Source organism: Streptomyces kanasensis, from assembly GCF_043077165.1.
Taxonomy (GTDB): domain Bacteria; phylum Actinomycetota; class Actinomycetes; order Streptomycetales; family Streptomycetaceae; genus Streptomyces; species Streptomyces changanensis.
This window is the reverse complement of sequence record NZ_JBIBSF010000005.1, coordinates 400,947-458,176: the sequence shown is the minus strand read 5'-3', so window position 1 is coordinate 458,176 and position 57,230 is coordinate 400,947. Positions and strand designations below refer to the sequence as shown.

The 57,230-nt window shown below is 75.1% G+C and carries 48 protein-coding genes and 1 tRNA gene (2 of these 49 cut by a window edge); 22 read left to right on the top strand and 27 right to left on the bottom strand.

What is annotated here, in order from left to right; translation table 11 throughout:
- Both ACF053_RS16035 and ACF053_RS16030 read right to left on the bottom strand, forming a co-directional pair.
- A protein-coding gene (locus tag ACF053_RS16035) for an SUKH-4 family immunity protein (RefSeq protein WP_391954451.1) crosses the window boundary here: on the bottom strand, positions 1 to 880 show its beginning. It extends 1,835 nt beyond the left edge of the window; 880 of the gene's 2,715 nt are visible here — the first part of the coding sequence; the start codon lies at positions 878 to 880; its stop codon lies off the left edge, out of view.
- A 7-nt stretch (positions 881 to 887) separates the two neighbouring features.
- Positions 888 to 1,871: an SMI1/KNR4 family protein gene (locus ACF053_RS16030; protein WP_391954450.1), complete on the bottom strand. Its 984-nt coding sequence runs from the start codon at positions 1,869 to 1,871 to the stop codon at positions 888 to 890.
- Positions 1,872 to 2,100: 229 nt separating this feature from the next.
- On the opposite strand from ACF053_RS16030, the gene ACF053_RS16025 reads away from it, so the two are divergent.
- Positions 2,101 to 2,640, top strand: a complete 540-nt coding sequence (locus tag ACF053_RS16025; protein WP_391954449.1) for a YwqJ-related putative deaminase — start codon at positions 2,101 to 2,103, stop codon at positions 2,638 to 2,640.
- A gap of 11 nt (positions 2,641 to 2,651) precedes the next feature.
- Entirely contained in the window at positions 2,652 to 3,140 is a 489-nt protein-coding gene (locus ACF053_RS16020) for an SUKH-3 domain-containing protein (protein ID WP_391954448.1), read from the top strand.
- Between the two features lie 445 nt (positions 3,141 to 3,585).
- On the opposite strand, the gene ACF053_RS16015 is transcribed toward ACF053_RS16020, so the two are convergent.
- On the bottom strand, positions 3,586 to 4,908 hold the full coding sequence (locus ACF053_RS16015) for a sensor histidine kinase (RefSeq protein ID WP_391954447.1): 1,323 nt from the start codon (positions 4,906 to 4,908) through the stop codon (positions 3,586 to 3,588).
- A gap of 368 nt (positions 4,909 to 5,276) precedes the next feature.
- Between ACF053_RS16015 and ACF053_RS16010 the strand changes: the two genes are divergently transcribed.
- The 7 genes from ACF053_RS16010 (at position 5,277) to ACF053_RS15980 (ending at position 11,056) form a co-directional block, all read left to right on the top strand.
- Positions 5,277 to 5,349: transfer RNA gene (locus tag ACF053_RS16010), tRNA-Gln, on the top strand.
- Positions 5,350 to 5,465: 116 nt separating this feature from the next.
- A complete protein-coding gene (glmU, locus tag ACF053_RS16005; RefSeq protein ID WP_391954446.1) occupies positions 5,466 to 6,911 on the top strand; it encodes a bifunctional UDP-N-acetylglucosamine diphosphorylase/glucosamine-1-phosphate N-acetyltransferase GlmU in 1,446 nt (481 codons plus the stop codon).
- A 110-nt stretch (positions 6,912 to 7,021) separates the two neighbouring features.
- Positions 7,022 to 7,999, top strand: a complete 978-nt coding sequence (locus tag ACF053_RS16000; protein ID WP_257375406.1) for a ribose-phosphate diphosphokinase — start codon at positions 7,022 to 7,024, stop codon at positions 7,997 to 7,999.
- 282 nt (positions 8,000 to 8,281) lie between these two features.
- The gene (locus tag ACF053_RS15995; RefSeq protein WP_391954445.1) at positions 8,282 to 8,866 is read left to right on the top strand and encodes a 50S ribosomal protein L25/general stress protein Ctc; all 585 of its coding nucleotides are present in this window, start codon (positions 8,282 to 8,284) and stop codon (positions 8,864 to 8,866) included.
- A 70-nt stretch (positions 8,867 to 8,936) separates the two neighbouring features.
- Positions 8,937 to 9,533, top strand: coding sequence for an aminoacyl-tRNA hydrolase (gene pth, locus ACF053_RS15990; RefSeq protein ID WP_391954444.1), 597 nt, complete (start codon positions 8,937 to 8,939; stop codon positions 9,531 to 9,533).
- A 54-nt stretch (positions 9,534 to 9,587) separates the two neighbouring features.
- Positions 9,588 to 10,058, top strand: a complete 471-nt coding sequence (locus ACF053_RS15985; protein ID WP_391954443.1) for a hypothetical protein — start codon at positions 9,588 to 9,590, stop codon at positions 10,056 to 10,058.
- 215 nt (positions 10,059 to 10,273) lie between these two features.
- Positions 10,274 to 11,056 (top strand): LPXTG cell wall anchor domain-containing protein, encoded by a 783-nt coding sequence (locus ACF053_RS15980; RefSeq protein ID WP_391954442.1) that lies wholly within the window; start codon positions 10,274 to 10,276, stop codon positions 11,054 to 11,056.
- 83 nt (positions 11,057 to 11,139) lie between these two features.
- On the opposite strand, the gene ppc is transcribed toward ACF053_RS15980, so the two are convergent.
- Positions 11,140 to 13,869, bottom strand: a complete 2,730-nt coding sequence (ppc, locus tag ACF053_RS15975) for a phosphoenolpyruvate carboxylase (RefSeq protein WP_391954441.1) — start codon at positions 13,867 to 13,869, stop codon at positions 11,140 to 11,142.
- 317 nt (positions 13,870 to 14,186) lie between these two features.
- On the opposite strand from ppc, the gene ACF053_RS15970 reads away from it, so the two are divergent.
- Positions 14,187 to 15,161: an acyl-CoA desaturase gene (locus ACF053_RS15970; protein ID WP_391954440.1), complete on the top strand. Its 975-nt coding sequence runs from the start codon at positions 14,187 to 14,189 to the stop codon at positions 15,159 to 15,161.
- On the top strand, positions 15,161 to 15,832 hold the full coding sequence (locus tag ACF053_RS15965) for a TetR family transcriptional regulator (protein ID WP_391954520.1): 672 nt from the start codon (positions 15,161 to 15,163) through the stop codon (positions 15,830 to 15,832). Before ACF053_RS15970 ends, ACF053_RS15965 begins: the two co-directional genes overlap by 1 nt.
- Before the next feature lie 124 nt (positions 15,833 to 15,956).
- Here ACF053_RS15965 and ACF053_RS15960 read toward each other — a convergent pair whose 3' ends face one another.
- Positions 15,957 to 16,784: a trans-aconitate 2-methyltransferase gene (locus ACF053_RS15960; protein WP_391954439.1), complete on the bottom strand. Its 828-nt coding sequence runs from the start codon at positions 16,782 to 16,784 to the stop codon at positions 15,957 to 15,959.
- Between the two features lie 131 nt (positions 16,785 to 16,915).
- Between ACF053_RS15960 and ACF053_RS15955 the strand changes: the two genes are divergently transcribed.
- Positions 16,916 to 17,413, top strand: coding sequence for a MarR family winged helix-turn-helix transcriptional regulator (locus tag ACF053_RS15955; RefSeq protein WP_058945125.1), 498 nt, complete (start codon positions 16,916 to 16,918; stop codon positions 17,411 to 17,413).
- On the opposite strand, the gene ACF053_RS15950 is transcribed toward ACF053_RS15955, so the two are convergent.
- The 8 genes from ACF053_RS15950 to ACF053_RS15915 all read right to left on the bottom strand — a co-directional run bounded on the left by ACF053_RS15950 (position 17,372) and on the right by ACF053_RS15915 (position 29,436).
- Complete coding sequence (locus ACF053_RS15950) at positions 17,372 to 18,139, bottom strand: LuxR C-terminal-related transcriptional regulator (RefSeq protein ID WP_391954438.1); 768 nt, start codon at positions 18,137 to 18,139, stop codon at positions 17,372 to 17,374. The two genes, ACF053_RS15955 and ACF053_RS15950, sit on opposite strands and share 42 nt — an antisense overlap.
- Before the next feature lie 561 nt (positions 18,140 to 18,700).
- Entirely contained in the window at positions 18,701 to 19,882 is a 1,182-nt protein-coding gene (galK, locus tag ACF053_RS15945; protein WP_391954519.1) for a galactokinase, read from the bottom strand.
- 125 nt (positions 19,883 to 20,007) lie between these two features.
- Positions 20,008 to 20,982, bottom strand: a complete 975-nt coding sequence (gene galE, locus ACF053_RS15940) for a UDP-glucose 4-epimerase GalE (protein WP_391954437.1) — start codon at positions 20,980 to 20,982, stop codon at positions 20,008 to 20,010.
- A complete protein-coding gene (gene galT, locus ACF053_RS15935; protein WP_391954436.1) occupies positions 20,979 to 22,085 on the bottom strand; it encodes a galactose-1-phosphate uridylyltransferase in 1,107 nt (368 codons plus the stop codon). Before galT ends, galE begins: the two co-directional genes overlap by 4 nt.
- A gap of 251 nt (positions 22,086 to 22,336) precedes the next feature.
- Positions 22,337 to 23,029, bottom strand: coding sequence for a helix-turn-helix transcriptional regulator (locus tag ACF053_RS15930; RefSeq protein WP_391954435.1), 693 nt, complete (start codon positions 23,027 to 23,029; stop codon positions 22,337 to 22,339).
- A 314-nt stretch (positions 23,030 to 23,343) separates the two neighbouring features.
- A complete protein-coding gene (locus ACF053_RS15925; RefSeq protein WP_391954434.1) occupies positions 23,344 to 25,236 on the bottom strand; it encodes an outer membrane protein assembly factor BamB family protein in 1,893 nt (630 codons plus the stop codon).
- Between the two features lie 111 nt (positions 25,237 to 25,347).
- Positions 25,348 to 27,285, bottom strand: coding sequence for an outer membrane protein assembly factor BamB family protein (locus ACF053_RS15920; protein ID WP_391954433.1), 1,938 nt, complete (start codon positions 27,283 to 27,285; stop codon positions 25,348 to 25,350).
- A gap of 324 nt (positions 27,286 to 27,609) precedes the next feature.
- A complete protein-coding gene (locus tag ACF053_RS15915; protein ID WP_391954432.1) occupies positions 27,610 to 29,436 on the bottom strand; it encodes an ABC-F family ATP-binding cassette domain-containing protein in 1,827 nt (608 codons plus the stop codon).
- Positions 29,437 to 29,477: 41 nt separating this feature from the next.
- Between ACF053_RS15915 and ACF053_RS15910 the strand changes: the two genes are divergently transcribed.
- Together ACF053_RS15910 and ACF053_RS15905 are read left to right on the top strand one after the other, a co-directional pair.
- On the top strand, positions 29,478 to 30,299 hold the full coding sequence (locus tag ACF053_RS15910) for a lipoprotein (protein ID WP_391954431.1): 822 nt from the start codon (positions 29,478 to 29,480) through the stop codon (positions 30,297 to 30,299).
- A 163-nt stretch (positions 30,300 to 30,462) separates the two neighbouring features.
- Positions 30,463 to 31,548 carry a hypothetical protein gene (locus ACF053_RS15905; protein ID WP_391954430.1) on the top strand — a complete coding sequence of 362 codons (1,086 nt, stop codon included), beginning with the start codon at positions 30,463 to 30,465 and terminating at the stop codon, positions 31,546 to 31,548.
- Positions 31,549 to 31,653: 105 nt separating this feature from the next.
- Here ACF053_RS15905 and ACF053_RS15900 read toward each other — a convergent pair whose 3' ends face one another.
- The 7 genes from ACF053_RS15900 to rsmI all read right to left on the bottom strand — a co-directional run bounded on the left by ACF053_RS15900 (position 31,654) and on the right by rsmI (position 39,475).
- Positions 31,654 to 33,039, bottom strand: a complete 1,386-nt coding sequence (locus ACF053_RS15900; RefSeq protein ID WP_391954429.1) for an acyltransferase family protein — start codon at positions 33,037 to 33,039, stop codon at positions 31,654 to 31,656.
- A gap of 623 nt (positions 33,040 to 33,662) precedes the next feature.
- Positions 33,663 to 34,556, bottom strand: coding sequence for a 4-(cytidine 5'-diphospho)-2-C-methyl-D-erythritol kinase (locus ACF053_RS15895; protein WP_391954428.1), 894 nt, complete (start codon positions 34,554 to 34,556; stop codon positions 33,663 to 33,665).
- Positions 34,553 to 35,410 carry a 16S rRNA (adenine(1518)-N(6)/adenine(1519)-N(6))-dimethyltransferase RsmA gene (rsmA, locus tag ACF053_RS15890; protein ID WP_391954427.1) on the bottom strand — a complete coding sequence of 286 codons (858 nt, stop codon included), beginning with the start codon at positions 35,408 to 35,410 and terminating at the stop codon, positions 34,553 to 34,555. Before rsmA ends, ACF053_RS15895 begins: the two co-directional genes overlap by 4 nt.
- Positions 35,407 to 36,696 carry a ubiquitin-like domain-containing protein gene (locus tag ACF053_RS15885; protein ID WP_391954426.1) on the bottom strand — a complete coding sequence of 430 codons (1,290 nt, stop codon included), beginning with the start codon at positions 36,694 to 36,696 and terminating at the stop codon, positions 35,407 to 35,409. Before ACF053_RS15885 ends, rsmA begins: the two co-directional genes overlap by 4 nt.
- A 269-nt stretch (positions 36,697 to 36,965) precedes the next feature.
- On the bottom strand, positions 36,966 to 37,838 hold the full coding sequence (locus tag ACF053_RS15880; RefSeq protein ID WP_391954425.1) for a TatD family hydrolase: 873 nt from the start codon (positions 37,836 to 37,838) through the stop codon (positions 36,966 to 36,968).
- A gap of 51 nt (positions 37,839 to 37,889) precedes the next feature.
- Positions 37,890 to 38,477 carry a hypothetical protein gene (locus ACF053_RS15875; RefSeq protein ID WP_391954424.1) on the bottom strand — a complete coding sequence of 196 codons (588 nt, stop codon included), beginning with the start codon at positions 38,475 to 38,477 and terminating at the stop codon, positions 37,890 to 37,892.
- 131 nt (positions 38,478 to 38,608) lie between these two features.
- Positions 38,609 to 39,475, bottom strand: a complete 867-nt coding sequence (rsmI, locus tag ACF053_RS15870) for a 16S rRNA (cytidine(1402)-2'-O)-methyltransferase (protein WP_058943950.1) — start codon at positions 39,473 to 39,475, stop codon at positions 38,609 to 38,611.
- A 72-nt stretch (positions 39,476 to 39,547) separates the two neighbouring features.
- Between rsmI and ACF053_RS15865 the strand changes: the two genes are divergently transcribed.
- The 4 genes from ACF053_RS15865 (at position 39,548) to ACF053_RS15850 (ending at position 44,628) form a co-directional block, all read left to right on the top strand.
- Positions 39,548 to 41,344, top strand: coding sequence for a dolichyl-phosphate-mannose--protein mannosyltransferase (locus ACF053_RS15865; protein ID WP_391954423.1), 1,797 nt, complete (start codon positions 39,548 to 39,550; stop codon positions 41,342 to 41,344).
- Positions 41,345 to 41,468: 124 nt separating this feature from the next.
- Positions 41,469 to 43,094: a penicillin-binding transpeptidase domain-containing protein gene (locus ACF053_RS15860; RefSeq protein ID WP_391954422.1), complete on the top strand. Its 1,626-nt coding sequence runs from the start codon at positions 41,469 to 41,471 to the stop codon at positions 43,092 to 43,094.
- Between the two features lie 232 nt (positions 43,095 to 43,326).
- On the top strand, positions 43,327 to 44,178 hold the full coding sequence (locus ACF053_RS15855; RefSeq protein ID WP_391954421.1) for an EamA family transporter: 852 nt from the start codon (positions 43,327 to 43,329) through the stop codon (positions 44,176 to 44,178).
- A 72-nt stretch (positions 44,179 to 44,250) separates the two neighbouring features.
- Complete coding sequence (locus ACF053_RS15850) at positions 44,251 to 44,628, top strand: DUF4180 domain-containing protein (protein ID WP_391954420.1); 378 nt, start codon at positions 44,251 to 44,253, stop codon at positions 44,626 to 44,628.
- Positions 44,629 to 44,746: 118 nt separating this feature from the next.
- On the opposite strand, the gene ACF053_RS15845 is transcribed toward ACF053_RS15850, so the two are convergent.
- Positions 44,747 to 45,007, bottom strand: coding sequence for a hypothetical protein (locus tag ACF053_RS15845; RefSeq protein WP_391954419.1), 261 nt, complete (start codon positions 45,005 to 45,007; stop codon positions 44,747 to 44,749).
- 172 nt (positions 45,008 to 45,179) lie between these two features.
- Here ACF053_RS15845 and ACF053_RS15840 point away from each other — a divergent pair, with 172 nt between their 5' ends.
- Both ACF053_RS15840 and ACF053_RS15835 read left to right on the top strand, forming a co-directional pair.
- Positions 45,180 to 45,932, top strand: a complete 753-nt coding sequence (locus ACF053_RS15840; protein WP_391954418.1) for a DUF6879 family protein — start codon at positions 45,180 to 45,182, stop codon at positions 45,930 to 45,932.
- A 17-nt stretch (positions 45,933 to 45,949) separates the two neighbouring features.
- Positions 45,950 to 46,801 carry a helix-turn-helix domain-containing protein gene (locus ACF053_RS15835; protein ID WP_391954417.1) on the top strand — a complete coding sequence of 284 codons (852 nt, stop codon included), beginning with the start codon at positions 45,950 to 45,952 and terminating at the stop codon, positions 46,799 to 46,801.
- A 58-nt stretch (positions 46,802 to 46,859) separates the two neighbouring features.
- On the opposite strand, the gene ACF053_RS15830 is transcribed toward ACF053_RS15835, so the two are convergent.
- Genes ACF053_RS15830 through ACF053_RS15815 form a run of 4 tightly spaced genes read right to left on the bottom strand, consistent with a single transcriptional unit; the run spans position 46,860 to position 50,709 of the window.
- Entirely contained in the window at positions 46,860 to 48,035 is a 1,176-nt protein-coding gene (locus ACF053_RS15830) for a serine hydrolase domain-containing protein (RefSeq protein WP_391954416.1), read from the bottom strand.
- 49 nt (positions 48,036 to 48,084) lie between these two features.
- Positions 48,085 to 48,894, bottom strand: coding sequence for an energy-coupling factor ABC transporter ATP-binding protein (locus tag ACF053_RS15825; protein WP_391954415.1), 810 nt, complete (start codon positions 48,892 to 48,894; stop codon positions 48,085 to 48,087).
- Positions 48,882 to 49,643 carry a cobalt ECF transporter T component CbiQ gene (gene cbiQ, locus ACF053_RS15820; RefSeq protein ID WP_391954414.1) on the bottom strand — a complete coding sequence of 254 codons (762 nt, stop codon included), beginning with the start codon at positions 49,641 to 49,643 and terminating at the stop codon, positions 48,882 to 48,884. The genes ACF053_RS15825 and cbiQ overlap by 13 nt, the downstream gene beginning before the upstream one ends.
- A gap of 1 nt (position 49,644) precedes the next feature.
- Positions 49,645 to 50,709 (bottom strand): energy-coupling factor ABC transporter permease, encoded by a 1,065-nt coding sequence (locus tag ACF053_RS15815; RefSeq protein WP_391954413.1) that lies wholly within the window; start codon positions 50,707 to 50,709, stop codon positions 49,645 to 49,647.
- 238 nt (positions 50,710 to 50,947) lie between these two features.
- Here ACF053_RS15815 and ACF053_RS15810 point away from each other — a divergent pair, with 238 nt between their 5' ends.
- A complete protein-coding gene (locus ACF053_RS15810) occupies positions 50,948 to 51,448 on the top strand; it encodes an SsgA family sporulation/cell division regulator (RefSeq protein WP_391954412.1) in 501 nt (166 codons plus the stop codon).
- Between the two features lie 143 nt (positions 51,449 to 51,591).
- On the opposite strand, the gene ACF053_RS15805 is transcribed toward ACF053_RS15810, so the two are convergent.
- Positions 51,592 to 53,829 (bottom strand): MMPL family transporter, encoded by a 2,238-nt coding sequence (locus ACF053_RS15805; protein WP_391954411.1) that lies wholly within the window; start codon positions 53,827 to 53,829, stop codon positions 51,592 to 51,594.
- 289 nt (positions 53,830 to 54,118) lie between these two features.
- Entirely contained in the window at positions 54,119 to 54,691 is a 573-nt protein-coding gene (locus tag ACF053_RS15800; protein WP_391954410.1) for a TetR/AcrR family transcriptional regulator, read from the bottom strand.
- Positions 54,692 to 54,847: 156 nt separating this feature from the next.
- Between ACF053_RS15800 and ACF053_RS15795 the strand changes: the two genes are divergently transcribed.
- Positions 54,848 to 57,230 carry the 5' portion of a S41 family peptidase gene (locus ACF053_RS15795; RefSeq protein WP_391954409.1) on the top strand. The gene runs 884 nt beyond the window's last position, so only the first 2,383 of its 3,267 coding nucleotides appear in the window; its start codon is at positions 54,848 to 54,850; its stop codon lies off the right edge, out of view.

The following is a 57,230-nucleotide window of genomic DNA, read 5'->3' as shown; positions in this document are numbered from 1 at the left end:
GCGGTACGGAGACGTCCTCGTCCGCGCCGCCGAGGGTGCTCGTGTCGTTCCAGGCGGACGGCGGCGGCGTGGCCATGCCCCCGCTGGGGGCGGGCGTGGGGGCGGGGGCGGGGGTGGAGCCCGCACCTCCGGTCTCCGCGCCTGTGGCGTGCCCGTCTCCGGTCTCCGCGCCCGCGGGGCTCCCGCCGGTCGCGGGGTCAGGGCCCGTACCCGCCGCCCCCGTACCGGCCGTTCCCTCACCGTCGCCCGCGTCGCCCGCGTCGCCCGACGGGGCCGGACCGGGTACGCCGAAGGGCGGCGGGGCGGGGGCGTCCGGGGTGCCCGGGCCGGCCGGGCCGGTACCGGACGCCGGCGTCGGCGCCCCGCCCGGCGTCCCGGGCTCCGGCGCCGGGGCGCCGGCGGTGGCCGCAGCGGCCGTACCCGCGGCGCCGGCCGGAGCCGCCGCGCCACCCGTACCCGCCGCGCCGCCGGCGGTCGCGTCCTCGCGCCGTCCGTCCGGTACGCCCATGCGGTCCGCCGCGTCCTGGAGCCACTCCGGGGGCGTCAGCAGGAACGACGTCTGGTTCAGGTCGATGCGCTCCGGCGGCCGTGCCGCCTCCGCGTCCCGCGCCTCCTCGGCCCGCACCCCGTACTCCTCCTCGTAGCGGCGGATCACCTCGCCCACCGGCAGCCCCGGCCACAGCGTGGCCTCGCCGCTGTCGCGGGCGACGACCAGGCGCTGCCGGCCGCCGTCCGACGACGGGCCGTCGGCGCGGTCCTCGGCCCACGCGACGAAGCCCAGCTCGAACTCCCGCACCCGCACCTCGCGGTGCTGGTACGCCGGCACGTCGCCGTTGATCCACTCCTCGGCGCGCTCCTGCGCCTGCGCGAACGTCACCATCGGACCGTCACTCCTCGCCCGTGACCGGGACGGCCCGCGCGAAGCCGCCGTCCACCATCAGGTTCGCCACCGTCTCCAGCTCGGGCGGGCTGCCCGCCAACCGCTGCAGGAACTCGTCGAAGTCGGCCCCGCACGGCAGCAGGAGCCGCTCCATGCGGTCCTGGACCGTCGTGCCGTCGCCGTCTCGCGCGTCGTCGTACGCGCAGAACCACACCGAGCCCGCCCCGGCGCCGCGCACCCGCACCGCCACCAGGCCGCCCTGGACGAAGGCGACGCCCAGGTAGTCCTTGGTGAGGTGGTCGCGCAGGCACTTGTTGACGTACACGAGGTCGTTGACCCCGGCCTCGTCGCGCACCGTGAAGAAGGGCTGGTCCACCAGGAGCCCCAGCTCGGCGTCGAGGGCGACGCCGACGGGCGCGCAGCCGCCCGCCGCCTTGAGGAACGAGCGGTAGGCGCCCGGCAGCCGGTAGCCGAGGTCCTCCTCGACGCCCTGCAGCTGCGTCTCGGAGACGGAGACCGCGCTCCTCGGCAGCCCGAAGTGCGCGGGCCGGGTCTCCTGCAGGGGGCGCGTGCCGCGCTTGCCGTGGTCGACGGCCGCGGTGGCGAGCCCGCCGTGGTGCCGCAGCAGCGCCTTCACCTCGACGGGGACGAGCTCCATGCGGCGCGTGCCGGGGACGTGGTGCCAGGTCCAGCCGTGGGGCGTGCCGACCGCCGGGACGGTGTCCCACAGGGCGTGGCCGGCGGCCTTCAGGGCCGCGTTCGCCGAGACGTAGTCCGTCAGCCGGAGCTCGTCCACGCCGAAGCCCTCCGGCGGCTCCGCGATCTCCGCGGCGGCGCGGGCGTAGGGCGAGAAGTCCGGGTGGCCGTCGGCGTCCATCCGCACCCCTCTGGGGTGGCGGGCGGCCCGGACAGGGTCCGGGAAGTGCACGACCTGCCCGGCGTAGGCCGCGTTCGGCGGCGCGGCGCGGTGCCCGTGCCGACCTGTCGTCATGGCGGTTGCCCCCTGGCTGCTGCTGGCTGGTTCCGCACAGCCTATGCGGTGGGGCCGGAGGGCGGCCGGTACCTCCGTTCCGGTGACCATCCGTCACCCCCAGGTGACCCATCGGCGATCATGCGACACACGCGTGGCACGTTTCGGCGACCCCGTTTCCCATCTCCTCACCCATTTGGCAGTCTGTCCCCGCAACTGGGGGGATTGCACAGAGGGGAAACGCACCACCATGCACGCAGCGCCATCAGGAACCACACCCGCCGCACCGGACGCGGGCCACGGCGGCGGCGACCCACGCCTGTCGTGGCGCAGCGCGGCCCCCGGCCCCGCGCCGGCGCTGCGCCACCGGCGCGACGGGATACTGCCGACCGTCGGCGCGGCCCTGTCCGTTCGCGGCGAGACCCTCACGTGCACCGCCGCCCGCGGCAACCAGCCGCCCGCGCTGCACCCCCTCGTGCAGGACTTCCTCGACACGCTCACGAGCGGGCAGCGCGAGCGGTACACGGGTCGCTGCCCCGAGGCGATCCTGCTCTCCCGGCACCTGAGCGCCATGGAGAGCGGCCGCTCCAAACGGGCCCGGCGCAAGCCGCTGACCGCGGGCGAGGCGAAGCGGACCCTGCGGAACGCCAAGGTCACGGCGCGGCGCATCCGCGAGGACGGGGACCCGCTGCACGGCAGCTACGCCGCTCCCTGCCGCTCCTGCGCCGCCCTCCTCGCGCACTTCGGCGTACGCCCCGTCGACCCGACCGCGACCCACCAGAACGGCTGACCGCACCCGACATGCCCGACATCGACACCACCCGCTTCTCCGTCGCCGTGGACGCCGCCCTGCGGGAGGCCGGCTGGCAGCCCGGCCGCTGGGACATCCGGCAGGCCGAGCACTGGGCGGACGCCCTGCGCGCGCACGTCTCGCCCGCCGGCCACCGGCACAGCGTGTTCCCCGCGGCCGTGGAGGCGTGGGCCGAGTTCGGCGGCCTGCGGATCACGCCACCGGGGCAGGGCCGGCAGATCGCGCCGACGCCGCTGCTCATGGACCCGCTCGCCGGGCTGCACCTGGCCCGCAGCCTGTCCGACCTGGGCCGGGCGCTGGAGACGGAGCTGGCGCCGCTGGGCGCGGAGGCCGACGACCAGGCGGTGCTGGCCATCGACATCGACGGGCGGGTGTACAGCCTGGACCACGCGGGCGACTGGTACCTGGGCCCGGACGTCGACCACGCCCTGTCCGCCCTGATCACCGGCGTGCACCCGGTCCGGCTCACCAACCCCTGACGGGGTCGCCCCCCGGCACCGCCCCCGCCGCCGGGCCGCGGCGCCCGCGCCCGTACCGCGTGGCGTGTGGCGCATGCCCGTACCGAGTGCCGCGTACCGCCCGGCGCAGGCCCCGCCGTCGCGCCCGCACCCGCACCACCCACCGCCCGGCGCCCGGCACCCGACGCCCGGCGCCCGACGCCCGGCGCCCGGCGCCCGGCACCCGACGCCCGGCGCCCTGCGCCCGGCGACCAGCGCCCGAGAACCAGTGCCGTCCTTGCCGCCACCGGTCCACGGCGCCCCACGCGTACCGGCCCAGCAGGCGAAGCCCCGGCACCCCCGTGTGACCGTGGGGCCGGCCTGCCGTACCGCCCGGCGCCCGGCCGGGCCGCGGCGCCCGCGCCCGTACCGCCCGGCGCCCGAAGCCCCGTCGCGGACCCGTGCCGCGCGGGTGGTCGGCCGGGGGTCAGGTGGTGGCCGGGAGGACGGCCGAGACGCGGAAGCCGCCCGCGTCCGTCGGGCCCGAGACGAAGACGCCACCCAGGGCGGTGACGCGCTCGCGCATCCCCACCAGGCCGTTGCCACCGCTCGGCAGGTCGGCGTCGGCGGCGGCCGCGTCGCACGGACCGTTCTCCACCTGCATGGCGACCTCGTCGCCGCGGTGGGCGAGCCGGACGACGACCTTCGCGCCCGCCGCGTGCTTGTGGACGTTGGTCAACGCCTCCTGCACCACGCGGTACGCGGTCTGCTCGACCTCCGGCGCGTACTCCCGCGCGTCCCCCGACACCAGCAGCTCGACCACCGTGCCCGCCGCGCGGGACTGCTCGACGAGTTCCTCGACGTCACCGAGGCACGGCCCGTCCTCTCCGCCGGCCGCCTCGGTCGCCGGCGTGGCGGTCGCGGCCGGACCCACGGCCGCCGGGCGCGCCGCGCCGGGGCGCGCTGCCGGGGACGGGGAGACGGGATCGGAGCGGAGCACGCCCAGCATCTCCCGCAGTTCGGTCAGGGCCTGGCGGCCCATCTCGCCGACGAGCGCCGCGTTCCTCACGGCCTTCTGCGGGTCCTTCAGGGCGACCGCCTGGAGTGCCGCGGCGTGCACCACCATGAGGCTGACCCGGTGGGCGACCACGTCGTGCATCTCGCGGGCGATCCTCGTCCGCTCCTCGGTGCGCGCCAGCTGCGCCCGCTGCTCCGCCTGGTCGGCGAGGAGCGACAGCTCCTGCTCCAGGCTGTCGGCCCGCTCGCGCAGGCTCTCCATGAGCCGCCGGCGTGCCCCTATATAGAGACCGAACAGCACGGGCGGGGCGGTCAGGCCGACGGCCATGAACGCCGACACCAGCGGCACGTACCAGGAGCCCGTCTCGAAGTCCGCGGCGGCGACGTCCTGCCGCACGCGGACGAAGGTCACCAGGAAGGACGCGGCGAGCGACATCCCCGCGAGCGCGGCGGTGATCCGCCGGGGCACCTCGCAGGCGGCGAGCGAGTACAGACCGACGAACCCCATGAGGTAGCCCATCTCGGCCGGGGTGACGGCGATGGCGACGAGGACGACGACGATCGGCCACCGGCGCCGCAGGACCAGCACCGATCCGACGACCAGCCCGAACAGCACCCCCACCGGCAGCGGCAGGCCGGCGTCGCCGGCGAAGCCGGCGCCCTCGGCCGCGCACTCCAGGGCCGACAGGACCCCCAGTCCGATGTCCAGCGCGGCGCCGCGCCGCCTCCCCCACCACCAGGGACCGCGCGCGGGCGTGCCCGCCGTGTCCTGGTGTGCCCCCGTCGTGGTCATGTCTCCCAGCCTACGGGCGGCCCCCGGAGCCCGGCCGGGCACCGTCAGGCCCGCCGCCCACGCCCTGCGGGCACCACCGCCCACCCCCTTCCCGGCACCCCCGCCCACCCCTCTCCCGGCACCCCCGCCCACGCCCCTCCGGGCAGCACCGCGCCCCCGACCGGCGCCACGCCACACCGCGCCCCACCGCGCCCCGCCCCGCCCCCGACCGCGCCCCGCCCCGCGGGCCCGCCGGCACCCTCACGCCCGGCGCCGGCGTCGCCTCCGCGCGCAGGCCACCGGCACCGTCGCACGCAGGGCGCCCGGTACGGCATAGTGTTGCGTGCCGGTCCGGCGCACCGACTTCTCGTCCGGTACGGCCGGGTTGATCCCCCATGGTGTAATCAGGCAGCACTGCGGGTTTTGGTCCCGTATGTTCAGGTTCGAATCCTGATGGGGGAGCCTGTCGCGGCGACACCAGCGGTCCTGGCCTCCGGGCCGGGACCCCGCCCCCCTCTCGCTCGGGAAACCCCCCGGTATCCTGCGGGTGTCCACCACCCGAAGCCGAAGGGCCACTCGTGAGCGCCAACCCCCCGGCCGCAGTCATCGTCCTCGCCGCGGGTGAGGGCACCCGCATGAAGTCCAAGACCCCCAAGGTCCTGCACGAGATCTGCGGTCGTTCCCTCGTCGGACACGTCGTCTCCGCCGCGCGCGAGCTGGACCCCGAGCACCTGTGCGTCGTCGTCGGCCACGCCCGCGAGCAGGTCGCCGGGCACCTGGCGGAGCACTACGCGGGGACCCGCACGGCCGTGCAGTACGAGCAGAACGGCACCGGCCACGCGGTCCGCATGGCCCTGGAGGAGCTGGGCGAGGTCGACGGCACCGTGGTCGTGGTGTGCGGCGACACCCCGCTGCTGTCGGGCGGGACGCTCGGCGCGCTGGCCGCGACCCACGCCGCCGACGGCAACGCCGTCACGGTGCTGACGGCCGAGGTCCCGGACTCCACCGGGTACGGCCGCATCGTGCGCGACCCGGGGACGGGCGCCGTCACGGCGATCGTGGAGCACAAGGACGCCACGGACGCCCAGCGCGCCATCAGCGAGATCAACTCCGGTGTCTTCGCCTTCGACGGGCGTCTCCTCGCCGACGCGCTCGGCAAGGTCCGCACGGACAACAGCCAGGGCGAGGAGTACCTCACCGACGTGCTCGGCATCCTGCGCGAGGCCGGGCACCGCGTCGGCGCGTGCGTCGCGGGCGACCACCGCGAGATCCTCGGCATCAACAACCGCGTGCAGCTCTCCGAGGCCCGCGCGCTGCTCAACCGGCGCCTCCTGGAGCGCGCCATGACCGCCGGCGTGACCGTGGTCGACCCGGCCTCCGTGCAGCTCGACGTCACGGTGACGTTCGAGCGGGACGCGGTGGTCCACCCCGGTACGCAGCTGCTGGGCACCACGCACCTCGCGGAGGACTGCGAGGTCGGCCCCAACACCCGGTTGAAGGACACCACGGTGGGCCGCGGCGCCCGTGTGGACAACACCGTCGCGGACTGCGCCGAGATCGGCGAGAGCGCCACCGTCGGCCCGTACGCGTACCTGCGCCCGGGCACGCGCCTCGGCGTCAAGAGCAAGATCGGCACGTACGTCGAGACGAAGAACGCCACGATCGGCGACGGCACGAAGGTGCCGCACCTGTCGTACGTGGGCGACGCCACCATCGGCGAACAGACGAACATCGGCGCCGCCAGCGTCTTCGTGAACTACGACGGCGAGAAGAAGCACCACACGACGATCGGGTCCCACTGCAAGACGGGCTCGGACAACATGTTTGTGGCTCCCGTCACGGTCGGGGACGGTGCCTACACCGCCGCCGGCTCCGTGATCACCAAGGACGTGCCGGCCGGTGCGCTGGCCGTGGCCCGTGGTCAGCAGCGGAATATCGAGGGTTGGGTGGCCCGCAAGCGACCCGGGAGCGCCGCCGCGCAGGCGGCCGCGACGGCCGGCGGCGAGCCCGAGGGCGACGCCTGACCGAAAACGAGTACGCCGTACTGGGCGTACCGTGATACGTGCACACAAATTCGGCTGGTTCGCGGCACACGGGACGCGCGGCCAGGGAACACGTCTGAGGAGACAGTGCTGTGACCGGGATCAAGACGACCGGCGAGAAGAAGCTGATGCTCTTCTCCGGCCGCGCCCACCCCGAGCTGGCCGAGGAGGTCGCGCACCAGCTGGGCGTCGACCTGGTGCCGACGAAGGCGTTCGACTTCGCCAACGGTGAGATCTACGTCCGCTTCCAGGAGTCGGCGCGCGGTGCGGACTGCTTCCTGATGCAGAGCCACACGGCTCCCATCAACAAGTGGATCATGGAGCAGCTGATCATGATCGACGCCCTGAAGCGGGCCTCCGCCGCGAGCATCACCGTGATCATCCCGTCCTACGGCTACGCGCGCCAGGACAAGAAGCACAAGGGCCGCGAGCCGATCTCGGCGCGTCTCGTCGCCGACCTGCTGAAGTGCGCGGGCGCGAACCGCATCCTCACGGTGGACCTGCACACCGACCAGATCCAGGGCTTCTTCGACGGCCCGGTCGACCACCTGACGGCGCTGCCGGTCCTCGCCGACTACGTGGGCGCCAAGGTCGACCGCTCCAAGCTGACGATCGTCTCCCCGGACGCCGGCCGCGTACGCGTCGCCGACCGCTGGTGCGACCGGCTGGAGGCCCCGCTGGCGATCGTGCACAAGCGCCGTGACAAGGACGTCGCCAACCAGGTGACCGTCCACGAGGTCGTCGGCGAGGTCGAGGGCCGCGTGTGCGTCCTGGTCGACGACATGATCGACACCGGTGGCACCATCTGCGCCGCCGCCGAGGCGCTCTTCGCGCACGGCGCCGAGGACGTCATCGTCACCGCGACGCACGGCATCCTCTCCGGCCCGGCCGCGGACCGCCTGAAGAACTCGAAGGTCAGCGAGGTCGTCCTGACCAACACGCTGCCGACCCCGGGCGAGCTGGAGCTCGACAAGATCACGGTGCTGTCGATCGCGCCGACGATCGCCCGCGCGGTGCACGAGGTCTTCGAGGACGGTTCGGTCACCAGCCTCTTCGAGGAGCAGGGCTGACCGGGTCCCGCCCCCGGTCCGGAAGGCCGTCTCCCCCGCACGGGGAGGCGGCCTTCCGGCCGTCCCGGGGGCGCCGCCGCCCCTTCCCCCGGCGGTCGGCGATGATCCAGTTGGGTCCGGCGGCGGGCGGCGCGTAGACTGGGCGGGTTGCTCGGCGAGGGAGGCCGTGGTCGTGACGACCGCGGCGGTCCGTTATCGACGCGCTCTTCGTAGCAGGCCAAGTCCAGTCGTGGCCGAGTGACCGCGACCAGATGTCCGTCCCATGCTTACGAGGAGTGCTCCATGTCCGAGGTGAAGATCTCCGCCGAGACCCGCAGCGAGTTCGGCAAGGGTGCCGCCCGCCGCGTCCGCCGCGAGAACAAGGTTCCGGGCGTCCTGTACGGCCACGGCACCGACCCGGTCCACGTGACCCTGCCGGGCCACGACCTGATGATGGCCCTCAAGACCTCCAACGCGCTGCTCGCGCTGCAGCTCGACGGCAAGACCGAGCTGGCCATCCCGAAGGCCGTGCAGCGTGACCCGCTGAAGGGCTTCATCGTGCACGTCGACCTGCTGCTCGTGAACCGCGGCGAGCAGGTCAACGTCGAGATCCCGGTCCAGACCGAGGGCGAGCTGGCCGCCGGCGGCAACCTCCTGGAGCACGTGCTGAACGCGCTGCCCGTCGAGGCCGAGGCCACCCACATCCCCGAGTCCCTGACCGTCTCCGTCGAGGGCCTGGGCGCCGGCGACTCCGTCCTGGCGAAGGACATCCCGCTGCCCAAGGGCGTCACCCTGGCCGTCGAGGCCGACACCGTCGTCCTGCAGGTCCTGGCCGCGCAGGCCGAGGAGCCGGCCGCCGGTGAGGGCGACGAGGCCACCGAGGCCTGAACAGCCCGAGCCTGATGTCGTCGTGGGGGGTGCACCGCACCCCCCACACCCCTTCCGGAGGCACACGCAGATGACGACCGACGCCAGCGCCCCCTGGCTGATCGCGGGGCTGGGCAACCCGGGCCCCGGTTACGCCGCGAACCGGCACAACGTCGGCTTCATGGTGGTCGACCTCCTCGCCGAACGCGTCGGCGGCTCGTTCAAGCGCCACGGCAAGGCACAGGCGCAGGTCGTCGAGGGGCGCATCGGCCCGCCCGGACCCGCCGGCCGCCGCGTCGTGCTGGCCAAGCCGATGGCGTACATGAACCTCTCCGGCGGGCCCGTCACCCAGCTGCGGGACTTCTACAAGGTGCCCACCGCCCACGTCGTGGCCGTCCACGACGAGCTGGACATCGACTTCGGCGCGCTCCGCCTCAAGCTGGGCGGCGGCGACAACGGCCACAACGGCCTCAAGTCGATGACCAAGGCCATGGGCCCCGACTACCACCGGGTGCGGTTCGGCATCGGCCGCCCGCCCGGCCGGATGCAGGTCGCCGACTTCGTCCTCAAGGACTTCTCCGGCGCCGAGCGCAAGGAGCTCGACTACCTGGTGGACCGCGCGGCGGACTCCGTCGAGGCACTGGTCACCGAGGGCCTGGAGCGCGCACAGTCCGCGTACAACTCCTGACGGACCGGCCCCGGAATTGACCCGGCGCGGTCCCATGGCCAAGGATCGCGCCCCATGAGCCCCAAGAAGCGGACCTCTGTTCTGCCGTTCGCCCGTGTCACCGCCATGGCGCTCGTCGCCCTGCTGCTGGTGGTCGCGGGCGTCTGGGCGTCCTGGGGCACCGCGCAGCACGTGCTGCTCTCCCAGGGGCGCGAGCACGGCACGCTGACCGTCACCGGGTGCGGCGACGAGGTGTGCACGGGCCGGTTCGTCCCCGAGGACCCCACCCCGTCGCGCACGGACACGACGATCGCGCGGTCGGTCGCCGTCGAGGAGGGCGGCCGGTACGCCGTCGTCGTGAAGCCCGGCACCACCGAGGCCGTGCGCACCGGCTGGGCGGGCGGCCTCCACGCGTGGCTCCCGCTGGGTGGCGCGCTGCTGCTCGCCTCGCTGGTCATCGGCGGCGGACTGCGCTGGACCCGGGGCGCGTACGCCGCGGGCGCGGCGGGCGGCGCGCTGCTCGTGGCGGCGTTCTTCGCGCTCTGACGACACGTCAGATACCGCCGCGGGTCGGCCTTGTGGCGGAACCGGTACGGATCCCCGTACAACCAAACGCGCCGTGGCCGAAACGTGATGGCGGGCCGGGGAGACAAACGGTACGAACCCTTCCGGATGCCCAGGATCCCCCTTGACTGGTGCGCCGTGCCACAGGAAGCTGAGCCGCCCCCCACGGCACCGTCACCTCTCACGTTGGACTGCCCATGCGCTCCCTTACGAAGACCACCGGCGCCCTCGTGGCCGCCGCGGCCGTCGGTCTGCTCTCCGCCCCCGCCGCCCACGCCACCAAGGGCGACACCTACTCCCCCGTGCTGCGGCAGGAGCTGCCCCGCACGGCGACCGACGAGGGCGCCCCCCAGCAGGGCGCCGGCACCTGCGCCGACATCCCCGCGGACCGGGACGGCTGGCACTTCGTGCTGCCCGGCAACACGGCCCGCTTCGTCAAGCTGACGGTCACCTTCGAGCCGGGCGGCCAGCAGGTCGTCACCGTCTTCGGCCCGCCGTCCGACAAGCACGCCTACGTCGCTTCGGCGCCGGGCGCCACGCTGACCTCGGTCGTCGCCGAGGTGAAGGGCGGCGACCTGAAGAAGTTCAACCTGTCGCACACCTGCCCGGCGAAGACCTCCCCGAGCGAGAACCCCTCGGAGAACCCGTCGGAGAACCCGTCGGAGAACCCCTCGGAGAACCCGAGCGAGAACCCCTCGGAGAACCCGAGCGAGAACCCCTCCGAGAACCCGTCCGAGAACCCCTCGGAGTCCCCCGCGACCTCGCCGTCGCCTTCCGTGACGCCGGGTGAGCCCGCGCCGTCCGAGTCCGTCCCGGGCGGGACCGCGCCGAGCGCCTCGCCGTCCGAGGGCCCCGCGACCGGCGACCTCGCCGAGACCGGCAGCAGCGCCCCCGTCGGCCTCCTCGCCACGCTCGCCGGCGCGCTCGTCGCCGGTGGCGCCGTCCTGGTGATGCGCCGCCGCAAGGCCCAGCAGCACTGACGGCACGCGCCCCGGGCGCGTGAACGGGACGGGCCCCCGCCGGAGCGAATCCGGCGGAGGCCCGTCCGCGTGCGGGGGCGCGGTCAGCCGGTGTTGCGCAGACCGGCGGCCACGCCGTTCACGGTGAGCAGCAGGGCGCGGGCCAACAGCGGGTCGGCCGGCTCGCCGGCGTCGGCCGCGTCGCGCTGCCGCTTCAGCAGCGCCACCTGGAGGTAGGAGATCGGGTCCAGGTAGGCGTCGCGGACGGTGAAGGTCTGCCGGAGGGCGGGCTGCGCCTCCAGCAGCTCCCGCTCACCGGTGACCGCGAGGACCTGCTGCACGGTCAGGGCGTGCTCGGCCTCGATGGTGGCGAAGACGTGCCGCAGCTCGGCGGGGACGAGCGTCTCGACGTAGTGCCGGGCGATCCGCAGGTCGGTCTTGGCGAGGGTCATCTCGACGTTCGACAGGAAGTTGCGGAAGAAGTGCCACTGCCCGTACATCTCGGCGAGGACGTCGTCGAGGCCGGCGTCGCGCAGCGCCTTCAGGCCGGAGCCCACCCCGTACCAGCCGGGGACGATCTGCCGGGACTGCGTCCAGCCGAAGACCCACGGGATGGCCCGCAGCCCGTCCAGGCCGGCGCCCGAGTCGGGGCGGCGGGACGGCCGGGAGCCGAGGTGCAGCTCCGCGAGCTGGTCCACCGGGGTGGAGGCGAAGAAGTACGCCGGCAGGTCCGGGTCCTCCACGAGCCTGCGGTAGGCGGAGTGCGCGGCGTCCGAGACGGTGTCCATGGCGGCGTCCCAGCGGGCGAGGGACTCGTCGGACTGGCGGGGCGCGGTGTGCAGGGCGGACGCCTGGAGCGTCGCGGCGACGGTCAGCTCCAGGTTCTCCCGCGCGAGGGACGGGATGAGGTACTTGTCGGAGATGACCTCGCCCTGCTCCGTGACCTTGATCTCGCCCTCCAGGGTGCCCCAGGGCTGGGCGAGGATCGCGTCGTGCGAGGGGCCGCCGCCGCGGCCGACCGTGCCGCCGCGGCCGTGGAAGAGCCGCAGCCGCACGCCGTAGCGGTGGGCGACGTCGCGCAGCCTGCGCTGCGCGCGGTGGATCTCCCACTGGGAGGTGGTGATGCCGCCGAACTTGGAGGAGTCGGAGTAGCCGAGCATGACCTCCTGGACGTCGCCGCGGAGGGAGACGAGCCGCCGGTAGGAGGGGTCGGCGAGCATGTCGTTGAGGATGACGTCGGCGGCCTTCAGCTCGTCCGTCGTCTCTAGCAGCGGCACGATGCCGATCTTCGCCCAGCCGGCGTGGAGGTCGACGAGGCCGGCCTCGCGGGCGAGGACGGCGGCGGCGAAGACGTCGTCGGCGCCCTGGCACATCGAGATGATGTACGACTCGATGACCTCGGGCCCGAACCGCTCGAAGGCGGCCTTCACCGTGTGGAAGACGCCGAGGGTCTTCTCGCCGGCGGCGTCGAGCGGCGCGGGCGTCGGGGCGAGCGGGCGGCGGGAGCGCAGCTCCTTGGCGAGGAGCTTCTGCCGGTAGTCGCGGGGCATGTCCGCGTACCGCCACGACTCCTCGCCCAACCGGTCGAAGAGCTGGCCGAGGGCGTGGTGGTGGGCGTCGGCGTGCTCGCGGACGTCCATCGTGGCCAGCTGGAGGCCGAACGCGGACAGGGTGCGGATGGTGCGGTCCAGGTGCCCGTCGGCGAGGAGGCCGCCGCGGTGCTCGCGCAGTGAGCGCTGGATCAGGGTGAGGTCCTGCAGCAGCTCGGAGGTGCCGAGGTAGTCGCGGCCCTCCTGGTGCCCGGTGCCCCGGGCGAGCCGCTCACGGGTGTGGACCAGCTTCTGCCGGATGCAGGTGGCCTTGAGCCGGTACGGCTCCTCGGCGTTCAGCCGCTTGTAGCGGGGGCTGATCTCGGGCAGGCGCTCCAGGTCCTGCTGGAGGGAGTCCAGCAGCTCGGGGGTGGCGCCGGCGTACCGGATGGAGTTGGAGAGCAGGCCGCGCAGCTCGTCGATCATCTCGATGGCGTCGGTGAGGCCGTGCTCGTGCTGGAGGATCAGCACGTCCCAGGTGACGGCCGGCGTCACGTTGGGGTTGCCGTCGCGGTCGCCGCCGATCCAGGTGCCGAAGGTGAGGGGGCGGGTGCCGGGCGGCAGCTCGACGCCGACCCGCTCCAGCTCGGCGGCCAGGTCCTCCAGGACGTCGCCGACCGCGCCGGCGTGCAGCTCGTCCAGGTAGTAGATGGCGTTGCGGGCCTCGTCGGCGGGCTCGGGGCGCACGACGCGCAGCTCGTCGGTCTGCCACACGAGGTCGATGTTCTCGGCGAGCCGCAGGTCGTGGCGGCGCCGGTCGGCGCCGGTGACCGGCTCGTCGAGGAGGGCGGCGATGCGACGCAGCTTGTTCAGCACCGAGCGGCGCGCCGCCTCGGTCGGGTGCGCGGTGAAGACCGGCCGGACGTTGAGGTTGCGGACCGCCTCGCGGACGTGGTCCGGGTCTCCGTCCTTCAGCATGTCGGCGGTCCGCGCCAGCAGGCCGCCCTCGGCGGCGCGCCGCTCGCGCATCTCCCGGCCGCGGTGGACCTGCTCGGTCACGTTCGCGAGGTGGAAGTAGATCGAGAAGGCGCGGACCAGCCGGGCGGCGGTCTCCAGGTCCGTGTCGCCGAGCAGCTCGGCGGCGGCCTCGCCGTCCTCACGGGTCAGGTGGCGGACCTTCTCGACGAGCTCGAGGAGCTCGGGCCCTTCCTGCCGTACGAGCGTCTCGCCCAGCAGGTCACCCAGTCGGCGGATGTCGGCACGCAGCTCGGCGCTGGCGGAAGGGGTCTGGTCGGCACTGCTCACAGGTGCGGCTCCTTGCAGTGATGAGCACGTCTGGAGGGGGTACTGCTGTGGTGTCCCGGGATCGTCCCTTCGAACTACCGGCGGGTTTGGCGGGTCGATCCCTCGGGGACGCTGCGGACCGCGCTGTCCGACGACACCCAGGATAGGTGTCCTCCCGGGCCGCACCGTGCGCAGCCCTCTTGCCGCGAGCCGGTGCGCTGCCATACTTACGACGCCGTAGGTTACGGAACCGTAGCCACGATGCCCGTACGACGACCCCATCCCCGACACCCACCCCCCGTCTCCCCCTCCCCTTCCTCTCACCCCCAGGGACGCCCATGACCACGAGCCCCGACGTGCTCGACACCGCGACCGACGAGCCCGCCGTGCCGTCCGCCACCCTCGGCGGCGACAACAAGCGGTCCATCGAGCAGATCGCCCTCCTCCTCTTCATCACGGTGCCGTTCCTGGCCCTGGTCGCGGCGGTGCCGCTCGCCTGGGGCTGGGGCGTCAGCTGGCTCGATCTGGGCCTGCTCGTCGCGATGTACTACATCGGCTGCCACGGCATCACGATCGGCTTCCACCGCTACTTCACCCACGGCTCGTTCAAGGCGAAGCGCCCGCTGCGCATCGCCCTCGCCGTGATGGGGTCGATGGCGGTGGAGGGGCCGCTGGTGCGCTGGGTGGCGGACCACCGCAAGCACCACAAGTTCTCGGACGCCGAGGGCGACCCGCACTCCCCGTGGCGGTTCGGCGAGTCCGTGCCCGCGCTGATGAAGGGCCTGTGGTGGGCGCACATCGGCTGGATGTTCGACGAGGAGCAGACGCCGCAGCAGAAGTACGCCCCGGACCTGATCAAGGACCCGGCACTCCGCCGGATCTCCCGCCAGTTCCTCCTGTGGACGGTCGTGTCGCTGGCGATCCCGCCGGTCGTGGGCGGTCTGGTGACGATGTCCTGGTGGGGCGCGTTCACGGCGTTCTTCTGGGGTTCGCTGGTGCGGGTCGCGCTGCTGCACCACGTCACGTGGTCGATCAACTCGATCTGCCACGCCGTCGGCAAGCGCCCGTTCAAGTCGCGTGACCGCTCGGGCAACGTCTGGTGGCTGGCGGTGCTGTCGTGCGGCGAGTCCTGGCACAACCTCCACCACGCCGAGCCGACCAGCGCCCGGCACGGCGTCATGCGGGGCCAGGTGGACTCCAGCGCCCGGCTGATCCGCTGGTTCGAGAAGCTGGGCTGGGCGTACGACGTGCGCTGGCCGAGCCCCGAGCGCATCGAAGCCCGCCGCCAGTCCCACTCCGCGAACGCGGCATGATGGACGGTGTGGCGATCGACGGCAGTGGTACCAGCAGCGACAAGCCGAGGCGCGGACGCCGCGTCCGCATGACGGGCGCGGAGCGCCGCCAGCAGCTGCTCGACATCGGCCGCACGCTGTTCGCCGCGCGCGGTTTCGAGGGCACGTCGGTGGAGGAGATCGCGGCCAAGGCCGGGGTGTCGAAGCCGGTCGTCTACGAGCACTTCGGCGGCAAGGAGGGGCTGTACGCCGTCGTGGTCGACCGCGAGATGCGCCAGCTCCTCGACATGGTGACCAGCGCGCTCACGGCGGGGCACCCGCGCGAGCTGCTGGAGCAGGCGGCGTTCGCGCTGCTGGACTACATCGAGACGTACACGGACGGCTTCCGGATCCTCGTGCGGGACTCGCCGGTGGCGCAGTCGACGGGTACGTTCGCGTCGCTGATCTCCGACATCGCCACACAGGTGGAGGACATCCTGGGCCTGGAGTTCAAGGCCCGCGGCTTCGATCCGAAGCTGGCGCCGCTGTACGCGCAGGCGCTGGTGGGCATGGTGGCGCTGACCGGCCAGTGGTGGCTGGACGCCCGCAAGCCGAAGAAGGCGGAGGTCGCCGCCCACCTGGTGAACCTCGCCTGGCACGGCCTGGACGGCCTGGAGCCGAAGCCCCGCCTGATAGGCCACCGCAAGTCCTGACCCGGCCCCCGCGCCCCTCCGCCGCCCCGCCCCTCCCCCTCCCCCGCCCCGGCGGGCCGGGCGTGGGGGCGGGGGCCCGGGTCGGGCGCCGGACGGGGCCGGCCCGGAGGTACGGGCCGGGCGGTCAGTACTCCTTCCGGGCGACGGCGAAGACGCGGCGGTACGGGAAGACCGTGCCGTGCGGCCCCGGCGGATACGCCTTGCGCAGCAGGTCCCGGTACTGGGACAGGAACTCCCCGGCGGCCGCGTCGTCCCCCTCCAGGGCGGTGAGGACGGGGCGCAGCGCGGTGCCCTTGACCCAGTCGAGCACGGGGTCCTCGCCCTGCAGCAGCTGCGCGTACACCGTCTCCCACACGTCGGCCGTGCAGCCGAGGTCGGTGAGCCGGCCGAGGTACTCCGCCACGTCGAGGACGTGGACGAAGCGCCGCCCGTGTCCGGCGAGGCGGGAGCGCCACCGGGGGCTGTCGCACAGCTCGCCGAGGAGGGCGTGGCTGGGCGCGGTGAAGTTGGCCGGCACCTGGAAGGCGAGGGTCCCGCCCGTGACGAGGCCCTCCAGCCAGCCCGCGAAGGAGTCCGGATGGTCGGGCACCCATTGGAGCGCGGCGTTGGAGACGATCAGGTCGTACGGCTCGTCGGGCGTCCAGTGCGCGGCGTCGGCATGGCGGAAGTCGAGCCAGCCGCCGCCGGGCGTCGTGCCGGCGTGGTGCTTGTCGGCCTGCTCCAGCATCTCCCGGGACAGGTCGAAGCCGGTGATGTGGGCGTCGGGCCAGCGCCCGGCGAGCAGCGCGGTGACGTTGCCGGGTCCGCAGCCGAGGTCGGCGATGCGGGCGGGCCTCCCTTCCGCGGTGGCGGGCAGTTCCGGGATCCGGGCGAGCAGGTCCAGGAACGGACGGGTGCGGTGGCCGGAATGCCTCAGGTACTGCTCCGGATCCCACGTGGGTGCGGAATGCACGGTCGAACCCCCTTGCTGGTGCGTGTTGTCTAAGCGGAACGTTGCTCCAGCCGGGGCCCGCTCAATCGTCCGGAAACACATTTCTTGACATCAAGAGACTTCATGTCGACAGATCCCCTACACTGATCGACATGGAGGACGAGGTCGACCGTCTGGTCGCTGCATGGCGCCGAGAGCGCCCCGACCTCGACGTGGAGCCGCTCGAGGTGCTCAGCCGCGTCTCCCGGCTGGCCCGCCACCTCGACCGGGCGCGCCGCCTCGCCTTCGCCGAGCACCAGCTGGAGCCGTGGGAGTTCGACGTGCTCACGTCGCTGCGCCGCGCGGGCGCCCCGTACCAGCTCTCCCCCGGCCAGCTGCTCACGCAGACGCTCGTCACGTCCGGGACGATGACCAACCGCATCGACCGGCTCGCGAAGAAGGGCCTCGTCGAGCGGCTGCCCGACCCCACCGACCGGCGCGGCGTCCTGGTCCGCCTCACGGCCGAGGGGCGCGACCGCGCCGACCAGGCCCTCGCCGGCCTGCTGGACCAGGAGCGGGCGATCCTCGCCCGGCTGTCCCGCGCCCAGCGCGCCGACCTCGCCGCGCTGCTACGCCAGCTGACCGCCCCGTTCGACAACATCCCCGGCTGACACGGCCGGCCCCACGCCGGCCCTGCGGGCCAGGGCGACCGCCGCCAGCGTGGAGTGGACGCCGAGCTTGCCGAGGACGTTCTGCATGTGGGTGCGGACGGTGTGCGGGGAGAGGAAGAGCCGCTCCGCGACCGCCTTGCGGCCCAGTCCGGCCACCATGCAGCGCAGCACCTCCCGCTCGCGCGGGGTGAGCGACTCCACCAGCCGCTCGCTCTCGGTGCGGTGCTTGCGCGCGGCCGTCAGCTCCCGCAGCACGCCGGTGAGCAGGCTGGGCGCCAGGTGCGTCTCGTCGCGCAGCACACCGCGTATCACCCCGAGGAGGCGCTGCAGCGAGCAGTCCTTGGCCACCCAGCCGCACGCGCCGGCCTGCAGGGCGAGGGCGGCGCGGCCCGGGTCGTCCTTCTCCGCCAGGACCACGGTCCGTACGGAGGGCTGCGTCCGGCGCACCCCGGCGACCAGGGAGATGCCGTCGACGATGCCGTCCGCGGCGCCGCCGTCCGGGACGACCCGCGCCACCGGCTGCCCGGCAGCCGCGCCGAGGTCCGCGTCGACGAGGAGCACGTCGAACCGGCGGCCCTCGGCGGCCGCCCGGTCGAGGCAGCGCATCGCCGCGGGACCGCTGCCGGCCGCGGCGACGTCCACGTCGGGCTCGGCCGCCAGTGCCGCGGCGAGCGACTCGGCGAAGATGCGGTGGTCGTCCACCACCAGAACCCGGATACGGACCACGGACAACCCCCATGGGTCGAGGAAGCGGACAGGCGCGGGTACGGCGCCCGGAGGCGGGGCGGGCACGCGGGCACACGGCCGCCGCCGTGCACCGGTGCCACCCCACCCGGGCGTCGTACCCGACCGTCTCGCCCCCTGATCAGCACCGGCCCCCACCGGTGCTGTGCATCAGGGTACGGGCGCGGAGCCGGACCGGAAGGCGATTTGCAGAACTGACCGACCCGGCCGTTCCCCCTGTGTCACCTGTGTCGTTACGGGGCGGAAATCGACAGTTTCCCGATCACCCGCCGCAGGTGGACGGGTGGTGCTGGTGGGAGCCGAGGGTGGACGTGGTGCTGGTGGTGCGGGTGGTGGTGCCGGGGCGGTGCGAATGGTGGCGCCGGGGCGGTGCGACCCGGACCGGCCCCCGTCCGGCCCCGCGCCCGACCTCCACCAGGCTCCCCGTCCGGCCCCCGCAGGCACACCGCCAGGCCCCCCGCCCGGAGTCCGCGCCCGGCCCGCGCCCGGCCTCCGCCAGGCCGCCCGTCCGACCCCGCGCGCCCGGCCCCGTCCGGCGCCCGGTCACCGGAGCCGGCGCGCCCCCGCCGACGGGACCGCCGGGAAGATCCGCGGGGTGCGCAGGCCCCGCGCCGCGAACGCCTCCTCCACGGCCGCCGCCACCGCGTCCGCCGCGTCCGCCCCGGTCAGGACGACGGCGGAGCCGCCGAAGCCGCCTCCGGTCATCCGGGCGCCCAGGGCCCCCGCGGCGCACGCCGCCGAGACGACGAGGTCCAGCTCCGGGCAGGAGACGCGCAGGTCGTCGCGGAGCGAGGCGTGCCCCTCCGTCAGCACCGGGCCGACCGCCCGTACGTCGCCGGCGTCCAGCAGCGCCATCGTCCGGGCGACCCGGTGGTTGTCGGAGACCACGTGCCGGACGTACGCGCGCACGGTCGGGTCGTCCAGCCGCGCCAGCGCGCCGGCGAGCTCCTCGTGCGGGACCTCGCGCAGCGTGCGGACCCCGAGCGCCCGCGCGCCGGCCTCGCACCCGGCGCGGCGCTCGGCGTACGCGCCGTCCCCGAGGGCGTGCCGCACGCGGGTGTCGACGACGAGCAGCCGCAGTCCGTGCGCGGCGGGGTCGAACGGCACCTGGCGCCGGGTCAGGTCGCGGGTGTCCAGGTGCAGGACGTGGCCCTCGGCGCAGCAGGCCGACGCCATCTGGTCCATGACACCGCAGGGGACGCCCACGAAGTCGTTCTCGGCGCGCTGGGCGAGGACGGCGAGTCCCGGGCCGCTCAGCCCGAGCCCGAACAGGTCGTTCAGGGCGAGGGCGGTGACGACCTCCAGGGCGGCGGACGACGACAGCCCGGCACCCGTCGGCACGGTGGCCGAGAGGTGGACGTCCGCGCCGGTGACGGCGTGCCCGGCCGCGCGCAGCGCCCACACCACGCCCGCCGGGTAGGCGGCCCAGCCGCCGCCCTGGCCGGGCGTCAGGTCGGCGGCGTCGAGGCGCACCACGCCCCCGGACGCCGGGTCCGCCTCGGCGGAGTGGAACCGCAGCACGCCGTCCGTGCGCCGCGAGACGGCGGCGACCGCGGTGTGCGGCAGCGCCAGCGGCATCACGAACCCGTCGTTGAAGTCGGTGTACTCGCCGATGAGGTTGACGCGCCCGGGGGCGGCCCACACGCCGTCGGGCTCCGTCCCGTACAGCTCCCGGAACCGCGCGGCGACCTCCTCGGCCGCCGCCGCGTCCCCCGCCCCGGTCACCGTCCCCGTCCCGGGTGCCGTCCCCGTCCCGGGTGCCGTGCCCGTCCCGGGTGCCGTGCCCGTCCCGGGTGCCGTGCCCGTCCCGGGTGCCGTGCCCGTCGTCACCGGCTCCGTCTCCGTACCGCTCACCGTGCCGCCTCCCGCTCCCGGGCGTGCCCGCGGGCGAACTCCCAGGCGTCGGCGACGATGCCGGCGAGGTCGGTGCGGGTGGGCCGCCAGCCGAGCCGTTCCCGCGCGGTGGCGGCCGACGCGACGAGGACGGCCGGGTCGCCGGGGCGGCGCGCGGCCAGGACCTCGGGGACGGGGTGGCCGGTGACCTTGCGGACGGTCTCGACGACCTCGCGGACCGAGAAGCCGCTGCCGTTGCCGAGGTTGCAGACCAGGTGCTCGCCGGGGGTGACGGCGTCCAGTGCGAGGAGGTGGGCCTCGGCGAGGTCGGCGACGTGGATGTAGTCGCGCACGCAGGTGCCGTCGGGGGTGGGGTAGTCGTCGCCGTAGACGGAGATCGACTCCCGTTCGCCGAGGGCGACCTGGAGCACCAGCGGGATCAGGTGCGACTCGGGGTCGTGGCGCTCGCCCTGCGGGCCGTGGGCGCCGGCGACGTTGAAGTACCGCAGGGACGCCGCGGCCAGCCCGTGCGCGGCCGCCTCGCCGGCGATCATGTGGTCGACGGCGAGCTTGGAGGCGCCGTACGGGCTGGTGGGCACGGTCGGGGCGGTCTCGGTGAGGGGGGTGGAGACCGGTTCGCCGTAGGTGGCCGCGGTGGAGGAGAACACCAGCCGGCGGACGCCCGCCGCCCGCATCGCGGCCAGCAGCGCCATGGAGCCGCCGACGTTGTTGTCCCAGTACTTCTCCGGTCGCGCGACCGACTCGCCGACCTGCGAGAACGCGGCGAAGTGCAGGACGCCGTCGAACGACGGGTCCAGGAAGCGGGCCGCGTCCTGGACCCGGCCCTCGACGAAGGCGGCGCCGTCCGGCACGGCCTCGCGGAAGCCCGTCGACAGGTCGTCGAGGACGACCACCTCGTGGCCGGCCTCCAGCAGGTGCGCCGCGACGACCCCGCCGACATAGCCGGCCCCACCCGTGACCAGGTACTTCATGATGCGCTCGCTACCTCTCGCAGTCGCCGTGCCGCGGCCTCCGGGGGCACGTCGTTGATGAACACGCCCATGCCCGATTCGGAGCCCGCGAGGAACTTCAGCTTGCCCGACGTGCGGCGGATGGTGAACAACTCCAGGTGCAACGCGAACGCGTCGCGCCGCGGGTCGCCGAACGGCGCCTGGTGCCAGGCGGCGATGTACGGCGTGGGCGGCGTCCCGCCCGCGCTCCCCTCCGCGTTCCCGCCCGCGCCCGTGGTCGCGCTCCCCCCGTCCTCCGCGTCGAAGATCCGGTCGAAGCGCTTGAGGAGCTCCAGGTAGACCCGCGCGAACTCCGCGCGCGCCGCGTCGTCGAGGGCGCGCAGGTCGGGGACGCGGCGGTTGGGGTAGAGGTGCACCTCGTACGGCCAGTGCGCGGCGTACGGCACGAAGGCGGTCCAGTGGTCGCCGGTGAGGACCACCCGCTCGCCGTCGGCGCGTTCGCGGGCGACGACGTCGTCGAAGAGGTTGCGGCCGCCGGTGCGCCGCGCGTGCTCGTCGACGGAGCGGAGCATGAGGGCGGTCCGGGGCGTGGTGAAGGGGTAGCCGTAGATCTGACCGTGCGGGTGGCCGAGGGTCACGCCGATCTCGGCCCCCCGGTTCTCGAAGCAGAACACCTGCTCCACGCCCGGGTGCGCGGCGAGTTCGGCGGTGCGGTCGGTCCACGCCTCCAGGACGAGCGCGGCCCGCTCCTCGGTGAGGTCGGCGAAGGACGCGTCGTGGTCGGAGGTGAAGCAGACGACCTCGCAGCGGCCGGAGTCCCCGGCGAGGGAGGGGAAGCGGTTCTCGAAGACGACCACCTCGTAGTCGTCGGCGGGGACCTCGGTGTGCCGGCCGTCGCGGGACGGGCAGAGGGGGCACTCGTCGGCGGGCGGGTGGTAGGTGCGGCCCTGGCGGTGGGAGGCGACGGCGACGCGGTCGCCGAGCAGGACGTCCTCGCGGACCTCGGAGGTGGTGGCGACCGGGTCGAGCGGCCGCGGGTCGAGGGCGTCCCGTACGGCGTCGTCCCGGGAGTCGTAGTAGATCAGCTCGCGCCCGTCGGCGAGCCGGGTGGACGTCTTCTTCACGCGGAGGCTCCTCGCACCACACCAGATCAAACAGAACCACACACAAGGAACCACAATCCAACAGGGCCGTCAATGGACGCGCCCCGCCCGCGGGCACCCACGGCACGGAGGGCCGCACCGGCGGCGGTCGGCCATCCGGTACGGCCCTCGGTGCGTGCGGGCTCGGGTGCGGTGGGGTGTGACGGGAGAGGCGGGGTGACCGGGTGCGGTGGGGTGACAGGGCGGGCCGGGGGGGAGGCGGCGGCGCGGGGTCAGAGCTGGTGGGGGATGCCCGGCACGTCGGCGGCGGCGCGGTCGAGCAGGCCGGTGCGGGCGGCGAGCGCGGCGGCCTCCAGCCGGGAGCCGACGCCGAGCTTCATCAGCACCCGCTGCACGTGGGTCCGGGCGGTGCTCGGCGCGATGCCCATCCCCGCGGCGATCAGCCGGGTGTCCTCGCCCTCGGCGACCCGGACGAGGACCTCCACCTCGCGGGGCGTCAGCATGCGCAGCAGTCGCTGGCCCTCGTCGTCGGGGGTGGCCGCCGGGTCGAGCAGCTCCGTGAAGGCGCCCTGGAGCAGCTGGGGAGCGACGGCGGCCTCGCCCGCGCGGGCCTTCACGATCGCGCGTTCCACGCCCTCGATGCGCTCGTCGTGGCGGACGTACCCGGAGGCGCCGGCGGCGAAGGCCGCCGCGATGCCGCGCGGGCTGGGCACCGGCCCGAGGACCAGCACCGCCACCTGCGGGCGGTCGCGCTTGATGCGGACGACGGGGTCGAAGGCGCCCGGCTCGGCCGGGGCCGCCGTACCGAGGAGGCACACCTCGGGCGCGCGGCTCACCACCAGCTCGGCCGCCCCGGCCGCCGGCGCGGCGGCGGCGAGCACCCGGTGCCCGCGCAGCTTCAGGGCCGAGGCGAGCGCCTCGGCGAGCAGGCGGTGGTCGTCGACCACCATCAGCCGTACTCCCATCGAGAACCCCCATCCCCTTGGAGATGGCCCCCCGGCCCTCCATGACCCGGCAAGCTACACGCTTGTTCGACGTCCTGCTCCCCCTACCGGTCAGAAGCCCCCCACAATGTCGAATTCTTCGCCAATCAGGGCTACTTGGGGGACGGCGGCTGACGCCCGCGCACCGGCCGCGGCTGGAACCCGGCGGGCCCCGGACGCACCGGCGGCCCCGACGCGCCCGGAACGCGCCGGCGGCCCGGCGCGTCCGCGCGGGACGTGCCGGGCCGCCGGGGCCGGGGCCGGGTGGGGAGCCGGGGCCGAGGGGCCCGCCCGGGTCACCTGGTGGTGAACACCAGCGCCAGGTAGCGCGTCTCCTTCACCACCGTGGACGGCTTGGAGATGAAGTAGTCGGCCATGTACAGCCGGCCGTCCTGGTAGATCATGTCCTCGCGGTCGGCGAGGATCGTCTCGGTGCTGCGGATCGCCCGGTCGGCCGGGGTCTTCAGCAGCACCGTCTCCTGGAAGGTGCCGCCGTCGAGGCTGACGATCTGCCCGCCGCGCTCGTAGCCGGGGGACTTGTAGACGATGACGTTCCCGCCGTCCATCCGCACGGGGAAGACCGTCGTGTTGGCGCCGGAGTCCAGCTTCTGGCCGACGAGCTTGCCGGTCGTCAGGTCGAAGGCGACCAGCTCGTTGACCCGGTTGTAGTCCTCGCCCGGGCCCTCATGGCTCTCCGTCGGGAGGTAGAGGCGGCCGTTGCCGACGACGAGCTGCTCGCACTGCTCCACCTCGGTGGAGCGGCACTTGCCCGCGTACCGGGACGCGTCGACGGCGATCTTCACCTTCAGCTTGCCGGTCGCCTCGTCGATGGAGAACAAGTCCGAGATGCCGGAGCCGTCGCCCGCCGTCCGGCCGACGTCGGCGGCCGCGACGAGCGGCTTGGTGGAGACGATCGCCGCGTACTCGACGCCCGCGGGCATCTTGTACGAGGAGATCGGCGCCCCGGTCGTCGGGGTGAGGTTCTGGACGAGCACGTGCTTGTTGCCGCTGTCGCCGCACTGGCGGACCGCGACGAGGCCCTCGCCGCCGCCGTACCCGAGGTCCTTGCAGTTCTCGGTGTTCGCCTGGGGGCGCCAGTACTCCTTGCCGGTCGCCAGGTCCCAGGCGGCGCCGCCGTCCGTGCCGCCGGCGGCGACGGTGCTCGCGCCGATGGTCACCTCGTCCCAGCGGGCCTTGCGGTCACCGCCGGTGCCGCCCGCCACGGACTTGGTCCACAGCAGCTTGCCGGCGTCGAGGTCCACCACGCCGACCTCGGAGCACGGCGGGTACTTGAGCTGCGCCGTCGGCTTGGACGGCTGGAAGACCAGGGCGGTCTTGCCGTCCTTGACGTGCCGGGACGCGGCGCAGATCTCGCCGGGGAGCGGCACGGTCCAGAGCTTGGTGCCCTTGTGCGGGTCGTAGCCGACGACCTCGTTGATGCCCGACTTGACGTACGTCTTCTCCGTCAGCCAGGAGCCCTTGGTGGTGACCGTGTCGGTGACGACGGGCGCCGGGATCTGGAAGGCGACCTTCGCCTGGGTGTTCGCGGGCGCCTTCTCCTTGCCGCCACCGCCGGGGGCCTTGGCGCCGCCCTCGTCGCCGCCGCCCGTGGTGGCGCCGGTGGTGCCGTTCGCCGTGGCGGTCCCGTCGTCCCGGGTGGAGGCGTACCACACGCCCGAGCCGACGATCAGGACGACTGCGACGGCCGCCGCGATGATGATCTTCATCGACGCGGAGAGCTTCCCTCGCCCCCGGCCCGTCGGCGCGCCGGGCACACCCGGCTGCGGCGCCTGGTGCATGGGGGCGGTGGGGTAGCCGTACGCGGGCGGCTGGCCCGGCGGCTGGCCGTGCGGCTGGGTGGGCGGCTGGGCCGGGTGGCCGTACGGCGCGGGCTGCCCGGCCGGGGGCGCCGGCGGACCCACCGGCGGCTGGGGACCCTGCGGCGCCTGCGCCGGCTGGGGTGCCTGCGGGTAGCCGTACCCGGGGGCGCCCTGCGGTGCCTGCGGGTAGCCGTACCCGGGGGCGCCCTGGGGCGGCGGCGCGGGCGCGCCGAAGCCGCCGGGCGGGACGTCCTGCGGCGCCCCGAACCCACCCTGCGGCGGCGGGCCGGGGGGCTGGTTCGGCGGGCCGGGCGGCTGGTTCGGCGGCGGGCCCGGGGGCTGGTTGGGCGGAGGGGGCGGCTGCGTCATCGTGTCTGCGTACCTCGGGAGGGAAGGGGGTCGCCCGTCCGCCCGCCACCGGGGTGGCGGGCGGACGGACTACGGACGGCGGCGGCCCGCGGGGCCTCGCGGCCCCGCGGGCTACTTGCCGAAGGCGATCATGGTCTTGGTCTCCATCTCCGCCTTGTCGTTCTGCGCGCTCACGCGTCCGCTGGCGATGAGGAACCGGCCGTCGACGTAGACGTACCGCGGCTGCCAGAAGTCCCGCTCGACGCGGGCGACGGACGCCGGGTGCTGGAGGACGACCTCCGGCTTGCCGCCCGTCGGGGCGAGGGTGGCGACGGCGCCGCCGCGGTCCCAGGAGCCCTCGACGTACAGCAGCAGCCGGCCGCCGTCCATGCGCAGCGGGAGCAGCGTCCTCTCCGGGCCGGCCGTGGCGCGCCACTTGGGCTTGCCGGTGTTCAGGTCGAACGCCACGACGTCGTTGGTGCCGCGGGTGAGGCTGGTGGGCTCGGTCGACATGTAGAAGGTGCCCGCGTCGGCCGCCACTCCGGTGCAGCCCTGGAGCCGCTCGCCGAAGACGATCAGGCCGCCGCCCCCGCAGTTCGCCCGGAACTTGTCCTGGCCGCCGGAGAGCTGGGAGCGGAGCTTGCCCCCGTCGGTGAGGGCCAGCACGGTCCGCTGCTTCTTCTCCTGGTGGACGGCGTTCACCACCAGCGGGCTGACCGAGTAGACCTTGTCGACCTCCCAGCCGCGCGTCAGCTGGTACTTCCACGTCGGCCTGCCGGTGGCGGGGTCGACCCCCCACACCTCCTGCTGCGGGTTCTTGTAGTCGCTGACCCGGCAGCTGGCGGCCGCGACGAGGCGCGGGCCGTCGCCGGCGAAGGCGTACGGCTGGCAGCCTTCGGTGGGCTTGCCGAAGAGCTGCTTGCCGTCGGTGAGCGAGAAGCCGTAGGAGTTGCCGGTGCCGGCCGCCGCGACGGTGTTGCCCGCGATGGCGAGCGTCGGGTCGGAGAGCGAGCTGAAGCCGCTGCCCTTGGGGATCTCCTTCTTCCACCCCGCCTTGCCGGTCTTCAGGTCGATCTGCTGCAGGACGCGGCAGTCGGCGCGGTCCGTCGTGCCGTCCTTGACGCCGATGACGATGACGCCCGCGGCCGTGGGCGCGGCCGGGGCCTCGCAGACGTCCGTGGTGAAGGGGATGCTCCACTTCTTCTTGCCGTCGGCGACGGAGAAGCCCTCGACGCTGCGGTACATCCCCTTGACGACCGTGTCGCCGACGACCCACGGGCCCAGCACGTCGGCGCCGTTGCGCGGCAGGTCCACGTCGTTCTTGACGAGCCACTCGACCTTGGCCTCGCCCGGCTGGCGGCCCGCGTTCAGGTCGTCGTCCTGGGTGCGGCCACCGCCGGTGCCGTCGCCCTTGTCGACGGGGTCGGAGGCGGTCGGCGTGGGCGACGGCGACGCGGACGCCCCCGCGGTGGGCTGCGTCTGCTCGTCGCCGGAGCCCACGATCCACCAGGTGCCGCCGGCCACGAGCAGCGCCGCGGTCACCGCGGCGACGATCACGGCGGGCTTGCCCTTGAACGGGCCGCCGCCGGAACCTCCGCCGGGGGGCACCGGCCCTCCCGGGTGAGGGGGCTGGGTCGGGTGGCCGCCGTAGGGGTTCGGCTGCTGCCCGTACGCGCCGGGCTGGCCGTACGGGCCGGACTGCTGGCCGTACGGGCCGGGCTGCTGGCCGTACGGGCCGGGCTGGGCGGGGGCGCCGTAGGGCCCGGGCTGGCCGTACGGGCCCGGCTGGGCGGGCGCGCCGTACGGGCCGGGCTGCTGGCCGGGGGCCTGCGGGTAGCCGTAACCGGGCGCGGGCTGCTGGCCGGGGGCCTGCGGGTAGCCCTGCCCGGGCGCCGGCGGCTGGGCCGGGGGCGCGGCGGGCGGCTGCGCGGGCGGGGCGGCGGGCGGCTGCGCGGGCGGCTGGGCCGGCGGGGCCGTCGGCGGTTGGGCCGGCGGCTGGGGGACCTTCTGCGGGTCCTGCGGAGACCCGAAGCCTCCCTGCGGCGGTTGCTGGCTGGGCGGCTGAGTCATCAGCGCTTCCCCCTTCGTGCGGTCCGCTGGCCGATCGGCCTCCCCCGCGATCCCGGCCGGGGACGTGTGGCCGGAATGGAGCGAATCGGACAGGGATGTCGCACTGTTACGTGAGTCGAGCGGGGCTTCTTTGTACCACCTGGCCACAGACGGCAGACGGGCCGGACCGCCCCTGTTCCCAAGGGAGGACCGGCCCGTGATGCCGCTGTTATCGGCCCTCCACGGCTTCCCCACGCCACCGCGCGGAGGCCAGGCGGACACCGCGCGAGGGCCCCGCGGGTGCGCCGCGGCGCCGTGCCGCGTCCGCCGCGCGCGCCCGTGCCGCTACGCGTCCTCGGCCAGTTCCAGCCAGCGCATCTCCAACTCCTCGCGCTCGGAGCCCAGTTCCCGCAGCTGCGCGTCGAGCTTCGCCACCTCGCCGAAGTCCGTGGCGTTCTCGGCGATCCGGGCGTGCAGCGCGGACTCCTTGTCGGAGATCTTGTCGAGCTGCCGCTCGATGCGCTGGAGTTCCTTCTTCGCGGCGCGGGCGTCCGCGGCGGACGCCGCCTTCGCCGCCTTGGCGGCGGGGGCGGCCGCGGCGGCCGAGCCCGCGGCGGGGGCGGCCGACGCCGCCTCGACCATCCGCCGGCGGCGCTCCAGGTACTCGTCGATGCCGCGCGGCAGCATCCGCAGGGTCGCGTCGCCGAGGAGCGCGAGGGTGCGGTCCGTGGTGCGCTCCACGAAGAACCGGTCGTGGGAGATGACGACCATCGAGCCGGGCCAGCCGTCGAGGAGGTCCTCCAGCTGCGTCAGGGTCTCGATGTCGAGGTCGTTGGTGGGCTCGTCGAGGAAGAGGACGTTCGGCTCGTCCATCAGCAGCCGCAGCAGCTGGAGGCGGCGGCGCTCACCGCCGGACAGGTCGCCGACCGGCGTCCACTGCTTCTCCTTCGTGAAGCCGAACTTCTCGCACAGCTGCCCGGCCGTCATCTCCCGGCCCTTGCCGAGGTCGACGCGGTCACGGATCTGCTGCACCGCCTCCAGCACCCGCAGCGTCGGCGGCAGTTCGGCGACGTCCTGGGAGAGGTAGGCGAGGCGGACGGTGCGGCCGACGGTGATCCGGCCGGCGACGGGCTGCTTCTCGCCCTGCGTCACCGCGGCGTCGGCGAGGGCCCGCAGCAGCGACGTCTTGCCCGCGCCGTTCACGCCGACGAGGCCGATCCGGTCGCCGGGGCCGAGCTGCCACGTCAGGTGCTTCAGCAGGACCTTCGGCCCGGCCTGGACGGTCACGTCCTCCAGGTCGAAGACGGTCTTCCCGAGCCGCGCCGACGCGAACTTCATCAGCTCGGCGTCGTCGCGCGGCGGCGGCACGTCGGCGATCAGCTCGTTGGCCGCCTCGATGCGGTAGCGGGGCTTGGACGTGCGGGCCGGGGCACCGCGCCGCAGCCAGGCCAGCTCCTTGCGGACGAGGTTCTGCCGCTTCGCCTCCTCCGTCGCGGCGATCCGCTCCCGCTCGGCGCGGGCGAAGACGTAGTCCGAGTAGCCGCCCTCGTACTCGTGGACCGTGCCGCGCTGCACGTCCCACATGCGGGTGCAGACCTGGTCGAGGAACCAGCGGTCGTGGGTGACGCAGACGAGCGCCGAGCGGCGGTCCCTCAGGTGCCCGGCGAGCCAGGCGATGCCCTCCACGTCGAGGTGGTTGGTCGGCTCGTCGAGGACGATGAGGTCCTGCTCGGCGATGAGGAGCTTGGCGAGCGCGATGCGGCGCCGCTCGCCGCCGGAGAGCGGCCCGATGACCGTGTCCAGCCCCTGCGGGAAGCCCGGCATGTCCAGGCCGCCGAAGAGACCGGTGAGCACGTCGCGGATCTTGGCGCTGCCCGCCCACTCGTGGTCGGCGAGGTCGCCGATCACCTCGTGCCGGACGGTGGCGGCGGGGTCGAGCGAGTCGTGCTGCGTGAGCACGCCCGCCCGCAGTCCGCTGTTGTGCGTGACACGGCCGCTGTCGGCCTCCTCCAGCTTGGCGAGGACGCGGATGAGCGTCGTCTTGCCGTCGCCGTTGCGGCCCACCACCCCGATCCGGTCGCCCTCGGAGACGCCGAGGGAGACACCGTCGAGCAGGGCACGGGTGCCGTACACCTTGCTGACGGCCTCGACATTGACCAGGTTGGCGGCCATTTCACTCCTGATGTGGCGGAAGGGATCGACCCTCCAGGGTAGTGGGCGCCGGAGGGTGCCCGTGGGCCCGTGCGGTAGCGTGCGGCGATCGTCGGAGGGGAGGCCCGGAAGTGGTGGGGCGGGCAGTGGTGGGGCGGGCAGCCGGGAAGGCAGCGGCGGCGGCCGCGGTGGCCGCGGTGCTGGTGGGCGGCTGCGCCGCGGGCGGCGGCGCCGGCGGGACGGCGGCGGGTCCGTCCGCGGCGGGTACGGGGCCTTCCGCCGGGGCCGCGGGCCCGTCGGCGGGGGCGCGGGCCGTGGGGGCGGCGGGCCCGTCCGCGGCGGCCTCGGATGCCCCCGGGCCCGCCCGGGTGGCGGCGAAGGGCGGCACCCTGGGGGCTCCCGGGTCGGCCTGCCCGCTGCCCGTGACGTTCGACGTCGCGGCCGCGTGGGTACCGAAGCGGATCAAGCCGGTCGACGACCCGGACCTGCGCGACCTCCTCGACCAGGGCACGGTGACGATCGTCTGCGAGATCGACGCCAAGCCCGCGGGGAACATCGGCTTCCTGCGCGTGTGGACCGACGGTGACGCGGCCGCCTCGCCCCGCGAGGTCCTGGAGTCCTTCGTGGCCGGCGACGACTCCCCCGGGTCCGTCGTCCACCGCGACGTCGAACTGGCCGAGGACCCCGCGCTGCCGGCCGCCGAGGTGACGTACGTCGTCACCAGCCCGCTCCTGGACGAGCGCAAGAAGGTCCGCGCGCTGGCCGTGGTCACCCCGGCCGGGCCCGTCGTGCTGGAGCTGGGCGGCCTGGACACCGACGAGCACGAGGGGATGCTCCCCGCGTACGAACTGGCGAAGGGGTCCCTGGCGGCGGCACGCCGCTGACGGGACGACCACGGCCACGGCACGACCCCTGGAGGCCCCGCGAGACCTGCGGGACCTGTGGGAAACGCACGAACGGCAAGAACCGGAGGACGTCGTACCGCGTGTCCGTGATCGAACACGCGACCGTGGCTCCCCACGAACGTCCATCTGCGAGAGGTACGACATGAGCAAGGACAGCAGCAAGGACCAGGCGGCCCCGACCGGGCGCCGCCGCGGGGTGCGGCCGGTGGCCCTCGCGTCGGCGGCGGCCGTCGTCCTGGCCGGCGGGGCGTTCTGGCTGTCCGGCGGGTACGACGCGTGGCGCGGTGCGGACGACGCGCTGGCCGGCGCCTGCGACGGGCACCTGGCCGACGGGCCGGTGCGGCAGCTGCTGCCGGGCGTCGCGCTGACCGCGTCCGCCGCGCTCCAGCACGACGGGTGGCGCTGCACCCTCACCGCGGCGGACACCACCGGCAACGGCGGCACCCGGTTCGAGGTGCGGGTGCGGGACGCGCAGGAGCCGTTCGGCCCGGACGGCGCGGTCGACCCGGGCGACGGCGCCGTGCCGCTGGGCGGCGGCTGGACCGGCTCCTTCGCCTACGGGGCCCCGGACGAGGGCGGCCCCGCGCGCGGCCGGGTGGTGGTGCTGCTGGACTGCGGCGACGAGACCGGCGACGGCCTCCTGGCGGCGGCGGACGCGCGCCTCGGGGGCGGTACGGGCTTCCGGGACGCCGGGGCGCGGGCCCGGCTCGCCACCGCCCTCACGGACACGGCGCTGTCGTACGCGCGGCGCACGGGCTGCGACGCGGCGGACCCCGGACCGGTGCGCGACGTGGCCGCCCCGGCGGCGGCCGACGCGCGCGTGCCCCTCGGCCGGGCGTCCGGGACCTGCGCGGGGGTCGTCGACGCGGCGACCGGGCGCCGGTGGGGCGCGGGGACGGCCGCGGAGACCGCCGCCGAGCCGGCGCCGGTGGAGCACTGCACGCTCGGCAGCGTGTCGGGGACGCCGCTGTACGCCTTCACGGCGTCGTACGGGCCCTACGGGGAGGCCGTGCAGTCGGGCGGGGACGCGCTGCCCGCGCTGGGCAAGGCGAACGCGCCGGAGGGCCGCTACCGCATGACCGCGCGGTGCCCGGGGGCGGACGGGACGGCGGTCTACGAGATCGTGCCGGACGACGGGCTGGCGCTGGACCACGTGTCGCTGCGGACCGCGCTGAAGTCGTTCGCGACGGCCTCGGCGGAACGCCACGCCTGCGACGCCCCGTCCTGACGCCCCGACCTGCCGCCGTCCCGACGTCCTGGCCTGGCGTCCGGACGTCCTGACGTCCCGGCCTCCTGACGCGGGGCCCGTGCCCGGGCCGGTGGCGGCCGCGGGTCAGCGCCGGGGTGACCGCTCCACCAGGAGCCAGCCCGCCAGGATCATGGCGACGGTCGTCGGGGCCGTGACGTCCACGGCGATCAGGAGCGCGGTGCGGCCCTCCAGGAGGCCCGCGAAGCCGACCGCCGACAGTCCGAGGACGCCCAGCAGGCAGAGCGCCACCCCTACGGCCGCCGCCGGCCCGGACCCTCCGCCGGAACGGGACGCGCCACCGCCCGGCGCCCCACCGGGGCCCGGTGCCTGCGGGGTGCCGTGCGCCGGGTCGCGCCGGACGACCGGCTCCGGGCCGCCCGGCTGCTCCGCGCGGCGGAACACCGCCACCAGCAGCGCCGTCAGCGCCGCCGCGGCCACCAGCCGGACCGGCAGCTGCGCCCACCACGCCCCGGTCGCCGGCTCCGGCAGCGGCACGCCCGGCGCGAGGAGCGCGCCGTACACGCCGAGCATCGCCGTCAGGTGCCACAGGAACGCCGTCATGGCGAGGCCGTTCGCCGCGACGACCGCCCGCCAGACGCGGGCGCGGGCGGCCAGCCGGGTGCCGGGGCCGCGCAGCAGCTCCACCGCGCCGACCAGCCACACACCGTGGCACAGCAGGGCCAGGCTCGGCGGCGCCATGTTGGAGACGGCCTCCCCGGGCATGCCCACCATGGACAGCGGGTACGGCCCGAGCGCGACCAGCGCGGCCGCCCCGGCGAGGCCGGCCCCGGCCAGGACCAGGGGGACGCGGCGCCCGCGCAGGCGGCCGTCCGCGCGGAGGAAGCCGAGCTGGTGGACGGCCAGCCAGACGAGCGCGAAGTTCAGGAACCCCACGAAGGGCACGCCGCCCGCGAAGCGCAGGGCGTCCACCGCGGCCGCCCCCGCCGCGAGCGCCGCGAAGGCGCCCCAGCCCCACCGCTCGTGGAGCGCCAGCAGCGGCGGCGTGAAGGCCACCATCGCCAGGTACACGCCGACGAACCACAGCGGCTGCGCCACCAGCCGCAGGGCCGTGCCCGTCAGCCCGGAGCCGCCGCCGAGGAGCTGGACGACGAGTGCGGCGGCGCCCCAGACCGCGACGAACAGGACCGTGGGCCGCAGCAGCCGCCGCAGGCGCGCCCGGACGAACACCGCGTACGCGGGGCGGGAACGGGAGGAGAGCGCGTGGGCGAAGCCGCCGACGAAGAAGAAGACCGGCATCACCTGGAGCCCCCAGGTGGCGATCTGGAGGGCGGGGACGACCGCCAGGAGGTTGCCCACCCGGCCGTCGGCCGTCACCGCCGCCATCAGCCAGTGCCCGAGGACGACCACCGCCAGGGACACGACCCGCAGCAGGTCGATGTACCGGTCCCGTGTGGCGGGGGTGGCGGCGGCGAGGTCGCGCGCCCTGAGTCCCGTACCCGTACGTCGCATGCGGCGACTCTCCCGCCCCGGCCGGGCGGGGCGGGAGGGCCGTCGTACTCAGATGCGGCGTGAGTACCCGGGATCCCCGGCCGGGCACGGGAGCGCGGCAACGGGCCACGGGCCACACCCCCGACGTGGCGGGCGCGGGTGCCGCGCCCCGTCGCGGGGCGGGTACGCGAGGCCCCCGACCTGACCGGCCGGGCACGGGGCCCGAGGTCACGGGCGGGCGCCGCGGGCTCCGGCGCCCCGGGCAGCACGCACGCCCCACCGGCGTCACGGGCGGTGCCGCGCCCCGCCGGGTCGGGGGCACCCGACCGGGCCCCACCAACCGGCTCACGGGCCCGAGGTCGCGGGTGGGTGCCACGCCGCCCGACACGGGGCGGGCATCCGCACCCCGGCCCCACCGGCCCGAGGTCACAGGCGGGTGCCGCACCCCCGACACGGGACGGGCAAGCCCCGGTCCACCGACCGGCTCACGGCCCGAGGTCGCAGGCGGCGCCACACGCCCGACACGGGATGGGCCACCCCCCGTCCACCGGTCGGCTCACGGCCCCAGGCCGCAGGCGGATGCCACACGCCCGGCGCGGGAGGAGGGGCCCCGCCTTACGGGCGGGTGCCCGTCCGCTTCGGGGTCACGGGGTCACGATCCGTGCCCCCGGTGCCGGGGAGGTGGCCGTGCGGGCCGTGCGGCAGGTGCCGGAGGCGGTGAGCGCCGCGGCGACGGACCGGGCGGACTCGGCGTCCTTGACCAGGAACGCCGTCGTCGGCCCCGAGCCGGAGACGAGGGCGGCCAGCGCTCCGGCGTCCGTCCCGGCGGCGAGGGTGTCGGCCAGCGACGGGCGCAGGGAGAGCGCCGCCGGCTGGAGGTCGTTGGCGAGGGCGCCCGCGAGGGCGGAGGTGTCGCCGGTGCGCAGCGCGTCGAGGAGGGCGGGCGGGGCGGTGGGGGCCGGCGCTTCGGGGGTGAGCCGGTCGAACTCGGCGTAGACGGCCGGGGTCGACAGGCCGCCGTCGGCGACCGCGAACACCCAGTGGAAGTCCCCGCCGACGGGCAGTCCGGTGAGCCGCTCACCGCGGCCGGTCCCCAGCGCCGCCCCGCCCACCAGGGAGAACGGCACGTCGCTGCCGAGTTCGGCGCAGATGTCGAGGAGGTCGGCGTGGCTGGTCCGGGTCCCCCACAGGGCGTCGCAGGCGAGCAGGGCGCCCGCGCCGTCGGCGCTGCCGCCCGCCATGCCCCCGGCGACGGGGATGTCCTTGGCGATGTGGAGGTGGACGGCGGGCTCGATGCCGTGCCGGGCGGCGAGCAGCTCCGCCGCGCGGGCCGCGAGGTTCGTCCGGTCCAGGGGGACCCGGTCGGCGTCGGGGCCCTCGCAGGTGACGCGCAGCGACGGCGCGGGGGTGGCGGTCACCTCGTCGTACAGGGAGACGGCGAGGAAGACGTTGGCCAGGTCGTGGAAGCCGTCGGGGCGGGCGGGTCCGACCGCCAGCCGGACGTTGACCTTGGCCGGGACTCGTACGGTGACGCTCACGCTCGTGCCTCCGCGATGCGGGCGAACTCCTCGACGGTCAGGGACTCGCCGCGGGCCTGCGGGGAGACGCCCGCCGCGACGAGGGCGGCCTCCGCGGCGGCGGGCGAACCGGCCCAGCCCGCCAGCGCGGCCCGCAGGGTCTTGCGGCGCTGGGCGAACGCCGCGTCGACGACGGCGAACACCTCCCGCTTGGTGGCGGTGGTCCGCGGCGGGTCCCGGCGGACCAGGGACACCAGGCCGGAGTCGACGTTGGGGGCGGGCCAGAAGACGTTGCGGCCGATGGAGCCGGCGCGCTTCACGTCGGCGTACCAGTTGGCCTTGACGGAGGGCACGCCGTACACCTTGTTGCCGGGGCCCGCGGCGAGCCGGTCGGCGACCTCCGCCTGGACCATGACGAGGGTGCGCTCGATGGTCGGGAAGCGGTCGAGCATGTGCAGGAGCACCGGGACGGCGACGTTGTACGGGAGGTTCGCGACGAGCGCGGTGGGCGGCGGGCCGGGCAGCTCCGTGACGTCCATGGCGTCCGAGTGGACGAGGGAGAAGCGCGGCGCCCGCTCGGGCATGCGGGCGGTGACGGTCGCGGGCAGCGCCGCGGCGAGCGTGTCGTCGATCTCTACCGCGACGACGCGGTCGGCGGCCTCCAGCAGGGCGAGCGTGAGGGAGCCGAGGCCGGGGCCGACCTCCACCACCACGTCGTCGGGGCGTACCTCCGCGGTGCGGACGATGCGCCGGACGGTGTTGGCGTCGATGACGAAGTTCTGGCCGCGCTGCTTGGTGGGGCGTACGCCCAGCGCTGCGGCCAGTTCGCGGATGTCGGCGGGGCCGAGGAGGGCGTCGGGCTCAGTGGTGCTCACCGATACAGCCTACGGCCGCAGTGCGGCCACGGGCTCGCCCCCCGCTGCACGTAGAGCTTCTTCGCCCGGTATGTCTGCTCGGCGGCGGGGGCGTCCTGGGGGCGGCCGCTGCCGCCGAGCGCCCGCCAGGTGCCGGGGTCGAACTGGTAGAGCCCGCCGTAGGTGCCGGAGGCGTCGACCGCGTCGGGCCGGCCGCCGGACTCGCAGCGGGCGAGGGCGTCCCAGTCGAGGCCGTCGGCGCCGTCGACGGAGCGGGGCTTCGGGCGGGTGCCGACCCGCACGACCTGCGTGACGGGTTCCCGGACCAGCTCGGAGCCGGTCCTGCGGGGCGGCCGGGCGACGCCGTTGACGGAGCGGAGCGCGTAGGTGACGCGGCGCAGGCCCGGGCGGCCCTGGCGGGTGACGACCTCGGTGCCCGTGAAGAGGTGGGGGTCCTCGACGCGCCGGACGGCGAAGGGGACGAGCTGGTCGCGGGTCTCGCGGCCTTCGGTGATCCGCAGGACGGTGACGGTCTGCCCGTCGCGCGGGAAGGAGCCGGGCGGCACGGAGGTGGTGTCGTCGCCGTCGAGGGTGATGCCCGCCTGGTCGAGGGCGTCGGCGACGGTGGCGGCGTTGGTGCGGACGGTGCGTTCGCGCCCGTCGGCGAGGAAGGTCACGGTGCGTTCGGTGCGGACGTCCAGGGCGAGGCCCTCGCGGCCGATGGCGGAGGAGCGGGACGCGGAGAGGTGGGCGCCCTCGGCGCGGACGCCGAGCTCGCGCAGCGCCTCGTCGACGGTGCGGGCGGTGGTCCACAGGCGTCGGCTGCGGCCGTCGAGGGTGAGGTCGACGGGGCGGCCCCAGCGGACGATGACCTCGTCGCCGCTGGCCAGGGCGGCGTCAGGGGCGGGGGCGACGAGGTCGTGCTCGCCGACGGTGAGCCCCTCCTCGTCGAGGAGCTCCTCGACGTCGTCGGCGAAGGTGTGGAACGTGCGGGGCGTGCCGTCGACGCTGAGCCGGACCGCCTTGTCGTCGGCGACGAACGCGCTGGTGCCGCCGGCGAGCACGGCCACGACGAGGGCCCGCGGGACGAGCCGCCGCAGCCCGTCCCGGCCGCCGCGTGGTTCCGCCGCGCGGCGGCGGGCGGCACGGCCCCCGCCGGTCCGGGCGGTGGCGGCGTCGTCCCCGGGGGTGGGGGCCGGGAGGGCCGGGGCGGTGGCGCCTCCGGGGGCGGCCGGGGCCGGGGTGGACGGGTCGGCGGCGCGGCGGCCCCGGGTGGCGGCCCGGTGACTGCCCTGCGAGGTGTTCACGAGGCCGGGACCCTAGCGGAGGAACCGTCACTCTCCAAAGCAACTCGACCACACAGCGTCATCCCGCTACCCTGCGCGCTCCCCCGGCCCGCCCTGCTGGGGGGCGCCGGCACGACCGGTACGGCGGGACGGGACGGGGCCCCGTACGACCGCGTACGGCGGGCCGGAGGGACCGCCCCGTACGACCGCGTACGGCGGCACCTCGGCGGTGCGGCGGGACCGGTCCGCGCCCAGCGGCCCAGCGGCTCGGCGGCCCGCGTGGGCGGCGGTCAGTAGTCGAAGGCCCGGGCGGTGTTGGCGGCGAGCGCCGTCGCCATCTCCTCCTCGTCGATGCCCCGGACGGCGGCCATGGCGCGGACCGTGACCGGGATGAGGTACGGCGCGTTGGGCCGCCCGCGGTAGGGAGCCGGGGTCAGGAAGGGCGCGTCGGTCTCGACGAGGACGAGGTCGAGCGGGGCGACCGCGAGGGCGTCGCGCAGCGGCTGCGCGTTCTTGAAGGTGACGTTCCCGGCGAACGACATGAAGTAGCCGCGCTCGGCGCAGGTGCGGGCCATGTCGGCGTCGCCCGAGTAGCAGTGGAACACGGTCCGCTCGGGGGCGCCCTCCTCGGCGAGGACCCGCAGCACGTCGTCGTGGGCCTCGCGGTCGTGGATGACGAGGGCCTTGCCGTGCCGCTTGGCGATCTCGATGTGGGCGCGGAACGAGCGCTCCTGCGCCTCCTTGCCCTCCGGGCCGGTGCGGTAGTGGTCGAGACCGGTCTCGCCGACCGCCTTGACGTGCGCGAGCGCGGCGAGCCGGTCGATCTCGGCGAGGGCGTCGTCGAGCGCCGCGTCCCCGCCGCCCTCGCGCGCGCCCTGCCGGGACCACCCTCCCTCGGGGTCGCCGAGCACGATGCGGGGCGCCTCGTTGGGGTGGAGGGCGACGGCGGCGTGGACGTTCGGGTGGGCCGCGGCCGTCTCCGCCGCCCACCGGGAGCCCTTGACGTCGCAGCCCACCTGGACGACGGTCTCGACGCCGACGAGGGCGGCCTTGGTGAGGGCCTCCTCGACGGTGCCGTTCTGCATGTCCAGGTGGGTGTGCGCGTCGGCCACCGCCACGGGCAGGGGTTCGGGCAGCGGCGGCGGGGCGTCCTTGGCACTCATGCCCCGATCGTACGGAAGGCCCGGGCCGCCGCTCGCGGGGGAACCCCGGCCCTACTGCCGGTGGAAGGGGTGCAGCAGGTGCGCCAGCCGCCGGTGACGCGGCCCGCCCTCCGGCGCGCCCGCCTGACCGCCGCCCGACGCGTCCGTCGCGCCGGACGCGCCAGGAGTGCCCGGTGTGGCCGATGCGCCCGGCTTGCCCGCCGGGTCGACTCCGCCGGCGTCCGCGGGCGGTCCGGTGGAGGGGTCCGTCGCGGGCCGCCCCGCCGCCGTGACCCGCGGCAGCGGTCTCTCCTCCATCTCCTGCCCGAGCGGACCGGTCGTCGCCACCGGGATGGCCGCCCGCCGGGGCGCCACGCCGGGCACGCCCGGCCGGGTGGGCCGGGGCTCGCCGTGGTCGAGGACCGTGGAGATCCGCCCGGACCCCATGATGCGCACCACGTGCCGCCCGCAGTTGGGGCACGTGGGGTGGGAGAGCGGGGAGGGCACGCGCAGGCCCTCGCTGCGGTAGACGGCGACGTCATGGCCGGTGACGTCGGTGTGGTGCTCGATGTCGTACGCCTGCTCCCAGCCGTAGCCGCACCGCATGCACGCGAAGGCGTACGCCTCGTGACCGACCGGAGTACCGGGGGTATGGCTCATGCCGGCTCCTTTCCACCACACCAGTGGACGCCTTCACGGGCGGATCGGCACCTCGCCCGCGCGAGCGCGGGGCCCGGCGGAGCGCGGGGCGCGCACCGGCAGGTGAGGGGCCCCACCTCCCACGATAGTCCTCAGCCCGCCGCCGGGCCGCCCGCGCCGGCGTTCTTCGCGGCGACGACCGCGTCGAACACCTCCCGCTTCGGCAGCCCCGCCTCGGCAGCGACGGCCGCGATGGCCTCCTTGCGGCGCTCCCCGGCCTCCTCGCGGATCCGCACCCGGCGGACGAGCTCGGCCGGGTCGAGGTCGGCGGGTCCCGTTTCCGGGGCGCCCTCGACGACGACGGTGATCTCGCCGCGTACGCCCTCGGCGGCCCAGGCCGCCAGCTCGGCGAGGCCGCCGCGCCGGACCTCCTCGTAGGTCTTGGTGAGCTCGCGGCAGACCGCCGCCCGCCGGTCCGCGCCGAACACCTCGGCCATCGCGGCGAGCGTGTCGTCGAGCCGGTGCGGCGCCTCGAAGTAGACGAGGGTGCGCCGCTCGGCGGCGACCTCCCGGAGCCGGGCGAGGCGCTCGCCGGCCTTGCGGGGCGGGAAGCCCTCGAAGCAGAACCGGTCCACGGGCAGGCCGGACAGGGCGAGCGCGGTGAGCACGGCGGACGGGCCGGGGACGGCGGTGACCTTGATGTCCCGCTCGACGGCGGCGGCGACGAGCCGGTAGCCGGGGTCGGAGACGGACGGCATGCCCGCGTCGGTGACCAGCAGCACCCGGGACCCGCCCGTGAGCGCCTCGACCAGTTCGGGCGTGCGCGCGGCCTCGTTGCCCTCGAAGTACGACACGACCCGGCCGCGCACCTGCACGCCGAGCGCCTGGGTGAGGCGGCGCAGCCGGCGCGTGTCCTCGGCGGCGACGACGTCGGCGTCCGCGAGCTCGGCGGCGAGGCGGGGCGGGGCGTCGGCGATGTCGCCGATCGGGGTACCTGCGAGTACGAGCGTTCCAGTCACGGTGCCATCCTCGCAGCCCCGCGCCCGGCCCGGCCGGGCGAGTCGCACGGACGCGTTCCCTACGATGGCGCGGTGACCAGACTTGCGCCTGAGGCCCTGCACGGACAGGACGGACCCGGTGGGCGCGCCGCCGGGGAGCACGCGGGAGGGCCGACGCCCGCGTGGGAGCGACGCCTGCGCCGGTTCGGCCACGCGCCCCGCACGGGGCCGGGGCTGCGCGAGCGGCTGGTGCCGCCCTACACGCGCGCCTCGCCGCGGCTGTGGCACGGGCTCGGGCTGCCGCCGGGGGTGGTGGACGGGCTGCTCCGTCTCGCGCCGTGGGGCGGGCCGCTGCTGGTGGCGCTGGTCGCCGGGGTGCTGCGGTTCTGGAACCTGGGGTCGCCGCACGCGGTGATATTCGACGAGACGTACTACGCCAAGGACGCCTGGTCGCTGATCCACCGCGGGTACGAGGGCGCGTGGCCGAAGGACGTCGACGCGACCGTCCTGCAGGACCCGGGCGCCGTCGCCGTGCCGCTGAACGCCGGGTACGTGGTGCACCCGCCGATGGGCAAGTGGGTCATCGGGCTCGGCGAGTGGATGTTCGGTTTCGATCCGTTCGGCTGGCGGTTCATGGTCGCGGTGTGCGGCACGCTGTCGGTGCTGATGCTGTGCCGGATCGGCCGGCGGCTGTTCCGCTCGACGTTCCTCGGCTGCCTGGCGGGCGGACTGATGGCCGTCGACGGGCTGCACTTCGTGATGAGCCGCACGGCACTCCTCGACCAGGTGCTGATGTTCTTCGTGCTGGCGGCGTTCGGCTGCCTGCTGATCGACCGCGACCGGGCCCGGCGGCGGCTCGCGGAGGCCCTGCCGGTCGACGTGGACGGGGTGCTGCGGCCGGACGCCCGCGTGGCGGAGACGCTGCGGCTCGGCTGGCGGCCGTGGCGGCTGGCGGCCGGTGTGATGCTGGGCCTGGCGGCGGCGACGAAGTGGAACGGCCTGTACGTCATGGCCGCGTTCGGGCTGCTGACCGTGGCGTGGGACGTCGGCGCGCGGCGGGTGGCCGGGGCGCACCGCCCGTACCGGGCGGTGCTGACGCGGGACGTGCTGCCGGCGTTCGTGTCGGTGGTGCCGGTCGCGCTCGCCACGTACGTCGCGTCGTGGACGGGGTGGATCCTGTCGGACCGGGGCTACTACCGGAACTGGGCGACGACGGGCGAGGGGCGCGGCAGTTCGTGGTCGTGGCTCTTCCCGGAGTGGTGGCGCAGCCTGTGGCACTACGAGTCCGAGGTGTACACGTTCCACGTCAACCTGACGTCGGGCCACACGTACGAGTCGAACCCGTGGAGCTGGATCGTCCTGGGCCGCCCCGTGTCGTACTTCTACGAGTCCCCCGCGCCGGGCAAGGACGGCTGCCCCGTCGACGCGGCGGAGAAGTGCGCCCGCGAGGTGCTGGCGATCGGCACGCCGCTGCTGTGGTGGGCGGGCTGCCTGGCGGTCCTCTACGTGCTGTGGCGCTGGTTCCACCGCCGCGACTGGCGGGCCGGGGCCATCGTGTGCGGCATCGCGGCGGGGTGGGCGCCGTGGTTCTTCTACCAGGAGCGCACGATCTTCCTGTTCTACGCGGTGGTGTTCCTGCCCTTCCTGTGCCTGGCGGTCACGATGATGATCGGCGCGATGGTGGGCCCGGCGGCCGGGCCCCCGGGCGCGGACGGCGTCGCGGACCCGGACGGCCGGGCCGAGCGGCGGCGCACGGTGGGGGCGATCGGCGCGGGCGTGCTCGTCCTGCTCATCGTCTGGAACTTCATCTACTTCTGGCCCCTGTTCACCGGGGAGACGATCCCCATGGACGAGTGGCGGGCGCGGATGTGGCTGGATACGTGGGTGTGAGCGCTTCCGTTTGATTCCGTTCGGATAACAGGCGCCTGGCGGGGCGTCACCGCGACGTAGGGTCCCCCCAGGGGCTCCTTGAACGTGTTCAAGGAGAGTTGTCACCGGAGGGGGAGACCGCGGGATGCGGAGTGGAACGAAAGTGGCGATCGTCGGCGGCGTCTTCGTCGTCGCGGTCGGCGGCGTCGGGTACGGGGCGGTCAACGTCTGGAACGGGATGACCGGCGGGACGACCACCGCCACCTCCCCCGCCGGGACGCCGCGCAAGACCGGGCCGGTCACCGCCGAGGAGACCCGGGCGGCGGCGAAGGGCTTCCTCGCCGCGTGGGCGGCGGGGGACGACGCGAAGGCCGCCGGCTTCACCAACGACCCGGCGAGCGCGCAGACGGCTCTCTCCGTCTACCGCACCGCGACCCACGTCGGCGGCATGAAGGCCGTCGCGGGCACGCCGTCGGGGACGTCGGTGCCGTTCACGGTGAGCGCGGTCGTCTCCTACGACGGCGTCCGCGTCCCGTGGACGTACGCGTCGCAGCTGACCGTGGTGCGCGGGCTGACCACCGGCGAGCCGCGCGTCGACTGGCGGGCCGCCGTGATCCACCCGCAGCTCAAGGACGGCGAGTCGCTGAAGGTCACCGCCGCCGGGCCGCCCGCCGTCAAGGCCCTCGACCGCTCCGGCGCCGAGCTGACGGTGGAGCGCTACCCGTCGCTGGGGCCCGTCCTGGACGAGCTGCGCAAGCGGTACGGCACCGAGGCGGGTGGCACGCCCGGCGTCGAGCTGGTCGTCTCCGGCGAGGGCGACGCGGCGGACCGCACCCTCCTCACCCTGCGGAAGGGCAAGCCGGGCGAGGTCCGCACGACGCTGGACGCCGGGGTGCAGGCCGCGGCGGAGAAGGCGGTGAAGCGGTTCCCCGAGTCGTCGGTCGCCGCCGTCAGCGCCGGCACCGGGGAGGTACGGGCGGTCGCCAACAACCGCAAGGACGGCTGGAACGCCGCGTTCCTCGGCCGGCAGGCCCCCGGCTCCACCATGAAGATCGTCACCGCGGCGCTGCTGCTGGAGAAGGGCCTGGTGGGCGCCGACAAGCCCGCCGAGTGCCCGAAGGAGGCGATGTACCAGGGCCGCACCTTCCGCAACCTCGACGGCTTCTCCATCGAGGACGGGACGTTCACGCGCAGCTTCGCCCGCTCCTGCAACACGGCCTTCGTCAAGCTCATCGACGACGCCCGGGACGACGCCGCGCTGGGCAGGGAGGCCCGCGACGTCTTCGGCATCGGCCTCGAATGGCAGACGGGCGTACCGACCTTCGACGGCTCCGTCCCGGCGGAGACCGGCGGGGAGGCCGCCGCCCAGTACATCGGCCAGGGCACGGTCCAGATGAACGCCCTGAACATCGCCTCCGTCACGGCCACGGCGAAGGCCGGCACCTTCCGGCAGCCGGTCATCGTGCCGCGCTCCCTGGACGACCGCGAGATCGCCACCGCCGCCCGCTCCCTGGACGCCTCGGCCGCCCGGCAGCTGCGCGACATGATGCGCGCCACGGCCACCGGCGGCACCGCGGCCGCGGCGATGGCCGGGGTCGGCGGCGACAAGGGCGCCAAGACCGGCTCCGCGGAGGTCGCCGACCAGGGCGTCGCCAACAGCTGGTTCGCGGCCTTCGCCGACGACCTGGCGGCCGCCGCCGTGGTCCAGGCCGCCGGGCACGGCGGCGACGCGGCGGGCCCGCTCGTCGCGTCGGTCCTGAACGCCCGGTGACGGCCGGGCCCCCGGCCCCCGCACCGGCCGCCGGGACGCGGCGGCCGGGCGCCGTGAGGGGCCCCGCCGGGCGTCCGGCGGCGGGCATCCCGTACGCGGTGTCCCGGACCGTCCCGTGCGGGGAGCCCGCCCCTCGCCCGGTCCTTCGGCCCAGACGACGCACGCCGTCCGCCCCGCGCACGCCGTCCGCGCACGGGGGCGGGGGCCGCGCGGACGTGCGGGAGGACACCGCGTGACGCCGCTCGTCGCGGCGGCCGTCCTGCTCGCGGCGGTGGGGCACGCCGCCTGGAACGCCCTCGCCCACCACCTGCGCGACCAGCTGGTGACCTTCACCCTCATCTCCGGCGGAGGGGCGGTCATCGGCGCGGCCACGGCGCTCCTCGTCCCCTTCCCCGCGGCCGGCGCGTGGCCCTGGCTGCTGCTGTCGGCGGCCGTCCACGTCGCGTACATGGCCCTGCTCATGCGGTCGTTCACGCTCGGCGACTTCGGCCAGGTGTACCCGATCGCCCGCGGCACGGCGCCGCTGGTGGTGACGGGGCTGGCGGCGGTGTTCCTCCACGAGGTGCCGGACGGGCGGCGGCTGGTGGGGGTCGCCGTGGCCAGCGCGGGCCTGCTGGGCCTGGCCCTGTGGGGCGTGCGCCGCGCGGGCCGCCGCCCGCAGTGGGGGGCCCTGTTCGCGGCGGGCGGGACCGGCCTGACCATCGCCGTGTACTCGGTCGTGGACGGCGTCGGCGTCCGCGCCTCGGGCAGCCCGATCGGCTACGTCGCATGGCTGATGCTCGTCCAGGGCCCGGTCATCCCCGCGTACGCGCTGTACCGCCACCGCGGCGCGCTCGCCGGCCGGCTCCGGCCGCACCTGCGCCTCGGGCTGCTGGGCGCGGCCCTCTCCGTCGCCTCGTACGGCCTGGTGCTGTGGGCGCAGACGCGGGCGCCGCTGGCGCCGGTCGCGGCGTTGCGGGAGTCGTCCGTGATCGTGGGCGCGGTGATCGGCACGGTGGTGTTCAAGGAGCGCTTCGGCGCGCCACGCGTCGCCGCCGCGGGGCTGATGGCCGTGGGCATCGCCCTGATGCTGCACGGGGTGTGAGCGGCCCCACCCGGCTGCGGGGCACCGAAAACACCTCGAACTCCCCGGCGGTACGCGACTAGCCTCGCGGCCATGACCACCACCCCGACCCCCGCCCTCCGGACACTCCACGGCGTCCCGGTGTGGGTGTGCCCGGCACAGGGCGCCCCCGTCGCGACCGAGCAGGACGCCCTGGACCTGATCGGCGACGCCGGCTACCACGGCGCCCGGTGGGTCGTCGTCCCCGCCGAACGCTTCGACGAAAGGTTCTTCCACCTGCGTACGGGCGTCCTCGGCGACATCGTCGGCAAGTTCGCCAACTACCGCATGGGGCTCGTCGTCCTGGGCGACGTCTCCGCGCACACGGCGGCGAGCGACGCGCTGCGCGACTTCGTCCGCGAGTGCGACCGCGGCACGCAGACGTGGTTCGTCCCGGACCTCGACGCCCTGCGCGAGCGCCTCGCCGCCTGAACCGCCCGGCCGGTGCCGGGAGGGCGCCGTGGGCCGCCGCGTGGATCGCGCGGCGGCCCGACGGTCGCCGGTGACGGGCGCCGGTGCGCGCCGGTCGGAGCGGGGGCCGGTACCGCGCTCAGCCCGCGGCGGGCGCGCAGCGCGGGCAGCGGCAGGGCGGCCAGACGCCCGACATCAGCGGGGGCAGCCGGTCCGTGGCCCGGTAGGCGCGCGGCGCGGACCAGGTACGGCCCCCGTCCCGCGACACCCGCAGCGTGAGCAGCGGGGGCGCCCCCGCCTCCGCCCGGGCACCCACGGCGCGAACGCCCGGCACACCGGCCGGCTCGGGTACGGGCGGCAAGGGGCGGGCCGGCGTGCCCGGGGAGGTCGTCTTCCGCATGAAAGCGACGCTAGGCGGAGGACTTGAGCCGGGCCACGCGATGTTCTCGCATGTTCTCAGCACACGGGACGATGAGCGTCGATGGTCTCTTCTGTTCTGGGTGAACAGGTACCGTCCGGTGCCCCGCTTCCGGCACCCTGACGATCAGTCGCACCCACCGGAGGAGTCCTTCATGGCACGGCGCTTACGCTTCAACGGCACTGGTAGCGGGGAGGGCGGTTGCCCCAGCATCCACGAGGACCAGGACACCGGCGAGATCATCGTCCATGGCCCGCCCCTGACCGACCCCGAGAACATCGCCCAGCTGCGGCACCTGTCACCGGGAGAGGTGCCGATCGTCGTCCCCCGGGAACTGCTCGTGGACTTCGGACCCAAGGAAGTGACCCGCGTGCCCCGCATCATCGACCTCGAAGCGTTCGGCAAGCTCTTCGAGGTGTTCGAGCACACGGCCTGGCGACTGGAGACGCGGCGGCGGTTCGCGTCGGACGAGGCCACGGACACCTACGCCCAGTTCATCCGGGGAGAAGCACCGTCCTGGGACCTCAACAGTCGGTGGGCGAACACCATCCGGGAGAAGACCTCGGGTGGGGCCACGGTCGGCCGGGTGCGCGTGGTCGACCGGCCCCCGACGCCCGGGCAGCGCTACCTCCTCGCTCACGCGGAGAAGAACACGGCGATCGGGGAGGACATCCGCAACATGTGGCGGGACGAGGCCGACCGCCTCGACCTGCCCGCCGAGGATTTCTGGATCTTCGACTCCCGTCTGGTCGCGCTGCTCCGCTTCGACGATGACGACAACCTGGACGACGTGGAGCTGATCACCGAGCCGACGGAGGTCGTCCGCTACGCCCAACTCCGGGACCGGGCCTGGCACTACGCCGTACGGCGCGAGGCGTTCGCCGCGGAGGTCGCGGCGCTCGGCTAGGGGGTTACCGTGTACCGGTGAGCACCGACTTCCAGCAGGCGCGCAGGGCCCTCGGAGCGAGACTCAAGGAGCTGCGCGAGGCCGGTCCCCATGGTCGGCTCACCGGTACCGTCCTCGCGGGGCGGCTGGGCTGGCCCCACTCCAAGGTCTACAAACTGGAGAACGGCCGCCAGACCGCGTCGCCCGAGGACCTGCGTGCTTGGTGCGAGGCCGTCGGAGCACCCGACGCGCTGGAGGAGCTCCGCGCGCGGCTCAGCGGGCTTGAGTCCCACCAGCGGTCGTGGCGCCGGCAACTGGCCGCCGGGCACCGCCCCGTGCAGGAGGCTCACAACCAGGCCCACGCCGACGCCTCGGTACTGCGCGCGTGGGAGTCCTCGTGGGTCGTGGGAGTACTTCAGACACCCGACTACGCCCGGTCCGTCCTGTCCCGCTTCGCCGAACTCCACCGTTCGCAGCGGGACGTCGAGGAGGCGGTCCGCAGCCGCATGAAGCGGCAGGAGGGCCTGTACGACGCACGCAGGCGGTACCACGTCCTTCTCTGGGAAGGCGTCCTCCACGCCCGCATCTGCCCGCTGTCCGTCCTGGCGGCACAACTCGACCGACTCAGTGGTGTGATCGGGCTCGACACCGTGGAACTCGGCGTCGTCCCGTTCGGTGCCGCGCTGAAGATCCCGCCCGGTGTGGGGTTCTGGATCTACGACGACAGGCAGGTGGTCGTCGAGACGTGGCACGCCGAGCTGTGGCTGGACGACGAGGACAGCGTCCGGACGCACACACGGGTCTGGCGCACCCTGCGGGAGTCGGCGGTGTTCGGCGGCGAGGCACAGCGCGTCATCCACGAGGCCCGTCGGGCGCTGGACGTCCGCTGAGCCGGTCTCACGGAGCGCGCCCCCGCGATGCGTGGGCACGGGCGGGTGTGGCCGGGCCCTACCCGAGCGAGCGGCGTACCGCGCGGATCAGGGCCTGGGCGCGGGGATCGGCGGTGACGCCCTTGCGCATGCCGTTGGTGACGTAGCCCAGGGCGACGCCCGACTCCGGGTCGGCGAAGGCGAGGGAGCCGCCGCGGCCCGGGTGGCCGAAGGAGCCGGGGCCGAGCAGCGGGGACGCGGAGCCGTGCAGCATGTAGCCGAGGCCGAATCGGGTGCCGACCACCAGGACGCGGTCGGGGCCGGCGGACTCCTCGGTGCGGGCCACGGCGAGGGTCGCGGGGGCGAAGAGGCGGTGGCCGTCGACGGGGCCGATCAGGGAGGCGTAGAAGCGGGCGAGGGCGCGGGCCGTGGCGATGCCGCCGGAGCCGGGCAGGCCGGCGGCGCGGTACGCGGGGTCGTTCTCGTCGGGCGCGGGGTCGATGACGGCGAACGCGCGCCGGGTCAGGGACCGCTCGTCCCCGTACGCCTCGGCCACCGCCCGCTTCGGGCGCAGGACCAGGCCGCCGGTGGCGGACGCCGGGGGTTCGGCGAGCCGGCCGACGCGGCCGACGCGGTGCGCCTCGTCCTGCGGGAGGCCCAGCCACAGGTCGAGGCCGAGGGGGCGGGCCACCTCCTCGGCGACCCAGCGGCCGATGGGGCGGCCGGTGACGCGCCGTACGAGCGCCGCGAGGAGCCAGCTGTACGTGTGGGCGTGGTAGCCGTGGTCGGTGCCCGGCTCCCACGCGGGGGCCTGGGCGGCGACGGCGGCGGCGGCCCGTTCGAAGTCCCGGCCGACGTCCAGCGCGTCGGCGGGCGGCAGGGGCGCGTCGAGGACGGGGACGCCGGCGCGGTGCGCGAGGAGGTGGCGGACCAGCGTGCGTTCCTTGCCCGCCGCCTTGTACTCGGGCCAGTACGTGCCGACGGGCGCGTCCAGGTCGAGCTGGCCGCGCTGGTGCAGCAGCAGGGGGACGGCCGCGGCGACGCCCTTGGTGACCGAGCGGACGACCTGCGCGGTGTCGACCGCCCAGGGGGCCGTGCCGTCGACGTCCCGGGTGCCGGCCCACAGGTCGACGACCTTGCGGCCGTCGCGGTACACCGCGACGGCGGCCCCGCGCTCGCCCCGCTGGTCGAAGTTGCGCGTGAACGCGTCCCTCACCGGCTCGAAACCGGGGTCCACCGTGCCCTGGACGTCCACTGTTCAGCTCTCCCTCGGGGTCGGTCGCTCACCCCCATGGTGCAACGGCTCAGTGCGCGCGCGGATTCCGGGTCGGCCTCGCGGTCGGGTCGAAGCCGAACGGCAGCTCCAGACGGTGCCGGCGCATGAGGTCCTCGTCGGCGAGGAGCTCGCCCGTGGGGGCGTCCGCGGCGACGACGCCGTCGCTGAGGATCACCGAGCGGGGGCACAGTTCCAGCGCGTACGGCAGGTCGTGCGTGACCATCAGGACCGTGACGTCCAGGGAGCGGATGACGTCGGCGAGCTCGCGGCGGGACGCCGGGTCGAGGTTGGACGACGGCTCGTCCAGGACGAGGATCTCCGGCTCCATCACGAGGACGGTGGCGACCGCCGCCCGGCGCCGCTGGCCGAAGGAGAGGTGGTGCGGGGGCCGGTCGGCGTACTCGGCCATGCCGACCCGGTGCAGCGCCCGCCGTACGGCCTCCTCCAGCTCCGCGCCGCGTACCCCCGCGGCCGCCGGGCCGAAGGCCACGTCCTCGCGGACGGTCGGCATGAACAGCTGGTCGTCGGGGTCCTGGAAGACGATGCCGACGCGGCGGCGGATCTCCGCGAGGTTCGCCGGCTCGACGGGCAGCCCGGCCACGCGGACGGTGCCCGCGCCGGCGGTGAGGATGCCGTTGAGGTGCAGGGCGAGGGTGGTCTTGCCGGCGCCGTTCGGGCCGAGCAGGGCGACCCGCTCGCCGCGTTCGACGGTCAGGTCGACGCCGTACAGCGCCTGGTGGCCGTCGGGGTAGGCGTAGGCGAGGCCCCGCACGTCGAGCGACGGCACGAAGCCCAGGGAGGGGGGCGGGGGCGGCGGGGGCGGGGTCACAGCGTCCATCCCAGCAGACAGACCACGAGCGCGGAGAGCGGGACCGCCCCCGCGCGCAGCCATTGGGCGCGGGTCGCGGTGACCTCGTCGATCACGGGCATCGTGCCGGTGTAGCCGCGGCTGACCATGGCGAGGTGGACGCGTTCGCCGCGCTCGTAGGAGCGGATGAAGAGGGCGCCGGCCGACGTGGCGAGCACCCCCCAGTGGCGTACGCCCCGCGCCTCGAAGCCGCGCGAGCGGCGGGCGATCGACATGCGGCGCATCTCGTCGGCGACGACGTCCCCGTACCGGACCATGAAGGTGGCGATCTGCACGAGCAGCGCGGGCAGGCGCAGCCGCTGGAGGCCGAGGAGCAGGTCGCGCAGTTCCGTCGTGGCGGCCAGCAGCACCGAGGCGGCGACGCCGAGCGTGCCCTTGGCGAGGACGTTCCACGCGTCCCACAGGCCGGGCACGGAGACGGCGACGCCGAGCAGCGTGGTGCGCTCCCCCGGCACGACGAACGGCATGAGGAAGGCGAAGGCGACGAAGGGCACCTCGATGGCGAGCCGCTTGAGCAGGTGTGCCGCGGGGACCCGGGCCGCGCCGGCGACGGCGGCGAGGAGCAGCGCGTACGCGCCGAACGCCCACACCGCCTCGCGCGGGGTCGACACGACGGTCACCACGAAGGCCAGGACGGCGACGAGCTTGGTGTGCGGCGGCAGGTCGTGGACGGGGGAGCGCGCGGCGCGGTAGAGCGCGTGGGCGCGGCCGGCGCCCACGTCAGACCGTCTCCCTGCGCCGGTTCCCGGCGGTGGGGGTGGTGGTGGTCCGGCGTCGGCGCGCCGCCCAGAAGACGCCCGTGCCGAGCGCGAGCGTCGCGCCGACGCCGATGGTGCCCGCCAGCCCCCCGGACAGGCGGGTGTCGGTGACGCCCCTGACGCCGTAGTCGGCGAGCGGGGAGTCGGCGGCCGCGTGGTCGCGGGCCCGCTCGTCGATGCCGTGGTCGGCGGCGACCTTCTCCAGGCCGTCGGGGGCCGTGGAGGCGTGGAAGGAGACGAAGCCGGCGAGGAGGAGGGTCACGGCCACGGCGACCGCCCGGATCCGGCCGGTGGGGCGTCCGGCCGCGGCGGTGGTCCGGGCGGGCGCCGGGGCCGCGTCGACGAGCTCGCCGTGCACGCGCAGCTTCAGCGGCGCGGTGAGGCCCCGCGCCCCGTACACCAGGTCCGGGCGGACGGCGAGGACCGCGCCCACCGTCGCCGTGGTGATGAGGGCCTCGCCGACGCCGATCAGGACGTGGACGCCGAGCATCGCGGCGAGGACCTGGCCGATTCTCACGTCGCTGGTGCCGCCGACGGCGTAGACCAGGGTGAACGCGGCGGCGGAGGCCGGTACGGAGACGAGCGCGGCGACGGACGTCGCGGCCGTCACGGAGCGGCGGGTGCGCGGCAGGACCGTGACCAGGGCGCGGAAGAGGGCGTAGGCGACGAGGACCGTGACCCCGCCCATGACGGTGATGTTGACGCCCAGCGCGGTGAGCCCGCCGTCCGCGAAGAGCACGCCCTGCAGGAGCAGGACGACGGCGATGCAGAGCAGACCGGTCCAGGGCCCGACGAGCACCGCCGCGAGCGCCCCGCCGAGGAGGTGCCCGCTGGTGCCCGCGGCGACGGGGAAGTTCAGCATCTGCACGGCGAAGACGAAGGCGGCGACGAGGCCCGCGAGGGGGGCCGTCCGCTCGTCGCCCAGTTCGCGGCGCGCACCGCGCAGCCCGGCCGCGACGAGCCCGGCGGCGACGAGGCCGGCGGCGGCGGAGACGGGCGCGTCGATGAATCCGTCCGGGACATGCATGGGCGACCGCTTTCGGTCGTGCGGCGACTTCTGGCCGTTCGATGATGGCCGCTCCTGCAAACCATGTGCAAGAGCGGGGACGTCACGGAAAGGGCACCGGAGGGGGCGGGTCCGGTGGTGGACCGGCGGCGCTGACCGGGCGGACGGGACGTATTGATGCGAGATTGGGGGGTATGCGACCGAGAAGGTGACGGCGAGTGGGAGGAGCCCGACGATGTGCCCCACCGACGGACACCCCGTGGATTCCCGGACCGGCCACGGCTCGGGGGCCGCTCCGCCCGCGCGGGACGTCCCCGTGACGGGTGCGCCCGCCCGGGACGGCTCTCCCCGGGACGGTTCCGTGCCGGACGGCGACGGCCCGGTGCGGCGCGGTGGCGGGGCCGGCCCCTACGGCGCCGCCCCGGCCCGGGTCGAGGCGCGGGCGCGCGGCATGGTCGTGACCGACGGGCCGCTCTCCCGCCCCGTGCCCGTGGCGCTGCGCTACGAGCCGGGCGCGGAGCCGCCGTCCGTGCGGTTCGTGCTGCCGGCCGGCAGCTGGACGTTCCCGCGGACCGTGCTGGAGCGGGGGCTGCGCTTCCCCGCGCACGGCGACGAGGTCGACGTGTGGCCGTGCGGGCGGGTGCAGACGGTGGTGGAGTTCCACTCGCCGGAGGGCACCTCGGTGGTGCAGTTCGACTCCTCGGCCCTCCGCAGTTTCCTGCGGCGCACGTACGCCGCCACCACGCCGGTCACGCGCTGAGCGCGCGCCGGCCCGGTGGCGGCGGTGCGGCGGTCCGGGAGCGCGGCCGCGGGGTGGCGGCCCCCGCCGGGGACGGCGGGGGAGAAGATCACCCGGCCGGCCCCGGCGGGCCGCCCGGATGACCCACGTGCGTCCCGGGACCGTCAGGCGCGGACGAGTTCCCGGTCCTGGCCGGCGTCCGGGCCGCCGTCCCCGGCGAGCTGCTTGCGGAGCTTGTCGCCCTCGACGTCGACGTCGGGCAGCACGCGGTCCAGCCAGCGCGGCAACCACCACGCCTTGTGGCCGAGCAGGGCGAGCACGGCCGGGACGATGGCCATGCGGACGACGAAGGCGTCGAAGAGGACGGCCACGGCGAGGCCGAAGCCGATCATCTTCACCATCTGCTCGCTCGCGCCGATGAAGCCGGCGAAGACGGCGATCATGATGACGGCGGCGGCGGTGACCACCCGGGCGCCGTGCCGGAAGCCGGTGACGATCGCCTCGCCGGGGCGCTCCCCGTGGACGTACGCCTCCCGCATGCGGGTGACGAGGAAGACCTCGTAGTCCATGGCGAGACCGAAGACGACGCCGACCATGAAGATCGGCATCATGCTCATGATCGGGCCGGTCTGCTCCACGCCGAAGAGCGAGCCGAGCCAGCCCCACTGGAAGACCGCGACGACGGCGCCGAGGGCGGCGACCACGGAGAGCAGGAAGCCGAGTGCGGCCTTGAGCGGTACCAGCACCGACCGGAAGACGACCATCAGCAGCAGGAAGGCGAGGCCGACGACGAGCGCGAGGTAGGGCGCCAGCGCGTCGTTCATCTTCTGCGAGAAGTCGATGTTCATCGCGGTCTGGCCGGTGACGAGGACGTGGTCGCCGGTGGTCTCGCGGATGTCGTGGACGAGGGCCTCGGTCTCCGGGGAGGACGGGCGGTCCTTCGGCACGACGGTGATCATGGCCGTGTCGCCGGCCTTGTTGGGCGTGGGCGGGGTGACCGCGGCGACGCCGTCCAGGCCCTTGATCCGGTCGGCGGCCTTCGCGGCGGCGTCACCGTCGCCGTCGACGACGACCATCAGGGGGCCGTTGGAACCGGGGCCGAACCCGTCGGACAGCAGGTCGTAGGCGCGGCGCTGGGTGGTGGAGGTGGGCTGGGCGCCGTCGTCGGGCAGGCCCATCTCCAGGGAGGCGGCGGGGACGGCGAGGGCGCCGAGGCCGATGACGCCGACGAGGAGGACGGCGACCGGGCGGCGCAGCACGAAGCGGGCCCAGCGGGTACCGGCGTTGGGGCGCTCGTCGGCGGGCCGGTCCGCGTCCGCCTTCCCGAGGTCCACGGCCGGGGCACGGTCGGCGGTGCCCGGGGTGCGGTCGGCGGCGGCCTTGCGGGCCTTGCGGCCGATGACGCGCCGGCCCGCGTAGCCGAGGAGCGCGGGTATGAGGGTCAGCGCGATGAGCACGGCGATGGCCACGGTGCCGGCGGCGGCGACGCCCATCTTCGTCAACATCGGGATGTCGACGACGGCGAGGCCGACGAGGGCGATGACGACGGTGAGGCCGGCGAAGACGACCGCCGAGCCGGCGGTGCCGACGGCGCGGCCCGCGGCGTCCTCGCCTTCGCGGCCCTCGGCGAGTTCGGCGCGGTAGCGGGAGACGATGAACAGCGCGTAGTCGATGCCGACGGCGAGGCCGATCATCGTGGCGAGCGTGCCGGTGGTGGAGCCGAGGTCCAGCGCGCCGGCGAGCGCGGTGATGGACGAGACGCCGATGCCGACGCCGATGAGGGCGGTGAGCAGCGGCAGCCCGGCGGCGACGAGCGAGCCGAAGGTGACGACGAGGACGATCCCGGCGACGACCACGCCGATGATCTCGCCGGTGCCCGTCTGCGGCACGGTCTGCAGGGCGTCGCCGCCGATCTCGACGGTGAGGCCGCCGTCGCGGGCCGCCTCACCGGTCAGGTTGAGCGCCGCGCGGGTGGCCTCGGTGAGCTCCATCCCGTTGACCTTGTACGACACGTGGATGTACGCGGTCGTGCCGTCGCGCGAGACGGCCTGGGCGGTGTACGGGTCGGTGACGTTCGCGACCTCGTCGGAGCCGGACCGCAGGTCGGCGACGGCCTTCTCGACGCGGGCCCGGTTCGCCGGGTCGGTCATCTTCTGCCCGTCGGGCGCCTTGAAGACGACGCGCGCGGTGGCGCCGTCGGCGCTGCCGCCGGGGAACCGTTCCTCCAGCAGGTCGAAGGCCTTCTGGGCCTCCGTGCCGGGCATCGAGAAGGAGCTGGACGTGGGTGCGGGCGCGGACGCCGCGCCGACTCCGGCGAGGGTCAGCAGCGCGACCCACAGCAGGGTCACGAGGTGGCGGCGCCGGAAGGCGAACCGTCCGAGACGGTAGAGGAACGTGGCCACTGGGGCGTACTCCCGAGGTGAGTGGGACAGATCAGGACAGGGGGAGTCGGCCCGACAGCGTGAGCGGTGCGCGTCAGGTACTGCGGTACTGCGGGTCCTGCGGTCGTGCCGTGCCGCGGCCGCTCCGGGGTGGGAGCGGAGCGGCGGCACCGGCCCGGTCGGCGGGGCCGGTGCGGCGGGCCGGGCCGGCTGGCTGCCGGCGGGCCCGTCGGGCGGGGGCGCGGTCCGGCGCGGGGAACGCCGGGGCCGGCCGGCCCGGGTGGCCGCCCGGGGCGGGCGGCGCGGTGCGTCAGACGCCGAGCGCGGGGAGCACCACGGCGTCGACGTACGTCATGAGGTACGCCTGGTCGACCGGCCGGTCCTCGATGAGGGGGCGGGCGACGACGGCGCCGATCATCATGTGCGGGACCAGGTCGAGCGCCGGGTTGTCGGCGGCGACCTCGCCCCGCTCCACCGCGCGCCGCAGCACCTGACCGAGCCCGGTCACCTCGGGTTCGATCAGCAGCTCGCGCAGCGCCTGGAGGAGTTCGGGGTTGTCGCTGATGGCGTGGGCGAGGCCCCGCATCATCGCGGAGTCCTTCTCCATGCGGCAGTCGTCGGTGCGCGCGACCATCTCGTGGAAGTCGCCCCGGAGGGTACCGGTGTCGATCTCCGCGATCCGGACGGGCTCGTGGTGCCGCAGCGACTGGGCGACCAGCTCCGGCTTGCTCCCCCACTGGCGGTAGAGGGTGGCCTTGCTGGAGTGGCTGCGGGCGGCGATGGCGTCCATGGTGAGGCCCTCGTACCCGACCTCCCCGAGGAGGTCGATGACGGCTTGGTACAGCTCGGACTCGCGTTGCGGGGTGAGTCTGCTGCGGGCCATGGGCGCTTCCATCCGAACGAAACGGTTTCGTACACCCGCAGCGTAGGCCACTCGGCGAGCGAAACGAAACCGTTTCGTACGTGGGCTGCGTCACGAACACCAGAGCGGGCGGCCGGTCGAGTTGCCACTCCCCCGCGGCGCGGAAAGCATGGCAGGGTGAGCAGCGACGGCGCGTACCTCCGGTATCCCCACCTCCACCAGGACCTGCTGTGCTTCGCGGTCGAGGACGACCTGTGGATCGCCCCGCTGGTCCCCGAGGGCGCCGCGCCCGGCCGGGCGTGGCGGCTCACCGTCGACCGGACGCGGATCGGGCACCCCCGCTTCTCGCCGGACGGGCGGCACATCGCCTACACGAGCTGGCGCAGCCTCGACCCGGAGATCCACCTGGTGCCGGTGGAGGGCGGCCCGGCGCGGCGGCTCACCTACTGGGGCTCGCTCGACACCCGGGTGTGCGGCTGGGACCCGGACGGCAACATCCTGGCGGTGGCCTCGCACGGCCAGCCGTTCTCGCACTTCTCGTGGGCGTACAAGGTCGGCGTCGACGGCAGCCCCGGCCGGCGCCTGCCGTGGGGGCCGTGCGCCGACATCCAGGTCGCCGACGCCGACGGCGAGCACCGCACCCTGCTGCTCACCGGGAAGCCGCCGCACGAGCCGGCCGCCTGGAAGCGCTACCGGGGCGGCGCGTCGGGCCGGCTGTGGCTGCACGGGCGGCGGCTCCTGCCGGACCTCCGCGGCCACCTGGACTGCGCGATGTTCGTCGGTGACCGGATCGCCTTCCTCTCCGACCACGAGGGAGTCGGCAACCTCTACTCGTGCCGGCACGACGGCTCCGACCTGCGCCGCCACACCGACCACGACGCCCACTACGCCCGGCACGCCTCCTCGGACGGGCGGCGGGTCGTCTACCAGTGCGCGGGCGACCTGTGGACGGTGGACGCCCTGACCCCCGATTCCCGCCCGCGGCGGCTCGCGGTGCGGCTCGGCGGCCAGCGCCCCGGCCGGCGCCGGTACAGCGTGCCGGCCGCCGGGCACCTGCAGTCGGTCGCCGTCGACGAGACGGGCCGGGCGAGCGCGGTCTGCGTGCGCGGCAGCCTGTACTGGCTCACGCACCGCGACGGCCCCGCCCGGTGCATCGCGGACACCCCGGGGGTGAGGGTGCGGCTGCCGGAGATGCTCGACGGCGGACGCGTCGCCTACGTGACGGACGCGGACGGCGAGGACGCCGTCGAGATCGCCCACCTGCCGCGCGCCAGCGGCGAGCGCGAGCCGCGCCGGCTGGCCGGCGGCGCGCTGGGGCGGGTCCTGGAGCTGGTGTCGGACCCGGACGGGGAGCGGCTGGCCATCGCCTCGCACGACGGGCGGCTGCTACTGCTGGACGCGTCGGAGGAGTCCGGCGGCGAGGTGACGGAGCTGGTCCGGTCGGACAACGGACCGGTCAGGGACCTCGCGTTCTCCCCGGACGGGGCGTGGCTGACCTGGTCGCACCCGTTCATCGGCCGGTCGCTGCGGCAGATCCGGATGGCCCGCATCAAGGACGGGCTGGTGGTCGACGTGACGAACGGCCGCTTCGAGGACGAGAGCCCGGTGTTCACCCGGGACGGCCGCTACCTCGCGTTCCTGTCGTGGCGGGGCTTCGACCCGGTGTACGACGTGCACACCGGCGACCTGTCGTTCCCGCTGGGCTGCCGCCCGTACCTGGTGCCGCTCTCCTCGACGACGCCGTCGCCGTTCGCCCTCTCCCCGGAGGGCCGCCCGGCGGCGGGCGGGCTGGACGCGGACGCCGAGGAGCGGGCGGGCGACGGCACGGTCCTGGTCGAGGTGGAGGGGCTGGAGAGCCGCGTCACGCCGTTCCCGGTGGCCGCGTCGAAGTACTCGTCGCTGCACCCGGTGAGCGGCGGCGGCCTGGTCTGGCTGCGCTGGCCCATCTCGGGCGCCCTGGGCGAGACGTTCGTCAACCCCTCGGACCCCTCGGAGCGGCCGACACTGGAGCACTTCAACCTCACCAAGGCCCGCAAGACGGAACTGGTCGACCACCTCGACTCGTTCGCCGTCAGCGGCGACGGCACCCGGATCGTCGTGGTCGACGAGGGCGAGCTGCGCGCCATGCCCGCCAACGAGGTCGGCGACCCCGACACCACCGTGTACGTCGACGCGCGCCGCATCCGGCACGAGGTCGACCCGGGCGCGGAGTGGCGGCAGGCGTACGCCGAGGCGGGCCGCATCACCCGGGCCCACTTCTGGGACCCGGGCATGGGCGGGATCGACTGGGACGGCGTCCTCGACCAGTACCGGCCGCTGGTGGACCGGGTGGCGACGCCGGACGAGTTCGCCGACCTGCTGCGGGAGGTCCTCGGCGAGCTGGGCACGTCCCACGCGTACGTCACGCCCTCCCGCCGCAACGAGGGCCCGCCGCACTACCAGCGGGCGATGGGCCTGCTCGGCGCCAACCTGGTCTGCCGGGACGGCCGGTGGGTGGTGCGGCGGATCCTGGCGGGCGACTCCTCCGACTCCAAGGCCCGTTCGCCGCTGGCCGGTACGG

Coding starts and splice junctions, on each gene's coding strand:
- ACF053_RS16030 (WP_391954450.1), bottom strand. CDS start 1,871: ATGACGACAGGTCGGCACGGGCACCGCGCCGCGCCGCCGAACGCGGCC.
- ACF053_RS16025 (WP_391954449.1), top strand. CDS start 2,101: ATGCACGCAGCGCCATCAGGAACCACACCCGCCGCACCGGACGCGGGC.
- ACF053_RS16020 (WP_391954448.1), top strand. CDS start 2,652: ATGCCCGACATCGACACCACCCGCTTCTCCGTCGCCGTGGACGCCGCC.
- ACF053_RS16015 (WP_391954447.1), bottom strand. CDS start 4,908: ATGACCACGACGGGGGCACACCAGGACACGGCGGGCACGCCCGCGCGC.
- ACF053_RS15995 (WP_391954445.1), top strand. CDS start 8,282: ATGTCCGAGGTGAAGATCTCCGCCGAGACCCGCAGCGAGTTCGGCAAG.
- pth (WP_391954444.1), top strand. CDS start 8,937: ATGACGACCGACGCCAGCGCCCCCTGGCTGATCGCGGGGCTGGGCAAC.
- ACF053_RS15985 (WP_391954443.1), top strand. CDS start 9,588: ATGAGCCCCAAGAAGCGGACCTCTGTTCTGCCGTTCGCCCGTGTCACC.
- ACF053_RS15980 (WP_391954442.1), top strand. CDS start 10,274: ATGCGCTCCCTTACGAAGACCACCGGCGCCCTCGTGGCCGCCGCGGCC.
- ACF053_RS15970 (WP_391954440.1), top strand. CDS start 14,187: ATGACCACGAGCCCCGACGTGCTCGACACCGCGACCGACGAGCCCGCC.
- ACF053_RS15965 (WP_391954520.1), top strand. CDS start 15,161: ATGGACGGTGTGGCGATCGACGGCAGTGGTACCAGCAGCGACAAGCCG.
- ACF053_RS15955 (WP_058945125.1), top strand. CDS start 16,916: ATGGAGGACGAGGTCGACCGTCTGGTCGCTGCATGGCGCCGAGAGCGC.
- galE (WP_391954437.1), bottom strand. CDS start 20,982: ATGAAGTACCTGGTCACGGGTGGGGCCGGCTATGTCGGCGGGGTCGTC.
- ACF053_RS15930 (WP_391954435.1), bottom strand. CDS start 23,029: ATGGGAGTACGGCTGATGGTGGTCGACGACCACCGCCTGCTCGCCGAG.
- ACF053_RS15925 (WP_391954434.1), bottom strand. CDS start 25,236: ATGACGCAGCCGCCCCCTCCGCCCAACCAGCCCCCGGGCCCGCCGCCG.
- ACF053_RS15920 (WP_391954433.1), bottom strand. CDS start 27,285: ATGACTCAGCCGCCCAGCCAGCAACCGCCGCAGGGAGGCTTCGGGTCT.
- ACF053_RS15915 (WP_391954432.1), bottom strand. CDS start 29,436: ATGGCCGCCAACCTGGTCAATGTCGAGGCCGTCAGCAAGGTGTACGGC.
- ACF053_RS15905 (WP_391954430.1), top strand. CDS start 30,463: ATGAGCAAGGACAGCAGCAAGGACCAGGCGGCCCCGACCGGGCGCCGC.
- ACF053_RS15900 (WP_391954429.1), bottom strand. CDS start 33,039: ATGCGACGTACGGGTACGGGACTCAGGGCGCGCGACCTCGCCGCCGCC.
- ACF053_RS15880 (WP_391954425.1), bottom strand. CDS start 37,838: ATGAGTGCCAAGGACGCCCCGCCGCCGCTGCCCGAACCCCTGCCCGTG.
- ACF053_RS15875 (WP_391954424.1), bottom strand. CDS start 38,477: ATGAGCCATACCCCCGGTACTCCGGTCGGTCACGAGGCGTACGCCTTC.
- ACF053_RS15860 (WP_391954422.1), top strand. CDS start 41,469: ATGCGGAGTGGAACGAAAGTGGCGATCGTCGGCGGCGTCTTCGTCGTC.
- ACF053_RS15850 (WP_391954420.1), top strand. CDS start 44,251: ATGACCACCACCCCGACCCCCGCCCTCCGGACACTCCACGGCGTCCCG.
- ACF053_RS15845 (WP_391954419.1), bottom strand. CDS start 45,007: ATGCGGAAGACGACCTCCCCGGGCACGCCGGCCCGCCCCTTGCCGCCC.
- ACF053_RS15840 (WP_391954418.1), top strand. CDS start 45,180: ATGGCACGGCGCTTACGCTTCAACGGCACTGGTAGCGGGGAGGGCGGT.
- ACF053_RS15825 (WP_391954415.1), bottom strand. CDS start 48,894: ATGGACGCTGTGACCCCGCCCCCGCCGCCCCCGCCCCCCTCCCTGGGC.
- ACF053_RS15815 (WP_391954413.1), bottom strand. CDS start 50,709: ATGCATGTCCCGGACGGATTCATCGACGCGCCCGTCTCCGCCGCCGCC.
- ACF053_RS15800 (WP_391954410.1), bottom strand. CDS start 54,691: ATGGCCCGCAGCAGACTCACCCCGCAACGCGAGTCCGAGCTGTACCAA.